The 50,258-nt window shown below is 69.4% G+C and carries 40 protein-coding genes and 1 pseudogene; 23 read left to right on the top strand and 18 right to left on the bottom strand.

The features are described from left to right. Window positions 1-1,296: 1,296 nt before the first annotated feature. The 5 genes from rpsT to BLR49_RS11475 form a co-directional block, all read right to left on the bottom strand. The gene (gene rpsT / locus BLR49_RS11495; RefSeq protein WP_086614450.1) at window positions 1,297-1,557 is read right to left on the bottom strand and encodes a 30S ribosomal protein S20; all 261 of its coding nucleotides are present in this window, start codon (window positions 1,555-1,557) and stop codon (window positions 1,297-1,299) included. A gap of 227 nt (window positions 1,558-1,784) precedes the next feature. Then, window positions 1,785-2,414: a type II toxin-antitoxin system PemK/MazF family toxin gene (locus tag BLR49_RS11490; protein ID WP_092537744.1), complete on the bottom strand. Its 630-nt coding sequence runs from the start codon at window positions 2,412-2,414 to the stop codon at window positions 1,785-1,787. Between the two features lie 31 nt (window positions 2,415-2,445). After that, the gene (locus BLR49_RS11485) at window positions 2,446-3,300 is read right to left on the bottom strand and encodes an ABC transporter permease (protein ID WP_245690660.1); all 855 of its coding nucleotides are present in this window, start codon (window positions 3,298-3,300) and stop codon (window positions 2,446-2,448) included. A 5-nt stretch (window positions 3,301-3,305) separates the two neighbouring features. Next, window positions 3,306-4,151: an ABC transporter permease gene (locus BLR49_RS11480; protein ID WP_086614448.1), complete on the bottom strand. Its 846-nt coding sequence runs from the start codon at window positions 4,149-4,151 to the stop codon at window positions 3,306-3,308. Continuing rightward, a complete protein-coding gene (locus tag BLR49_RS11475) occupies window positions 4,151-5,173 on the bottom strand; it encodes an ABC transporter ATP-binding protein (RefSeq protein ID WP_092537742.1) in 1,023 nt (340 codons plus the stop codon). Before BLR49_RS11475 ends, BLR49_RS11480 begins: the two co-directional genes overlap by 1 nt. Before the next feature lie 188 nt (window positions 5,174-5,361). Here BLR49_RS11475 and BLR49_RS11470 point away from each other — a divergent pair, with 188 nt between their 5' ends. Both BLR49_RS11470 and BLR49_RS11465 read left to right on the top strand, forming a co-directional pair. Further along, window positions 5,362-6,729, top strand: a complete 1,368-nt coding sequence (locus tag BLR49_RS11470) for a sensor histidine kinase (protein WP_245690658.1) — start codon at window positions 5,362-5,364, stop codon at window positions 6,727-6,729. A 74-nt stretch (window positions 6,730-6,803) separates the two neighbouring features. Continuing rightward, a complete protein-coding gene (locus BLR49_RS11465) occupies window positions 6,804-7,448 on the top strand; it encodes a response regulator (protein WP_092537754.1) in 645 nt (214 codons plus the stop codon). On the opposite strand, the gene trpA is transcribed toward BLR49_RS11465, so the two are convergent. The 6 genes from trpA to trpB (BLR49_RS11435) form a co-directional block, all read right to left on the bottom strand. Continuing rightward, on the bottom strand, window positions 7,445-8,314 hold the full coding sequence (trpA, locus tag BLR49_RS11460) for a tryptophan synthase subunit alpha (RefSeq protein WP_092537738.1): 870 nt from the start codon (window positions 8,312-8,314) through the stop codon (window positions 7,445-7,447). The genes BLR49_RS11465 and trpA overlap by 4 nt on opposite strands. Window position 8,315: 1 nt before the next feature. Then, window positions 8,316-10,616: a tryptophan synthase subunit beta gene (gene trpB, locus BLR49_RS11455; protein WP_092537736.1), complete on the bottom strand. Its 2,301-nt coding sequence runs from the start codon at window positions 10,614-10,616 to the stop codon at window positions 8,316-8,318. Then, window positions 10,613-11,728: an anthranilate phosphoribosyltransferase gene (gene trpD, locus BLR49_RS11450; protein WP_092537733.1), complete on the bottom strand. Its 1,116-nt coding sequence runs from the start codon at window positions 11,726-11,728 to the stop codon at window positions 10,613-10,615. The genes trpB (BLR49_RS11455) and trpD overlap by 4 nt, the downstream gene beginning before the upstream one ends. A gap of 48 nt (window positions 11,729-11,776) precedes the next feature. Then, the gene (locus BLR49_RS11445; RefSeq protein ID WP_092537731.1) at window positions 11,777-12,427 is read right to left on the bottom strand and encodes an anthranilate synthase component II; all 651 of its coding nucleotides are present in this window, start codon (window positions 12,425-12,427) and stop codon (window positions 11,777-11,779) included. Window position 12,428: 1 nt separating this feature from the next. Then, entirely contained in the window at window positions 12,429-14,126 is a 1,698-nt protein-coding gene (locus BLR49_RS11440; protein WP_092537729.1) for an anthranilate synthase component 1, read from the bottom strand. A 219-nt stretch (window positions 14,127-14,345) separates the two neighbouring features. Beyond that, the gene (gene trpB / locus BLR49_RS11435; RefSeq protein ID WP_092537727.1) at window positions 14,346-15,671 is read right to left on the bottom strand and encodes a tryptophan synthase subunit beta; all 1,326 of its coding nucleotides are present in this window, start codon (window positions 15,669-15,671) and stop codon (window positions 14,346-14,348) included. 248 nt (window positions 15,672-15,919) lie between these two features. On the opposite strand from trpB (BLR49_RS11435), the gene BLR49_RS11430 reads away from it, so the two are divergent. Beyond that, entirely contained in the window at window positions 15,920-18,325 is a 2,406-nt protein-coding gene (locus BLR49_RS11430) for a glycoside hydrolase family 3 N-terminal domain-containing protein (RefSeq protein ID WP_092537725.1), read from the top strand. A gap of 129 nt (window positions 18,326-18,454) precedes the next feature. Here the strand turns inward: BLR49_RS11430 and BLR49_RS11425 are convergent, their stop codons facing one another. Further along, window positions 18,455-19,240 (bottom strand): hypothetical protein, encoded by a 786-nt coding sequence (locus BLR49_RS11425; protein ID WP_092537723.1) that lies wholly within the window; start codon window positions 19,238-19,240, stop codon window positions 18,455-18,457. A gap of 245 nt (window positions 19,241-19,485) precedes the next feature. On the opposite strand from BLR49_RS11425, the gene BLR49_RS11420 reads away from it, so the two are divergent. The 4 genes from BLR49_RS11420 to BLR49_RS11405 all read left to right on the top strand — a co-directional run bounded on the left by BLR49_RS11420 (window position 19,486) and on the right by BLR49_RS11405 (window position 26,866). Beyond that, on the top strand, window positions 19,486-22,395 hold the full coding sequence (locus tag BLR49_RS11420; RefSeq protein ID WP_092537721.1) for a glycoside hydrolase family 3 protein: 2,910 nt from the start codon (window positions 19,486-19,488) through the stop codon (window positions 22,393-22,395). A gap of 122 nt (window positions 22,396-22,517) precedes the next feature. Next, window positions 22,518-24,935 carry a glycoside hydrolase family 3 C-terminal domain-containing protein gene (locus BLR49_RS11415; RefSeq protein ID WP_092537719.1) on the top strand — a complete coding sequence of 806 codons (2,418 nt, stop codon included), beginning with the start codon at window positions 22,518-22,520 and terminating at the stop codon, window positions 24,933-24,935. A gap of 77 nt (window positions 24,936-25,012) precedes the next feature. Beyond that, window positions 25,013-25,654 (top strand): hypothetical protein, encoded by a 642-nt coding sequence (locus BLR49_RS11410; protein WP_092537717.1) that lies wholly within the window; start codon window positions 25,013-25,015, stop codon window positions 25,652-25,654. Window positions 25,655-25,777: 123 nt separating this feature from the next. Next, entirely contained in the window at window positions 25,778-26,866 is a 1,089-nt protein-coding gene (locus tag BLR49_RS11405) for a glycosyltransferase family 2 protein (protein WP_092537715.1), read from the top strand. A 130-nt stretch (window positions 26,867-26,996) separates the two neighbouring features. Here the strand turns inward: BLR49_RS11405 and BLR49_RS11400 are convergent, their stop codons facing one another. Both BLR49_RS11400 and BLR49_RS11395 read right to left on the bottom strand, forming a co-directional pair. Next, window positions 26,997-28,334 carry a GHKL domain-containing protein gene (locus BLR49_RS11400; RefSeq protein ID WP_092537713.1) on the bottom strand — a complete coding sequence of 446 codons (1,338 nt, stop codon included), beginning with the start codon at window positions 28,332-28,334 and terminating at the stop codon, window positions 26,997-26,999. Next, window positions 28,331-29,065 carry a LytR/AlgR family response regulator transcription factor gene (locus BLR49_RS11395; RefSeq protein WP_245690656.1) on the bottom strand — a complete coding sequence of 245 codons (735 nt, stop codon included), beginning with the start codon at window positions 29,063-29,065 and terminating at the stop codon, window positions 28,331-28,333. The genes BLR49_RS11400 and BLR49_RS11395 overlap by 4 nt, the downstream gene beginning before the upstream one ends. Before the next feature lie 241 nt (window positions 29,066-29,306). Between BLR49_RS11395 and glf the strand changes: the two genes are divergently transcribed. The 13 genes from glf to BLR49_RS11335 all read left to right on the top strand — a co-directional run bounded on the left by glf (window position 29,307) and on the right by BLR49_RS11335 (window position 42,481). Beyond that, the gene (glf, locus tag BLR49_RS11390) at window positions 29,307-30,464 is read left to right on the top strand and encodes a UDP-galactopyranose mutase (protein WP_092537711.1); all 1,158 of its coding nucleotides are present in this window, start codon (window positions 29,307-29,309) and stop codon (window positions 30,462-30,464) included. Between the two features lie 147 nt (window positions 30,465-30,611). Next, window positions 30,612-30,965, top strand: a complete 354-nt coding sequence (locus tag BLR49_RS11385; protein WP_092537709.1) for a hypothetical protein — start codon at window positions 30,612-30,614, stop codon at window positions 30,963-30,965. 1 nt (window position 30,966) lies between these two features. Beyond that, entirely contained in the window at window positions 30,967-32,373 is a 1,407-nt protein-coding gene (locus tag BLR49_RS11380) for a hypothetical protein (protein WP_245690654.1), read from the top strand. Beyond that, window positions 32,370-32,948 (top strand): hypothetical protein, encoded by a 579-nt coding sequence (locus tag BLR49_RS13770; protein WP_245690652.1) that lies wholly within the window; start codon window positions 32,370-32,372, stop codon window positions 32,946-32,948. The genes BLR49_RS11380 and BLR49_RS13770 overlap by 4 nt, the downstream gene beginning before the upstream one ends. A 44-nt stretch (window positions 32,949-32,992) precedes the next feature. Beyond that, window positions 32,993-33,565 carry a hypothetical protein gene (locus tag BLR49_RS13765; RefSeq protein WP_245690650.1) on the top strand — a complete coding sequence of 191 codons (573 nt, stop codon included), beginning with the start codon at window positions 32,993-32,995 and terminating at the stop codon, window positions 33,563-33,565. Window positions 33,566-33,691: 126 nt separating this feature from the next. Beyond that, window positions 33,692-35,563 carry a translation elongation factor 4 gene (lepA, locus tag BLR49_RS11365; RefSeq protein WP_092537707.1) on the top strand — a complete coding sequence of 624 codons (1,872 nt, stop codon included), beginning with the start codon at window positions 33,692-33,694 and terminating at the stop codon, window positions 35,561-35,563. A gap of 82 nt (window positions 35,564-35,645) precedes the next feature. Then, complete coding sequence (locus tag BLR49_RS11360; protein ID WP_092537705.1) at window positions 35,646-36,515, top strand: MOSC domain-containing protein; 870 nt, start codon at window positions 35,646-35,648, stop codon at window positions 36,513-36,515. Between the two features lie 79 nt (window positions 36,516-36,594). After that, window positions 36,595-37,503, top strand: coding sequence for a tRNA (guanosine(46)-N7)-methyltransferase TrmB (trmB, locus tag BLR49_RS11355; protein ID WP_092537703.1), 909 nt, complete (start codon window positions 36,595-36,597; stop codon window positions 37,501-37,503). Beyond that, window positions 37,500-38,783, top strand: a complete 1,284-nt coding sequence (gene hemW, locus BLR49_RS11350; protein ID WP_092537701.1) for a radical SAM family heme chaperone HemW — start codon at window positions 37,500-37,502, stop codon at window positions 38,781-38,783. The genes trmB and hemW overlap by 4 nt, the downstream gene beginning before the upstream one ends. Window positions 38,784-38,924: 141 nt before the next feature. Beyond that, window positions 38,925-39,116 (top strand): hypothetical protein, encoded by a 192-nt coding sequence (locus tag BLR49_RS11345; RefSeq protein WP_092537700.1) that lies wholly within the window; start codon window positions 38,925-38,927, stop codon window positions 39,114-39,116. After that, window positions 39,064-39,783: a hypothetical protein gene (locus BLR49_RS13125; protein ID WP_176765860.1), complete on the top strand. Its 720-nt coding sequence runs from the start codon at window positions 39,064-39,066 to the stop codon at window positions 39,781-39,783. Before BLR49_RS11345 ends, BLR49_RS13125 begins: the two co-directional genes overlap by 53 nt. A gap of 329 nt (window positions 39,784-40,112) precedes the next feature. After that, window positions 40,113-40,880 (top strand): hypothetical protein, encoded by a 768-nt coding sequence (locus BLR49_RS11340; RefSeq protein WP_092537698.1) that lies wholly within the window; start codon window positions 40,113-40,115, stop codon window positions 40,878-40,880. A gap of 197 nt (window positions 40,881-41,077) precedes the next feature. Further along, entirely contained in the window at window positions 41,078-42,481 is a 1,404-nt protein-coding gene (locus BLR49_RS11335; protein WP_092537696.1) for a sodium:proton antiporter, read from the top strand. 67 nt (window positions 42,482-42,548) lie between these two features. Here BLR49_RS11335 and BLR49_RS11330 read toward each other — a convergent pair whose 3' ends face one another. Both BLR49_RS11330 and BLR49_RS11325 read right to left on the bottom strand, forming a co-directional pair. Then, window positions 42,549-44,480, bottom strand: coding sequence for a subtype A tannase (locus tag BLR49_RS11330; protein ID WP_092537694.1), 1,932 nt, complete (start codon window positions 44,478-44,480; stop codon window positions 42,549-42,551). Between the two features lie 113 nt (window positions 44,481-44,593). Then, window positions 44,594-45,670, bottom strand: a complete 1,077-nt coding sequence (locus BLR49_RS11325; RefSeq protein ID WP_218121354.1) for a DUF3097 domain-containing protein — start codon at window positions 45,668-45,670, stop codon at window positions 44,594-44,596. A 178-nt stretch (window positions 45,671-45,848) separates the two neighbouring features. On the opposite strand from BLR49_RS11325, the gene hrcA reads away from it, so the two are divergent. Further along, a complete protein-coding gene (hrcA, locus tag BLR49_RS11320) occupies window positions 45,849-46,910 on the top strand; it encodes a heat-inducible transcriptional repressor HrcA (protein ID WP_092537690.1) in 1,062 nt (353 codons plus the stop codon). A 46-nt stretch (window positions 46,911-46,956) separates the two neighbouring features. Then, a complete protein-coding gene (gene dnaJ / locus BLR49_RS11315) occupies window positions 46,957-48,078 on the top strand; it encodes a molecular chaperone DnaJ (RefSeq protein ID WP_092537688.1) in 1,122 nt (373 codons plus the stop codon). A 68-nt stretch (window positions 48,079-48,146) separates the two neighbouring features. On the opposite strand, the gene BLR49_RS11310 is transcribed toward dnaJ, so the two are convergent. After that, complete coding sequence (locus tag BLR49_RS11310) at window positions 48,147-49,007, bottom strand: YggS family pyridoxal phosphate-dependent enzyme (protein ID WP_092537685.1); 861 nt, start codon at window positions 49,005-49,007, stop codon at window positions 48,147-48,149. A 55-nt stretch (window positions 49,008-49,062) separates the two neighbouring features. On the opposite strand from BLR49_RS11310, the gene BLR49_RS11305 reads away from it, so the two are divergent. After that, a complete protein-coding gene (locus BLR49_RS11305) occupies window positions 49,063-49,923 on the top strand; it encodes a 16S rRNA (uracil(1498)-N(3))-methyltransferase (RefSeq protein WP_092537683.1) in 861 nt (286 codons plus the stop codon). Window positions 49,924-49,996: 73 nt separating this feature from the next. On the opposite strand, the pseudogene BLR49_RS11300 reads toward BLR49_RS11305, so the two are convergent. Further along, window positions 49,997-50,258, bottom strand: a pseudogene (locus BLR49_RS11300) (transposase); the annotation flags it as partial.

Below are 50,258 nucleotides of genomic sequence, written 5' to 3'. Positions count from 1 at the left end.
CACCCCGCCACAACGAAGCGTCAACACCAAGCACGAAGCAACGAAGCACGCGACGACGAAACCAACGAAGCACGAAGCCAACGACGCAACGAACAAACGCGAAGCGAAGCAACGAAGCAAGCAACAACGACAACGAAGCAACGACGCGACGACGCGCACGCCGCCCGCCCAACCCCGACGACGCGAGGCGACGACGCCAGCGCAAACACAACGAAGGGCGGGGGTAGTCAACCCCCCGCCCCCATCGCCCGGATCGCCACGCGTATAGGTCCTGACATCGCGCGCATGTTTCAAGGTCGGTCTACATCATCCCGCTACCGGAGTACCAACCCCGCAAGAACCTTCACCTCAGCCACGCTGCCAAGCCAACCGGGGCCGCCCCCTACCCCGTACCGGCTTGCACTATACGCCCGCCAGCGCGCCCTACGCGAGCGCCTCCGGCCCGCCCTGCCCAACCGCCACCCTCGACCTCGACGACACACGCGACGGCGGCCGCGCCCTCGACGCCCTTCGCCAGCCGGTGAGTCCCGCACCCGGCGCCACGCAACCACCAAGCGATGTTCCACGCCTGTTCCATGAGCACCGCTCAACCCCGACTATTCGTTGCAATCACGGGGTGTCCTGCATACGTGGAGGGTTCGGGGATGAAGAGGACGTTGTCGGCAACAGGGCGCCGCCCGACAACGACCTCCCGGGCCTGAACACGACCACTCCACCGCAACCGCAGCCAGAACCACCGCACCCCCAAACCTGAAGAGCCGCTAGTCCGGGCCGGTGCCTGGCATCCGCGGGCAGATGTGCGGGCCGTGGGAACACGGTCCCCGCGGGCAAGGGCTCTGCCCGATCTGCCAGGCCCCGATGAAGAAGTCCGGCCGCACCACCACATACCCAGCGGCGGATGCGCACCGCCTGCCGGGCCCCGGCCGCCGCGCCCCTGGTGCTGGTCCGCCTGCTCCCGCCCGCCCCGCCCGGCCAGGCGTGCTCCCAGGTGTACACCGACTGTGCATCGGCGCTGAACCGACACCAGTTCGGACCGCCTTGCGGCGGTTCGGACCCCCTTGCGCCGGTTTGGACCGCCGTTGTGTGCGGTGTGGGCGGTTTGATGTCTCAGGGCATCGGTGACAGTTGGTGTGTCGGGGCTTGACACACAGCGCGCCTCCCCCGACACGCCGCTCTAAAGTCCACATTCGCGCCGATAACCCCGGTGTGTCGCGCGGCAGAGAGCCGGGCAGACGCGAGGAGGGGCGTCTCTCCGGTGAGAGACGCCCCTCCTCGCGCAGCTAGATGCGCGACAGGTCACATGGCGTTGACGCGCTTGGCCAGCTTGGACTTGCGGTTGCGAGCCTGGTTGCGGTGAATGACGCCCTTGGAGACGGCCTTGTCCAGCTTGCGGCAGGCCTTGCGCAGGTGCTCCTCGGCGGCCTGCTTGTCGCCGGCCTCAACGGCCTCGCGCGTACGACGCACGTAGGTCTTGAGCTCGGACTTGACGGCCTTGTTGCGCAGACGGGCCTTCTCGTTGGTCTTGATGCGCTTGATCTGAGACTTGATGTTCGCCACTGTGAGTGAAGCTTTCTGGTGTCTGAATGGTCAATGGCCGGAGAGAGGGTTGGCGCCGCGGGCGGACTTGAGGTGGTGGAAGCACCCGGCAGGCCCGGTCGCCGGACCCCGAAGCCGGCCAGGCCAGAGGTCCGAGGGCACTCTAGCACCGGATGCGTTGGCGATTCTCGGTCGGAAACCGCCCGACGACGTGAGGTGCGTCGCGACGTGGCCGACTTTGGCGGGCGTCAGGCCCAGTGCGCGCGCAGGGCGACTACGACGCCGTCGAAGGTGGAGCGCTTCATGGTGGCGCCCTCGCGGCGCACCACCTCCGGTTCGACGAGCAGCAGACGGTCCAGACGTACCTCGCTGGGGCGGCCCTTGGGGTCCCAAGGTCCGGTGCCGACATCGTGCCAGTAGCGCCCCCAGCGGGCCTCCTGGGCGGCGTCGAGATCGTGGTCCTTGCTGGTCAGCTGGGAGACGACGAGCCGGTTGCCGTGCCGGGCCAGGACGAGCACGGGGCGGTCCTTGCCCTGGGTCGCGTCCTCCTCGAAGGGCACCCAGGTCCACACCACTTCGCCGGGGTCGGCGTCGCCGTCCGGGTCGGGGGAGTAGGCGAACTTCGGCAGTCCCAGAGAGGCGACGTCGTAGACGTCGACGCCGTCGTGCGCGCCGGCGCGGGGGCTGTGGGCGGAGGCCGGGGAGGCGGTACGCGCGGCACGCTTGGCCGTGCCGACCTGCTTCGCCGTGGGCCGGGAGACGCTCCGCTTGCGCGACTTCTCCTGGGTGGCCAGCTCCTCCTCGAGCACGTCGGTTATGGTCTCCTTGGCGGCGGAGGTGAAGATCCGGGCGATCCGCTTGAGCAGTGGGGAGGGCATGGGCAGACCCTACCGGAGAGCCGAGTAGGCTCTAGACCCGGGGCGTTGCCCGTCCGGCCATGTACACCAGCAGTGCCCAGAAGACCGCGCCGCCCACCGCGGACCAGGCCAGGAGGGGGCCGATGCCGGCCCAGTCCAGGCCGCCGGCGTCGGTCAGAGCGCTCGAGCCGAGCGTCAGCGCCCGCGTCACCAGCGAGTACGGCCACAGCCCCGCCAGCGTCCGTGACTGGTAGGCCACGGCGATGCCGATCACGGTTCCCACCAGCCCCAGGGCCACGGGCGTGGCGAAGGACCGCATGAGCATCGACAGGGTCGACTGCAAGCCCACCAGCGGCACCGCCGCTACCACCGCCAGCAGCGCCGAGACCGTGAAGCCGAGGGGTACGCCCCCGTCCAGGTGCAGGAACACCAGCCCGGACAGCCATGTGGCGATGACCAGGAGCATCTGCATGACCAGCACCGGGACCAGTACCACCGCAGTCTTTGCCAAGGCGACCGCTGCGGGTGAGTGCGGCATCGTGGCCATGCAGTTCCAGGATGAGCCCCGGTGCTCAGGGCGCCAGGCGGCTGCCAGGATCAGGGCGACGGCGACCGAGAAGAAGAACAGTCCGTAGAACAACGTGACCTGGCCGGTCAGCGACTCCCAGGTCGCCGCCAGGGCCCCCTGGTTCATGGCGAAGTTGACGGATCCGGAGACGACGGCGAGCACCGGCAGCGCCACCACGATCCACCACACCGGGGACCGGCGCAGTTTGAGCGCCTCCACCGCCAACAGCGCGGGCCACCAGGCTCGCCCCATGGGGCGGTCGCGGCAGGTACCGGGTACGCCGGAGCGGGTCGCAGGTGCGGCAGCGTCAGAGCCTTCGGAGAGGGAGGGCGCGGGCATGACGATCACCTTTCCATCCGGTCAAGTCGGGCGGTCATTACGTGGAAGCAGCCGGCGGCCAGGCACAGGAACCCCGAAATCCAACTCAGCGCCGGCATGACGATCGCCACCTCGCCCAGGTGAGTGCCGGTCTGGGTGACGGGGCAGATCAACGCCCAGTAGCCCCACGGCAGCAGGCGCGCCAACCACTGCGGCGCGAGAAACATGTACACGGCGATAAACGCCCCCAGCAGGCCGATCCCCACGCACAGGATCTGGTTGTCGACGACGGCGGCGAGCAGGATATGCAGCGCACACACGGCCAGGTCGACGGCGATCAGCCCGACGGTGTATCCGGCCCACACCCCGATTGGCAGCGGCACGGTGGCGCCGACGGCGCGGGCCACACCCACCAGCGCCACCGTCTGCAGCGCGAGCGTCGGCACGAGCACGATCGCCAACGCGGCGAGCTTGGCCCGACACAGCCGTCCCGGCGTCAGGCCCGCCGTCGCCGCCAGGTACCAGCCACCGTCGTGCTCAATGTCCGTCAGTCGGCTGGCTGTGACGGACACCAGGATCGGGGAGAACAGGGCGCTCACCAACGCGTACTGCAGCAGCAGCGCCTCCCAGGGACGCGCGGACGGATCATCCAGACCCGCCCGGGAGGACTCGGACAACGGCGCGGCGAACAGGACGGCGATCACCGCCAGTACGACGACGACCACCGCCAGGCGCAGACGCCGCATCTTGACCAGTTCCAGCCGGACGGAGGCGGCGAAGGAGAGGCGCTGCCCGGCAGTGGACGGAGACGTGGAGCCACCGCGTTCGCGCAGACCGACGGAGGGGGCGATGGCTCTGGGCGACCTGCTCATCACAGCACCCTCGCTCCGCCGGTCAGGTCCATGAAGACGTCCTCCAGGCTCTGCGGCTCGCGCCGCAGCTCGTGCACGGGCACGCCCTCCGCCACCAGGCGCCGCACCAGCTCGGCGACGGCGTCGGGCGCCAGCCCATGAATGCGCACGCCCGCCTGTGTGGGAGTCATGACGCTCCTGCCATCCGGCGCGGGCCCGGCCCCTTCGGTACCCCCGAGTCCGGCCAGCAGCCCCGGAGCAACCGCCTGCGGGCGGGGGGTGACCAGGAGCAGATCCGGCACCGAATGACGCATCAGCTCGGCGCGCGTGCCCTGAAAGACGAGCCTGCCGGCCGAGAGAATGCCGAGCACACCTGCCATGCGGTCGATCTCATCGAGCAGGTGACTGGAGACCAACACCGTCACCCCCTCGCCCGCCAAGGACATCAGCAGGTTGCGGATCTCCTCGATGCCGGCGGGGTCCAACCCGTTGGTCGGTTCATCCAGGATGAGCAGCTCGGGCTCGCGGGCCAGCGCCATGGCGATGCCCAGGCGCTGCTTCATACCCATCGAATAGGTCCTTACCAGCCGGTCCCGGTGCTCGGTCAGACGCACCAGCTCCAGCGCCCGCTCCACCTGCGCCTGCCGCAGTCCCAGCATGCGCTGTACCAGGCGCATGTTCTCGGCCCCGGTGAGGTGCCCGTAGCCGGGCGGCTGCTCGATCATGGAGCCGATGCGCGCCATGAGCGCTCCCCGGTGGCGTCGGTCGAGCGGGGATCCGAACAGGCGGACGCTCCCGGAGGTCGGCGTGAGCAGGCCGAGCAGCAGCTTCATGGTCGTGGACTTGCCCGAGCCGTTGGGACCCAGGAAGCCGTAGACGACGCCGCGGGGGATAACCAGGTCGAGGCGGTCTACGGCGGTGCGGGCGGCGGCGCCCCTGCCGAAGGTCTTGGTCAGGGCGTGGGTGGCGACGACGACGTCCGTTTGCCGCGCTACGACGTCTCCCGCGGCCGGCCCGGGGCGGGGGAAGGTGACTGTGTGCATACCTCGCAGCATTCCGCTGCGCGCCGCCCATGACATCGGGCCCGGGTCCGAAACTCGAGACCGAACCCACCACTGCACTCATACCCGGGTATGACGACCCGACTCCCGCCGTGCCGCTACCGTCGCATACCGGATGGCGGCCCGGCTGAGGGGCATTCCCGCATACGGGCGGAGAGGCGGGGACAGAGATGAACGACGACGAGGCGGCGGGCCCGTCGACACCGGGAGCGTTCAGCGGTATTCGGCGGCATCTCCCGCGGACCCGTCCGGGCGCGGCAGACACGCTGCTGGCCGCCGGCCTGGCCTATGTATGCGCATGGAATCCGCCCACGCTCCTGGAGTCACCGACCGGCGCAGGCCTGCGTGCGGCAATGTTCGACTCTGGCGCATACGTCATCATCCTCGCGGTGTGCTGCGTGGCCATCGCCTTGCGCCGCCTCGCTCCGACTGCGGCCGTCGCCGCGATCGGCGTGGCTCTCACCGCCCACGTGCTGATCTTCGACGGGCTCTCCATCCTCGCCGTGGTCGCCTGCCTGGTGGCGGCAGAGACCTGCACCAGCCGCGTGCCGCGTCCCCGCGCCTGGATCCTGCTCGTGGCGGGCTACGTTGGTGCCGCGACCGGCTCCCTGCGCGCCGGCCACCTGATCGAACCGCCCACGCCCGCATCCGGTCTGATCATCGTGGTGGTGGCGTGGGCCTTCGTCACCGTGGCCGCCCTGACGGGCCTGCTGCGCCGCCGCTCGCGCGAGCGGGTCGAACACGCCCTGGAACGCGCCGAGCTGCTGGTCGCCCACCAGGAGACCGAGTGGCGCCTGGCGGTGGTGGCCGAACGCCAGCGCATCGCCCGTGACGTGCACGACCTGCTGGGACACTCCCTGTCTGTCATCGGCATGCAGGCCGCGGGTGCCCGGGCCGTGCTGGAGGCCGATCCCGACGCCGCCGGGCGGGCGCTCGCGGTCATCGGGCAGACCTCCCGGGACGCCGTAGACGAGGTACGTGGCCTGGTCGACGTCCTGCGCGCCGATGGCGAGGCTCCCGATGCTGCGCAGTCCGCGGGCTGCCCGCCCACCTCTCCCGGGCCGTGGCCCGCTCCTGTCCCGGTGCCGGGACTCGACGATATGGCGCACCTGGTCGCCGGGGCGCGCCGGGCCGGCCTGCCGGTCACCCTGAAGCTGTACCTCGACGGCGATGTGCCGGAACCGGTCGATGAAGCCGTATACCGCTGCGTCCAGGAGGCGCTGACCAATGTGCTGCGGCACGCGGCCGGCGCCCCCACCGTGGTGAGACTGTGCGTGCAGGCAGAGTCGGTTGAGGTTGTCGTCGAGAACCTGGCACCCGCGTCGGCTGCTTCGGAGGAGGCAGAGTCGGCGGGCACAGACCGCGACGGGCCCGGCCCCAATCCCCGGCGGGGTGTGGGGCTGGCGGCTATGCGTGAGCGCCTCGCCGCCGTCGGCGGGTTCCTCCAGGCCGGGCCGCGTCTGGAGGGTGGTTGGCGGGTGCACGTAGTCGTGCCCGCAGCGGGGCGGGAGGCACAGGACTCGGAGGGCGCCGCGTGAGTTCGTCATACACAGCAAGCAGCATCAGGATCGCGCTCGTGGATGACGAGCCGCTGTTCACCGCAGGGCTGGCCATGTTGCTGGGGGCGCAGGCGGACATGGAGGTCGCCTGGCAGGCCACGGACGGTCATCAGGCGCTGTGGCACGCGCAGACCGATCCGGTGGATGTGATCTTGCTAGACGTGCAGATGCCGGGACTCGACGGCCTGGCCACCACCCACCGCCTGATCGAGGCGGGGATACAGGGCCGCATCGTCATCCTGACCACCTTTGATGTGGATGAGTACGTAATGGGTGCCATCGAGGCCGGCGCCGCCGGCTTCTTGTTGAAGAACACGCCGCCGGAGCGCCTGATCGAGGCAGTGCGCACCGTGCACGCCGGCGACTGCGTCATCTCGCCCGGGCCGACGCGACGCCTGCTCACCGCCGTACGCACCGGCTGGAAGGAGCGCGCAGAGGCCGCATCACCGCAGCGTTGGTCGCTGCCGCCCGGGCTGACCGAGCGGGAGACCGAAATACTCGCGCTGGTGGCGCGGGGGCTGACCAATCAGGAAATCTGCGATCGGCTGTGGCTGTCCATGGCGACCGTGAAGACGCACGTTTCCCACCTGCTGGCCAAGACCGGGGCGCGGGACCGGGTGCAGCTGGTACTGCTGGCACTGCGCACCGGCGTCGTCGATCTCGACGAGCTGCTCGCCGGCGCCGCTTCGCCGGGCTAGGGGGCGGGGCGGGTGGCGGCCTTCATGGCGGCGACGAAGTCGCGCAGCTCGGCCTGGAGGGCCTGCATGGCGGTGGTGTACTGCTGCGAGTCGGTGCCCGCCTCGGCGGCAGCCGCCGCCAGGGTCGGAGCGTGCGCCTCCACGATCTTGACCACGGCCGAGCCGGAGATCGCCCCGTCCGCTCCCGCCTCGATCGCCTCGGCCACCTGTGCCGGGGCGGAGATGCCGAAGCCCAGCATCACCGGCGCGGCGGCGTCCTGCCGCAGCCGCGCCACCGACTGCGCCAGCCCCACGGTGGAGGAGGCCCGTTCGGTGCCGGTCACTCCGGCTCGGGACACCGCGTACACGTAGCCGCGGGAGGCCGCAGCCACCGCATCCAGCGTCTGGGCGGACGCCGACGGCGGAGCGATGTAGACGGCATCAATCCCGGCGGCCGCCGCGGCCGCCGAGAACTCCGCGGACTCACGCACCGGCACATCCGGTAGTAGCACCGAGTCGATGCCGGCGGCGGCGCACCGGCGGTAGAACTCCTCCAGGCCGATCGCGAAGGGCACATTGCCGTAGATGAGCATGCCGATGGGCAGCTCCGGGTGGCGCCCGCGCACCCGCGCCACCACCTCCAGGCAGTCGGCGAGACTCGCCCCGGCGCCCAGCGCCCGCAGGTGGGCGCGCTGAATGGTCGGTCCGTCAGCCACCGGGTCGGAGAAGGGCACACCCAGCTCCAGGGCGTCCGCGCCGCCGTCGATGAGCGCCTCGATGATCGCCTCGGAGGCGGCGGGGGTCGGGTCGCCGACCATGACGAAGGGCACGAAGGCGCCCTCGTCGGCGTCGGCCAGGCGGGAGAACATGGCGGGATAACGGCTCATCTCAGGCCTCCTCTTGCGCGTGGCCCGGCGTGGACGGTGCGGATGACTCCGCGTTCGCCCCGGGGCGCGCCAGCGACAGATACTCGGTGCGCTTGCCCATCTGCTCAACCATGGTGGCCGCCCGGGCGACGGCGGAGTCGTCGGAGAAGCTGCCGCCCAGGCGCATGCGCACCTGCTCCAGGTCCTTGTCCCCGCGGCCCGACAGGCACACCAGCAGGTGCGGCGTGGGTGCATCCGCGGGCGTCTCGCGGGCGATCTTGAGGGCCTGGGCGAGCGCGTGCGCCGACTCCAGTGCCGGAATGATGCCCTCCCAGCGGCTCAGCAGCCGGAAGGCCTCCACCGCCTCGTCGTCGGTGATGGCCACGTACCGGGCGCGCCCGGAGTCGGCCAGCCAGGCATGCTCGGGCCCGACCCCGGGATAGTCCAGTCCCGCCGACACGGAGAAGGACTCCTCCACCTGCCCCTCCGAGGTGCGCATCAGGTAGCTGCGCGCCCCGTGCAGAATGCCGGTGGTGCCATTGTTGATGGGGGCGCCGTTGCGGGGCGTGTCCAGGCCCTCGCCGGCCGGCTCCACACCGATCAGGCCGACGCCGGCGTCGTCGATGAACTGGGAGAACATGCCGATCGCATTCGAGCCGCCGCCCACGCAGGCGATCACTTGGTCGGGTAGGCGCCCGGTCAGCGCCAGGATCTGGGCGCGCGCCTCAAGGGAGATGCAGCGGTGGTAGTCGTGCACGATCGTGGGGAAGGGGTGCGCCCCGGCGGCCGTGCCCAGCAGGTAGTGGGTGGTGGCGAAGGACGCGGTCCAGTCGCGCAGCGCCTCGTTGACGGCGTCCTTCAGGGTGCCGGCGCCGCTGGCCACGGGCACCACCCGCGCCCCCATCAACTCCATGCGCTCCACGTTGGCGGCCTGCCGCACCACGTCCGTGGCCCCCATGTAAATGGTGCAGTCCAGCCCCAGCAGCGCGCACACCATGGCGGTGGCGGTGCCGTGCTGGCCGGCGCCGGTCTCGGCGATGATGCGGGTCTTGCCCATGCGCTTGGCGAGCAGTGCCTGCCCCAGCACCTGGTTGCCCTTGTGGGCGCCGCCGTGCACCAGGTCCTCCCGCTTGAGGAAGATACGGGCGTTGCCCTGGCGGGGCAGGTTGCGCAGCTCGGTCACCGGCGTGGGGCGGCCCAGGTAGCGCCGCATGAGCTCGTCCAGCTCCGCGGCGAAGGACGGATCCGAGCGGGCCTCGATGAAGGCGTCCTCGAGCTGGTCCAGGGCCGGGATCAGCAGCTCGGGCACGTACTGGCCCCCGTAGGGGCCGAAGTAGGCGCTCAGCCGCGGGTGGGTGTGGCCGGCGTGCTCCCGCCGCGCCGGGGCCTCGGCCTCCACTCCTGCCTGCCCGCCCGCAGTGCCGTCGCCGGCGCCGCGGGCCCGGCCGCGTTCCGGCACCGGCACGGCGGTGGCCAGAACCTCGGCCACCACGCCCGGATCGGGGGCGGCGGACAGGGCCGAGCCGATCAGCAGGGCGTCCACCTGCCCGGCCAGGCGGCGCACGTCCGCGGCCGTCTCCACCCCGGACTCGCCCACCAGCACCACGCCCGACGGTGCCAGCGGCGCCAGCTGCTCGGTGCGGGAGACATCGGTGGCCAGCGTGCGCAGGTCCCGGTTGTTGATGCCGACGACCCGTGCCCCCAGGGCGGCCGCGCGGTGCATCTCCGCGGGCGTGGACACCTCGGTGAGCACCTCCATCCCCAACTCGTGCGCCAGCTGCGCCAGCTCGGCGTAGACGTCGTCGGGCACCACCGAGAGCATCAGCAGGATCGCGTCCGCACCCAGGCTGCGGGCGGCCAGCACCTGGACGGGGTCGACGATGAAGTCCTTGCACAGCACCGGCACCTCCACCGCTGCGCGCACGGCGGCCAGATCATCGAAGGAGCCGTTGAAGCGGTCCGGCTCGGTAAGCACCGACACGGCCGCCGCCCATGGAGCATAGGTGCGCGCCAGGGCGGCCGGGTCGTAGCTGGAGCGGATGGTGCCGCGTGAGGGGGAGGCGGACTTGCACTCCATGATCAAAGCGGGCCGCGGGCTCGCCTGCTCGCCGGAGCGGGTGCGCAGCGCATCCGCGAAGGAGCGCCGCGAGGGCTCCAGATCCGCGGCGCGCAAGTGCCCGAAGCGGGAGCGCAACTCGGGCAGGCGCCTGCGACGGGCGGCGACGATCGAGTCCAGGACTGTGCCGGTGGCGATCAGCCGCTCGTCCACCGGCCGCCGCTGCGGGCGCTCGGAGAGTCCGGCATCGGGGCGGTCGGCGGTCATCGGGCCTCACCGTCCGCGCCGTCGGCCTTGGTCATGGAGGCCAGGTGCTCGGCCACCCGGCCGCTGGCCAGCTGGTCCAGCGCCATGCGGGTGCCGTCGGCCAGGTTGTCGGCAGGACCCGCGAGGTACAGCAGCGCCCCGGCGTTGACGGCGATGGCGTCACGGTGTGCCGGCTCGCCCCGGCCGGAGAACACCTCCCGCAGCAGAGCGGCGTTCTCCTCCGGCTCACCGCCCAGGATGTCGTCGAGTGCGTAGGTGGATACCCCCAGCTCCTCGGGCGTGACCTCGTAGGCCTTGACCCCCCGCGGGGTGGCCTCGCGCACCTGGGTGGTGCCGTGGACGGCGATCTCATCGGTGCCCGCGCCGTGCACGATGAGGGCGCGCTTGCGGCCCAGCTTGACCATGGTCTCGGCGATCATGTCCAGGATGTCCGGGTCGGCCACGCCCATGAGCTGGTAGGTCAGGTGGGCGGGGTTGAGCAGGGGGCCCAGGACGTTGAAGATCGTCGGCGTGGCCAGGGCCTTGCGGATCGGGGCGACGTGCCGCATGGCCGGGTGGTACGCCTGGGCGAACAGGAAGGTGAAGTGGTCCCGGGCCAGGATCTCCACCGCCTGCTCGGGGGACACGTCCAGGGGCAGGCCCAGGGCGGCGACGACGTCTGCGGCCCCGGTCTTGGAGGAGACGGCCCGGTTGCCGTGCTTGGCCACCGACACGCCCATGGAGGCGGCCACGATGCCGGCGCCGGTGGAGATGTTGATGGTGCCCACCCCGTCGCCGCCGGTGCCGACGACGTCCACCAGTGGGAAGGTGACCTCGGGGAAGGGGCGAGCCGCCTCACGGAAGGCGCTCGCGGCGCCGGCCACCTCGTCGGCGGTCTCGCCGCGGGCGTGCAGGGCTGCCAGCAGGGCGGCGGTCTCGGCCGCGGACAGGTCGCCGGCGCCGAGCGCGGCGAAGACGATGCCGGTCTCGTCCTGGCTCAGGCGCTTGCCCTGGATGACGCCGCGCAGCAGGCGGTGGGCGTCCTCGGCGTCGGCGATTGCGGCGGCCGAGGAATTTGCGGGGGCATTCGCCGGGGTATGCATGGCGTTGTTCTCGGCGGGTGCGGGGGTCATGGTGTGCTCCTCAAAGATGAATCGTGTGGTTGTTCGATGGCTGTGGCTTCAAGCGGAGGCCGCGGCGGCCAGAACCGCGGTGAGTGCATGCAGGATGCCGGGGCCGTGCGGCGTCAGCACCGACTCGGGGTGGAATTGGAGACCGACGACGGGACGGGTGCGGTGGCGGGCCGCCATGACCACGCCGGGCCCGGCGGGATCGTCGGCTCCGGTCACCGCCAGCGGGGCGAGTGCCCCGGGCAGCTCGCGGGTGCCCAGGGAGTGGTAGCGGGCCACATCCAGACGGCCGTCGGGCAGGTCCTGGAAGGCCGGGTCGGTGCGGCCGGCGTCGGTCAGTTCCACGCGCACGCTGCGGCCGTGTACGGGGCCGACCCGCCCGATGCTTCCGCCGCAGGCCTCGACGATCGCCTGGAAGCCCAGGCAGATGCCGAGCGTGGGGATGCCGCGCTCCAGGGCGGCCTCGATCAGCTCCATCAGGCTGCCGGAGGCGCGTGGGTGGCCGGGACCGGGGGATAGGCACAGCACCGGACGCTCGCCCCCGGCGTGGGCGGTGCCGCCGTCATCGGGGGCGAGCGCGCGCAGCACCGTGGCGGCCGGGGCCGTGTTGCGGTAGACCTCGATGCCCGCCCCGAGGGAGGCGAACTGGTCCACCAGGTTGTAGACGAAGGAGTCGCGGTTGTCGAGCAGGACCACGTGCATCTCAGCGCCCCCCTTTCCCCATCTCAGGTGCCGTGGCCGCGGGGACGGGGGCGTCGCCCGCGCCGGAGTCGATGACTAGCTGTGCCCCCTGGGCGGCGGCCACAGCGGCCAGCACCGCACTGGCCTTGTGCACGGTCTCGGCGGCCTCCGCGGCGGGCACCGAGTCGGCGACCACCCCCGCCCCGGCCTGCACCAGCGCCGTGCCCTCGCGCACGAAGGCGGAGCGGATCACGATGCAGGTGTCCAGCTCGCCGTCGCCCCGGAAGTAGCCGACCGAGCCGCCGTAGCTGCCGCGGCGCACCCCCTCGGCGCCGCGAATGAGTTCGGCGGCGCGCAGCTTGGGGGCCCCGGTGAGCGTGCCCATGGTCATGGAGGCGCGGAAGGCGTCCAGGGCGTCCAGGTCCGGGGCCAGCTTCCCGGACACCTCCGAGACCAGGTGCATGACTCGGCTGTAGCGGTCCACGCGCAGCAGGTCCTCGACCCTGCGGGTGCCGGGGACCGACACGCGGGCGACGTCGTTGCGGGCCAGGTCCACCAGCATGACGTGCTCGGCGACCTCCTTGGCATCGGTGCGCAGCTCCAGCTCCAGGCGGGTGTCCCGCTCGTGGTCCACGGCGCCGTCGGGGGCAAGACCGCGGGGGCGAGTGCCGGCGATGGGGCGGATGGCGACCTGCCCGGTCTTGGCCGAGTGCAGCAGGGCGGACTCCGGGGAGGCGCCCAGGAGCTCGAAGTCCGGGGCGCCCACGTAGAACATGTACGGGCTCGGGTTGGACTCGCGCAGTGCGTGGTAGGCGGCCAGCGCATCCGGGCACGGCAGGGCGAAGCCGCGCGCAGGCACCACCTGGTAGACGTCGCCGGCGGCGATCGACTCCTTCATGGTCTCCACCACGGCGGCGTACTCGGCGTCGGACTGGGTGGGTACGGCGTGCAGCGCCGGGCGGCCGACGCCATCGGGGCCGGTGCGCGCGGGGGCCGGCACAGGTTCCTGCCCGACGGCCGCGGCCTGATCGGCGAGCGCGTCCGCGGCGGCGCCCAGTGCTTCCAGCCGAGCGGCCAGGCCCGCGGTGTCCACCGAGGCGCCCACCAGCGTGGCGGTGCGGGTGGGATGGTCGATCACCAGGATGATGCGGGCGTCGTAGAAGAGGTAGTCGGGGCAGGTATTCGCGCCCATCGCCACTTCGGGCAGGGCCTCGAAGGTGGCCAGGTAGTCGAAGGCGAACACGCCCGCCTCCAGTGGCAGGTGCGGGTGGTCGACCTCGGCCGCCGCGAGTGCGCGCAGCGGCTCAATGGTGGAGATGGCCTTGAGCCGGTCGCGCTCCTCCACGTCGCCCGGGGCGGCCGGGAAGGCGAGGGTGAGCGTCTGGTCGGCGTCGGCGGTGACATATTCGGCCAGGGCGGTGCGCAAGCGGTCCAGGGCGGCGGCGCCGTCGGCGGGCGCCTGGGGGAGCGCCTCGGCGACGACGCTCCGTCCCTGGCAGGTCAGGCGGGCCGAGGCCTCCAGGACGGCGATGGTGGTGCGCGAGACCTTGGTGGCGATGTCGACGGACTCCAGCAGCACGGCGTCGAGGGGACGCGGGTTCCCGGCGGTGTCCGGCGCGGTGGCGATCAGACCGCGGCGCGCCAAATGATCCAGCAGGGCGCCGCCGTCGTGTTGGTAGCGCACCGACCGCGTCAGCACGGCGGGTGGGGGAAGCGTCATGGGGTGCCTTCCTGTTCGTGCCACCGGCAGAACCCGCCCCGAATGCGAAGAGCCCGCCTGGTGGCGAGCTCTTATGATCCGGCGCCGGCTATGCGGCGTGAGTGGCTCGCCCATTGGGGAGCCACCACCACTGGCGGGTACGGAACGCGGTCATGGGGGAACAGTAGAACGGGAGCCCGGCAGTGCCAAATCGGTGACGAGAATTTGAGACGGACGGCTCTAGAGCGTCAGGTGCTCACGCACCTCGTCCATGTCCTTGTCGCCCCGGCCGGACAGGTTCACCAGCAGCAGCGGTGCGGGCTCGCCGGGCGTCCGCTCGGCGTGCTCGCGGGCGAGCTTGAGCGCCTGGGCGACCGCGTGCGCCGACTCCATGGCCGGGATGATGCCCTCGTGCCGACTCAACAGGCGGAAGGCCTCCAGCGCCTCGGCGTCGGTGACGGCCACGTACTCGGCCCGCCCGGTGTCCGCCAGATAAGCGTGCTCGGGTCCCACCGACGGGTAGTCGAGCCCGGCGGAGACCGAGTGGGAGGGCAGGACGGTGCCGTCGTCGTCGAGCATGACGAAGGAGCGCATGCCGTGCAGCACTCCGGTGCGGCCGGCGTTGATGGGGGCGCCGTGCTCACCGGTGGCCAGGCCTCGTCCGGCAGGCTCCACGCCGATCAGTTGCACGGAGGGGTCATCCAGGTAGGCGGCGAAGGCGCCGATCGCATTGGACCCCCCGCCGACGGCGGCGATCACGGCGTCGGGCAGAGTGCCGTAGCGCGCGAGCACCTGGCGGCGGGACTCGGCGGAGATGACCTGCTGGAAGTGCCGCACGATCGTGGGGAAGGGGTGCGGTCCGGTGGCCGACCCCATCAGGTAGAAGGTGTCCTCCAGACGGGTGCACCACTCCGCCAGGGCGGCGTCGATCGCGTCCTTCAGGCCCGCCTGCCCGGCGGCTACCGGAACCACGGTGGCGCCCATCAGCTTCATGCGCTCCACGTTCGGGCGCTGGCGCTCGACGTCGTGCGCGCCCATGTAGATGGTGCACTCCATGCCCATCAGCGCGGCCACCATGGCGGTGGCGGTGCCGTGCTGGCCGGCGCCGGTCTCCGCGATCAGGCGCCGCTTGCCCATGCGCTTGGCCAGCAGTGCCTGGCCAAGGGCGTTGTTCCCCTTGTGCGCGCCGCCATGGGCCAGGTCCTCACGCTTGAGCAGGATGCGGGCGCCGCCGGTCAGCGGCAGGTGACGGCATTCGAAGATGGGGGTCTCCCGGCCCAGGTAGGTGGCGCGCAGATCCTCCAGCTCCGCCTCGAAGGCGGGGTCGGCTACGGCCTCGGCGTACGCGGCCTCGAGCTCGTCAAGGGCGGGCAGCAGCTCGGCGGGGACCTCCTGGCCGCCGAAGCGCCCGAAGTAGGCGGGCAGGAGCGTCTCGCGCGGCACGTCCGCACCGGGCGGGGGAGGCGTGTAGCCCGGGGCGTCGGGTCCGAGCGGCCCGGTGGGCACGCGGTTGGCGGTGGGGGCCGCCCCGGGCAGGACGGTGTCTGATTCGGCGGGGGTGCGCATGGGTGCCTCCTTGCTGTCTCCACCGCCCGACGGCGGTCGCGTGCGTGAGGGTAGGGGCGTTCCCGTCGGCGGGCAAAAGCAGGCCCGGGTGTCTCAAATCGCGGGACCGTGGCGGCGTGTTCGGGAGCGCCGCGGTCTCGGTGCAGGTTATGCGCCGCGGTTGACAGATCACGCCCGCGCCTCCGTCAGGGTGATCTGCATCTCATATGATGGTGGATGTCCCTGTGAAACCCTGCAAGGAGAGATCGATGAAGATCGCATACGGAAGGGGTCTGACCGTGGCAACCGTCGCGGCAGCCCTGGCCCTGACGGGATGCGCCTCCGGCGGATCCACCGCCGATGCGACCGCATCCCCCGGATTGGACAACAACGGCAACACCTACATCACGCAAGAGTTGGATGACGGGCAGACCTACTTCACCCGGGTCGTCAACCCGAACGGCGGCCAGGTGCTGAGCTTCTCGGCCGACGGCGGCATGAGCATCATTGAGCAGGTCGACGGCGACTACACCTACGCCTTCAAGGACCTAGACGGCGACGGCGAGCTCGACCCGGCCGAGGACTGGCGCCTGGAGGGCAGCAAGCGCGCCGCCGACTACGCCACCGGCCTGTCCAAGGAGCAGATGGCGGGGCTGATGCTCTTCTCCTCCCACGAGCGCGCCCCCGAGGAGGGGCTTACGGCCGAGCAGCAGGAGTACCTGTCCGAGTCCTACCTGCGGGCTGTGCTCAATGCGGGCAGCTCGGACGTGACCGCTAACGTGCAGTGGGTCAACCAGATGCAGGCCTACGTGGAGACCCTGGGCTCCGCGGACACCCCCTACATCCCCGTCAACTTCTCCTCCGACCCGCGCTCGGACGCCTCCGGAGACGGCTCCTTCACCGAGGTCGGCGAGATTTCCAGCTGGCCCAGCTCGCTGGGGCTGGCCGCCACCTTCGACCCCGACACGGTGCTCCAGTTCGGGCAGATGGCCTCACAGGAGTACAAGAGCCTCGGTATCGGCACCGCCCTGTCTCCACAGATCGACCTGGCCACCGAGCCCCGGTGGCTGCGCGTGTCCGGCACCTTTGGTGAGGACGCCGAAATGGCCGGGACCATGGCAGCCAACTACGTCGCCGGCTTCCAGGGCACCTACGCCGAGGACGGCGGCGACACGGGCTGGGGCACTGACTCCGTAGCCACCATGATCAAGCACTGGCCCGGGGACGGTGCCGGCGAGGGCGGGCGCGAATCCCACACCAACGCGGGAAAGTACGAGGTCATGGTGGGCGGCAACTCCGCCGAGCACTGGTCCGTGTTCCAGCAGGCGCTGGACTCCGCGGCCGTAATGACCTCCTACTCCATCACCCTGGGTCCCGACGGCGAACCCGAGTACACCCAGCGGATGGGCTCCTCCTACGACGACGGCAAGCTGACGGCGCTGCGCGAGGACAATTCCTACGAGGGCGTGGTGGTCACCGACTGGGGCGTCACCCGCGCCACCACTGACCCCGACGAACCGGTGATCGCCACCGGTTGGGGTGCGGAGGATCTGAGCGTCGAGGAGCGCCACTTCGAGATCATTAAGAACGGCACCGACATGTTCGGCGGCAACAACGATGCCGCTCCGGTGCTGGCCGCCTACGACATGTGGCAGTCCGCCTATGAGGCCGGGGAGCTGGACGTGGACGCCCGCACTCGCTGGCAGCAGTCCGCCTCCCGCATCCTGACCATGTCCTTCAACATCGGCGCCTTCGACAACCCCTTCCTGGACCTGGCCGCCTCCCAAGAGCAGGTGGGTTCGCAGGACAAGGTGACGGCCGGCCAGGAGGCGCAGCTGAACTCCATCGTCACTCTCAAGAATGACGGCGCCATCACCCTGGACCCGGAGGCGGACTGGTCGGACAAGACGGTTTACATCCCGCAGACCTACGACACCGGCTTCAACGGTGCCTTCAGCGAGGCCGAGTACACCGAGGGCCCGTCACTCGACGTGGAGACCGCCGAGCAGTACTTCGGGAAGGTCGTCACTGACGAGGTCGAGTACGACGCCGACGGTCGCGTCACCGGTTACACCGCCCCCGACCTGAGTGATGTGGACCTGGTGCTGGTGGGCATGCGCTCGCCGATCAACGGCACCAGCTTCTCCAAGGCGGGCTGGAACGAAGAAGAGGGCAGCTGGTATCCGCTGTCCCTCCAGTACGGCACCTACACCGCCGATGGCGACAATGTCCGGCGCACCTCGATCTCCGGGGACGTGCTAGCTGACGGCAGCCGGGAGAACCGCTCCTACTACGGCGCCAGCTCCGCGATCTCCAACGGCGCCGACCTGGACGCCTTCAACCGGGCCGCAGACGCGGTGACGGCCTCGGGCCGGGACATCCCCGTGGTCGTGGCGCTCAAGGCCACGAACCCGGTGATTCCCGCGGAGTTCGAGGCGCGTGCCGACGCCATCGTCGTCGGCTTCGGCGTCGCCGACGAGGCTCTCATCCGGGTTGCGCTCGGGCTGCACGAGTCCAACGGCCGCCTGCCCGTGCAGTTCCCCGCGGACATGGACACCGTGGAGGCCAACCAGGAGGACGTCCCGAAGGACCTGACTCCCTACACGGACTCCGTCGGCAACACCTACGACTACGGCTTCGGCCTGCACCTGGACGGCTCGGTGATCAAGGACTGACCAAGCGGTCCGACCGGACGGTGCGCGGGCGCGGACAGGGAGCTGTCCGCGCCCGCACCATGTATCCGAACCGACGCCCGAGCGATCATCACCATGGCGGGCACCACCGCCCGCTCTGGGGGCCGGGCCCTAGCTCCAGAAGACGGCGCTGACCGCGCCGACCCAGGCCTCATACTCCGGGCCGGTCCAGCCGGTGCCCGTCGGCGCGGAGGGATCGCGACGGAAGGCCGCCGGATTGGCGGCCGGCCCCTGGAGCAGGACCTCCCGTAGGGGCTTGGCGCACTGGAAGTTGAGCGCGGACTGCACCCGGTTCAGGCCCCGGTTGAGTTCCCGTGGGTCCCCCGGATGCTTGCCCGGGAAACGCCCCTCGGCGGTGGCCCGCAGCAGGTAGAGGGCCAGGTTCGGTGCGGAGAACCAGTTCATGTTGAGCCGCAGTTTCCGCCCGCGGCGATCTTGCACGACGGACGAGCGCTGGCCGGTGGCCGAGAACGAGGCGATCTCCTGGTGGGGGATCTGCAGGGCGCGCCCGCGCCAGTCGGTGCCGGCGATCAGCGTGGGAGCATCGATGAGGCTGCAGTTGCGAAAGGCAGCCAGGGAGTAGCAGCCGTAGCCGATAGAGAGGAGTGCCAAAGCGGCAATGACCCCGGCGGCCCGCAGATCATCGACGACTGGCAGACTGAGGAGAACGAGGAGGAGGATGCCACCGCCGAACAGGATGCCCAGCGCGATGTGGACCACTGCGCTTGGCCTCTGGACGGGGTACTCGTACGTGGCTGTTCCCGCCCCGGGAACGGGCTCGGTGATGCGTGCCCTGCCCGGGCGAGCCCCACCGCGCAGCAGCGGCAGCGTCAGCACCACCATGATGATGCCGAGCGCGTAGGTGGCGATCATGATGAGTATGTGTGTCGTGTCCATGGATTCTCCTGAACGGCTCCGTGATCTTGGACTGACAGTTGACAGGTTATGCGCTCGAACCGACAGATCGGGCCGAGTGGGGCGACGACGCCCGCGAACATCCGCTGGAATTAGATTGCATGCCAATCACCGGCAGGTCACGGTCCTGCCTCCCAGCACGTATGGGCGGCTAGGCGACCTGTCCGCCGGTGAGCATCCCCATCCCTTGCATACCCGTGCGAGGACCACAGAGAGGTGTCTCGACAGTGTTGTCAATCAACTGGAACGACGTCTGGAACGTGGTGATGAGCCTGCGGCCGCAACTCATCGCCATCGGCGTGGCGCTGCTGGCGGCGCTCATCATCACTATTGCCGTACGCAAGCTCAACAAGCCCACCCGCAAGCTCGTGCGCTCCACCACCTGGATCGCCGCGGTGGTCGTGGTGGCGGTGGCCGTCACCGGCATGATGTACGGCGGCCTGAAGACCATCCTGGACCTGTCCTCCGGCTCCGGTACCCTCACCGACGAGACCAAGGCCACCGTTGAGGAGCTCGGCAATACGATCTCCGACGAGGGCATGGTCCTACTCAAGAACGAGAACGCCACCCTGCCGCTCGAGGATGGCTCGGCGATCAACGTGCTCGGCTGGGCTTCCACCAACCCCGTCTACGGCGGCACCGGCTCGGGGTCCCTGTCGCCCGACAACCCCACCACCTCCCTGCTGGACGGCCTGCACAACGCCGGCTTCGAGACCAACACCGAGTTGACGGACTTCTACACCGACTATCGCTCCGAGCGGCCCGAGGTCGGCATGTTCGCCGCCGACTGGACCCTGCCCGAGCCCGCATCCGAGGCCTACACCGACGCCATCGTCTCCTCCATTCAGGACTTCTCCGACACCTCCGTGGTCACCATCGCCCGTTCCGGCGGCGAGGGCTTCGACCTGCCCCAGGACGTCAATGCGGAGGTGGCGGCCAACGGCGCCTTCTCCTACACGGACAACTCCACCTCCCAGACCGACTTCGCCGACGGGCAGGGCTACCTGGAGCTGACCGCGCCCGAGCGCGACCTCATCCAGCTGGCCAAGGACAACTCCGAGACCGTGGTGGTGATCTACAACGGCGCCAACGCCTTCGACCTGAGCGACCTTGCCAGCGACCCGGACATCGACGCCATCATCTGGGCGATCCCCGGCGGGCAGGTCGGCTTCAATGCCCTCGGCCGGATCCTGGACGGCGAGGTCAACCCCTCGGCCAAGACCCCGGACACCTTCGTCGCGGACCTGAAGGCCTCTCCGGCAGCCAACAACTTCGGCGACTTCACCTACACCAACATGGAGGAGTACGGCCAGTCCTCGCCCTTCACCGGCGGCACCACTTACCCGGCCTTCGTCAACTACGTCGAGGGCATCTACGTCGGCTACCGCTGGTACGAGACCGCCGCCGTCGAAGGCGTCATCGACTATGACGAGCAGGTGGTCTACCCCTTCGGCTACGGCCTGAGCTACACCGCCTTCACCCAGGAGATGGGCGAGGTCAGCCACGACGCCGACGGCACGATCTCCTTCGACGTCACCGTCACCAACACCGGTGACGTGGCAGGCAAGGACGTCGTCGAGGTCTACTACACCGCTCCCTACACCAACGGCGGCATTGAGAAGTCCGCGGTGAACCTGGTCGCCTATGGAAAGACCGAACTGCTGGAGCCCGGTGCCTCCGAGAACGTCACCATCACCTTCAACGAGGACGACATGGCCTCCTACGACTACCAGGGAGCCAAGGCCTACGTGTTGGAGAAGGGCGAATACACGATCTCCCTGCGCTCGGACTCCCACACGGTGATCGACGAGCAGACGGTGACGGTTGACGAGACCATCACCTACGACTCCGAGGACAACACTCACGCCGGTGACGTCGTAGCCGCCACCAACCAGTTCGACGCCGCTGCCGGAGACGTCACCTATCTCTCCCGCGCCGACGCCTTCGCCAACTACGAGGAGGCTACGGCCGCCCCGGCCAGCCTGGAGATGTCTGCGGAGTACCAGGCGGCCTTCGTAGCCAACTCCAACTACGACTCCACCGCCTTCGACGACGACGCCGACGAGATGCCCACCACCGGGGCTGACAATGGCCTGGTCCTGGGCGACATGTACGGCCTGGACTACGACGATGAGAAGTGGGACCAGCTGCTCGACCAGCTGTCGGTCGCGGACATGAACAGCCTCATCGCCAACGGCGGTTACGGCTCGGTGGCCGTCGACTCCGTCGGCAAGGTGCGCGTCTCGGACGTGGATGGGCCGGCTTCGCTGAACAACAACTTCACCGGCGTGGGCTCCATCGGCCTGCCCTCGGCCGTGTCCGTGGCCGCCACCTGGAACCAGGAGCTGGCCCACGAGTTCGGCACCGCCATCGGCACCATGGCCCACGACATGGACGTGGCCGGCTGGTACGCCCCGGCTACCAACACCCACCGCTACGCCTACGCCGGTCGCAACTTCGAGTACTTCTCAGAGGACCCGGTCCTGGCCGGTACCCAGGTGGCCCAGGAGATCCAGGGCGCCAAAGAGCTGGGCGTGTACGCCTTCATCAAGCACTTCGCGCTCAACGACCAGGAGACCAACCGCACCAACATGCTGGCCACCTGGTCGAACGAGCAGGCGATCCGTGAGATCTACCTCAAGTCCTTCGAGATCGGCATCAAGGACGGTGGCGCCGGCGCGGTGATGACGGCCTTCAACTACATCGGCACCACCTACGCCGGGGCACTGCCCGAGTTGCAGCAGACCGTGCTGCGCGATGAGTGGGGATTCCGCGGCATGACGCTGACGGACTACTTCGCCGGCTACGGCTACCAGAACGCCGACCAGCTTGTCCGCAACGGCGGCGACATGATGCTCGCCACCACCGACATCACCGTCAACTCCGTGCAGAACACCTCCGCCACTGGTGTGATCGCCATGCGGGAGTCCGCGCACAACATCCTGTACACGGTGGCCAACTCGTGGATCTACGAGGACGGCCAGCCCGCGGTGCAGCGTGCCTCCTGGGAGTACCTGACCTGGGCCGTGCTGGCGGCTCTGGGCGTCGGCCTGATCGCCCTTGAGGCACTGGCCATCCGCCGCTACCGCAAGCGCCGGGCCGAGGCCACAGTCGCCGTCGAGAGCTCCGAGAAGTAGCAATCGATAACCCGGTGGGCGGGACGAGGACAGCATCCCCGCCCCGCCCACCGGCGCCCTGCCCGGGCCCGCACCCACAACTCCCCGCCATCCCGAACGCCCACCAAGCTAAGGAATACGCCGTGACCACCACCGCCTCGAAGCTCACGCTCCTTCAGGCCGCCGCGCTGCTGTCAGGGTCCTCCGAATGGGACTCCCGCGCCCTGCCCGAGTGCGGCATCAATTCCTTCGTCCTGTCCGACGGGCCGCACGGGGTGCGGCGACAGCTCGGCAGCGGCGATCACCTCGGCATCGCCGCCTCCGAGCCCGCCACCTGCTTCCCGACGGCGGCCACGGTCGCCAACTCCTGGGACCCGGACCTGGCCGAGCAGATGGGCGCCGCCCTGGGCCAGGAGGCGCTGGCCCTCGGGGTCGATGTGCTGCTGGGGCCGGGGATGAACATCAAGCGCTCCCCGCTGTGCGGCCGCAACTTCGAGTACTACTCCGAGGACCCGCTCCTCGCCGGCCGTATGGCCGCCGGACTCGTCCGGGGCATCCAGTCCCAGGGGGTGGCGGCCACTCCCAAGCACTTCGCCGTCAACGGCCAGGAGCTGCGGCGCATGGCCTCCGACTCGGTGGTGGACGAGGCCACCATGCGGGAGATATACCTGACCGCCTTCGAGATCGTGGTGCGCGAGGCACACCCGCGCGCCCTGATGAGCTCCTACAACCGGGTCAACGGCACCTACGCCAACGAGCACCCCCACCTGCTCACCGAGATCCTGCGCCGGGAGTGGGGCTTCAACGGGATGGTCGTCTCCGACTGGGGCGGCTCCAACGACGCCGCCGCGGCCGCCGCGGCCGGGTCCTCCCTGGAGATGCCTGCACCGGGCCTGCACTCCGCGCGCGAGGTCGTCGCCGCCGTAGAAGCCGGCCGCATCAGTCGCGACGCCGTCTATGCCCGCGCCGCCGAGGTCATTGCCATGGCCTCAGCCGCACCCTCAACACGCACCGCCGCGGCCGACCGGCCCAGGATCGAGGTCGAGGCCCATCACGCCCTGGCCCGACGGGTAGCCGAGGAGTCCATGGTGCTGCTGCGCAACCAGGACGGCATCCTGCCGCTCGCACCCGGCACCCGCGTCGCCGTCGTCGGCGACATGGCCAAGACACCCCGCTACCAGGGCTCCGGCTCCTCCCAGATCAACCCGACCCGGCTGGAGAACCTCCTGGAGGAGCTCTCCAACACCGAACTGGAACTGGTCGGCTACGCACAGGGCTACGACCGGCAAGGCGCGCCCGACCAGGCCCTACTCGACGAGGCGGTAGCCCTGGCCGGTCGCGCCGACGTTGTCCTGGCCTGCATCGGACTGGACGAGCTGTCCGAGTCCGAGGGCCTGGACCGCTCCCACATGCGCCTGCCGCAGGTCCAGACGCGGCTGCTGGAGGCCCTGTACCGGACCAACCCGAATGTAGTCGCCGTCGTGTCGGCGGGATCCGCGGTGGAGACTGCCTGGGAGGAGCACACCCGGGCCGTGGTACACGCCAGCCTGTCCGGGCAGGCCGGTGCCGGCGCCGCACTGCGGGTGCTCACCGGAGCGGTCAACCCCTCTGGCCGGCTGGCCGAGACCTACCCGGTGCGCTACGAGGACAACCCCACCTCCGCCTGGTTCCCCGCCACGGGGGAGCTCGCCCTGTATCGGGACGGTCCCTACGTCGGCTACCGCTACTACAGCACCACCGGCACGCCCGTAGCCCACCCCTTCGGGTTTGGCCTGTCCTACTCCAGCTTCGAGTACTCCGGGCTGAGCGTGGACGAGGACGGCGCGCACCTGACGGTAACCAACACCTCCGCCGTCGACGGCACCGAGGTGGTGCAGCTGTACGTCACCGCCCCCGCAGGAGCGTGGGGTCCAGTCCGGGAGCTTAAGGGCTTCGCCAAGGTGCCCGTGGCGGCGGGGGAGGCGGTGGCGGTGACCATCCCCTTCGACGACTACACCTTCCGCCGCTACTCGGTGAATGAGGGACGCTGGGTGCGCCCGGCGGGCACCTGGACGGTGCGAGTGGGCCGGAACGTGGAGGACTTGCCGCTCGAGGCCTCCTTGGAGGTGGACGGCGACCCGCTCGCCCCCGCCGACCCGGCGCTGGGCCACTACCTGGACGGCACCGTCACCGAGGCGACCGAAGCCGAGTTCGCCGTCCTACTTGGACGGGAAGTGCCGCAGCCGGAGACATCCGGCCGCATCGGCCCCAACAGCCCGGTATCCGACCTCGCCCGCTCCCGCAGCCGCATCGGTCGGCTGGCCGTGAAGGTGCTGGAGCGCCAGAAGGCCAAGGCCGACGCCTCCGGTAAGCCCGATCTGAACATCCTGTTCATGCTCAACATGCCGCTGCGCGCCATGTGCAAGATGACCGGCGGCATGGTGTCGGCGGAGATGGTCGACGGCATCGTCGACTTCGTGGGCGGCCACGGCCTGCGCGGAGCACGCACCCTCGTCGGCGGCTTCTTCCGCAACCGCAGGCAGGACAAGGCCACCCAGCGGCAGCTCGATTCCCCTCGCTGAATCCGCCTTCGAGTCCGCGTACCAAGGCCTGTGGCCCATCCATCCAGTTCCCCCGATAAGAGAGACCGAGACCTCTAATGAAACCGATCACCGCCTGGTGGCACCGCTTCGAGGAGCGCCACGAGACCACCGCCCAGTTCATCGTCTTCTTCATCCTGTCCAATGGCGTCACCGTGCTGCAGCTCATCCTGATGCCGCTGTTCCGCTGGATCTTCGGGTTCACCTCGCTGCAGGGCACCACCTTCCAATTCCTGCCGGTCGGTTCCTCCGGCGGCAGCACGGTCTACCTGTTCGACTACGTGGCCGGCCCGATCCAGGCCGACGGCTCCGGCGGCGGTCTGGCCTACTTCCTGGCCGTGGAGATCACGCTGCTTATCGCCCAGGTCATCAACTTCTTCGCGCAGCGCTCCATAACCTTCAAGTCGAACTCCTCGATCTGGAAGGCGGCCTTCTGGTACACGGTCGCCTACGTGGTCATCACCATCGTCGCCGCCGCGCTGCAGGTGCTTTACAAGGAGCCCATCTACTCCTGGTGCAAGGGCACGCTCGGTGCCTCCACCGGCGAGACCGTGGCGGACGTGGTCACCATGATCATCAACGCGGCCATCTCCTTCTGGGTGTTCTTCCCCATCTTCAAGGTGATCTTCAAGCGCGTGCCCGAGGACGGCGACGTGCAGCGGCAGACCGCCGAGGAGGCCGAGGCGCTGTCGGCGCACTGAGCCGGGCACCGGTCCGGTAGTGTCATACCCGTCAATCATCAGGAGCGCCGCGGGCGCGGGCCGGGCGCCTGCCCGGCAACCGCGGTGCGCCGGCTGACTCCGTAGAGCAAGGAGACCCGCGCGGTGCCCGCCAGCCCCCTTATCACGGTCGTCGTCCCGGCCTACAACGCCGAGGACTGTCTGGGCCGTTGCCTGTCCAGTCTCGTGGCCGCTGACGACGGGGGCGGTGCCCTGGAGATCATCGTCGTCGACGACGGCGCCACGGACGGCACCGGCGCCCTCGCCGATGCCTACGCCCAGGCGCACACGGCCATCGAGGTCATCCACCAGGCCAACAAGGGCCACGGCGGCGCCATCAACGCCGGCGTCGCGGCGGCGCGGGGCACCTGGCTGAAGGTGTGCGACGCCGACGACGCCATCGACCCCGGTGCCTTGCGCGCCCTGCTCGCCTCCCTGCGCTCCTGGCGGCGGGAGGGCACCGAGCCGGACCTGGTCGTCACCAACTTCGTGTACGTCCGTGAGGGCACGCCGGCCTGGTACCGCCTGAGCCACGGTCCCGCCCGCCGCGGTCCCCGGGGCATCAGGCCCGGCCGCCACGCGGTGCGCTTCAGGGGGCTGCTCCCCAGCGGGCGCATTGGCGGTTGGGACGACGTCGGACGCTTCCGCCCCGACCAGTACCTCATGATGCACTCCCTCGCCTACCGGAGGGAGGTGCTGGAACGCTCCGGGCTGCGGCTGCCCGAGCACTGCTTCTACGTGGACAACCTGTTCGCCTTCGAGCCGCTGCGGCAGGTGAGGACGCTGACCTACCTGGACCTCGACCTGTACTACTACACAGTGGGACGGGCGGGGCAGTCCGTGGCCGACGACGTGATCGTGGCGCGCCTGGACCAGCATGACCGGGTCAACGCGCTCATGCTGGAGGCGATGCCCCACGAGGGCGAGGTGCCGGCGGCGCTGCTGCGCTACCTGGTGCACATCTACACCATGAGCGCGGTGGTTATCACCACCATGGCGCTGCGCTCTCGCACGCCCCGCAACCTCGCCATCAAACAGCAGTTGTGGGAGCGCCTGGACGCCGAGCGGCCGGACGTGGCTCGGCGCGTGCGCGCCTCCCTCATGGGGCGGCTGATGACGATTCCAGGACGCCCCGGCAAATGGGTGCCGGTGGCCGGCTATCGGGTGGCCCGCCGGGTACTCGCCCTGAACTGAGGTCGGCCCCGGCGCGGGGCCGACGAGGGGCTACTGCCATAGCGACCGATCTCGGCACGTAAGTTCTACCGATCTCGGCACGTGAGTTCTACCGATCTCGGCGGTGGCAGCGACCGGTCTCGGTGCGGCACTAGCGCCGGCTGCGGCGCGGGTGGGCGGCGGGCACCGGCAGCAGCACGCGCAGCACGAAGGTGCCCTGCGAGCCTTCCCCAGCGGTTACCTGGCCGCCGTACGCCTCGGCGGCGGACCGGATGGCGCGCATACCGAAGCCGTGAATGTCGCTGTCCGCCTCGGTGCTCATCAGGGGCTCACCTGCTGCTGCCACCACCGGTGCGGCGGCCACCGGATTCTCCACCTCCAGCAGGACGAAGCCGCGGCGGGTGCGCACGTCCAGACGAATCCACCGTTCACCGGCGTCGTCAATGCGCGAGACGGCCTCCAGGGCATTGTCCAGGGCGGTGCCGACCAGCGTGGCCAGATCCGCGGTGGCCATGAAGCCGAGCGCGGCGCCGTCGGCGATCGTGGTCATGGTGACGCCCGCATCCTGGCAGGCCTGCTCCCGGTCGGTGAGGATGACGTCGAGCACGGGGCTGCCGGTGCGCACGAAGACTTCGTACGGGCGCACGGACGCCTCCAGGTCGCCGAGTCGGTCCAGCCGGACCGCAGGATCGGGCTCGGCGCGCACGGACGCGATCATGTGGCGCAGGTCGTGGTACTTACGGTTGACGATGTCGATGGCCCGCTTGGATGTCAGGTACTGCTCGTACTGCGAATGCAGCAGCGCCTCGGAGGTGGCCAGCTCGAAGCTCGCGCGGTTCTGCAGGTCGACCTCCCGCTGGGCGTACAGAATGATGAACCCGCACAGATCCACCAGCGTGCGGATGTAGAAGACCTCCGCGCCCAGCCGCCCGGAGAAGGGCGTCGCCGTGCTCAGGAAGCTGAGATTCGACATGGCGAAGGTGATGGCGGCAATAGCCGCCGCCCCGGCCACGGTGGCGACGGTGGGCACTACCTCGGTGCGGAACCGGGGACGCTCGAGCAGGTAGACCACGCCCAGCGCGACGCCGTCGACGGCGATGGTCAATGGCGCGGCCCAGACCGTGCCGGCGCGGTCACGGAGGATGAACAGCTCCAACTGCCACTCCAGGGAGGCCACCAGCTCAGCGGCCACGAAGGCCCGTACCACCAGGTAGGTGGATCGTCGCAGCGAGCCGTTCAGCGCCAGGTGCAGCACGCCCCACATGGCGGCCACCGCACCCAGCATGCCTGCCAGCCACAATGAGATAGGCAGACGAGCGGCGAGCACCTGGTAGGCGCACAGGGCCGGCAGGGCCGCGGCCATCACCGTCACGCCCCGGCGTCGGGAGTCCTGCGGCCGCCAGGTGGCCAGCACGTACAGCAGGCACGCGCCCCACTCGGCCAGCGCGGTCCACAGCCGGGGGATGTCCGGCAGCGCCTCCTGGATCACGTGAGCGTTCCGGACACGTGCTCGGTCAGGGCCCGCATGAACTCCTTCTTGCGGGGGCGGGAGATGCGCAATACCTGTCCGGTACTCATCACGGAGTCCTGCTCCCGCACCGCCACCACGTGCCGCAGGTTGACGATGTAGCAGGAGTTGGAGCGGAAGAAGCCGTGCGGGGCCAGCTGCGGCTCCATCTGCTTGAGCGAGCCGGGCAGGGTGATGGCGCCGTCGGTCAGGTGCACCTGAAGGCGGTGACCGGAGGACTCCAGGTAGACGATGTCGCGTACGGGCACGCGCCGCAGTCCCTGCCCGTCCTTGAGCACGACGCCGGCGCTGTCCCGCCGTTCCAGCACCTCCAGGGCCCGGCCCAGCTCATGGCCCAGGGAGGCGTAGGGGAAGGGCTTGACCAGGTAGCCGAGGGCGGCGACCTCGTAGCCGTTGATCGCGTACTGCTGGGCAACGGTGATGAAGATGATGACGACATCCGGGTCGGTGCGACGTACCGCCCGGGCGAGGGCAAGACCGTCTGTGCTCTTCATGCGGATGTCCAGCAGGAGGATGTCGTAGACGGGGCGGAAGCCGTTCAGGAGGGCCTGGCCGTCCTCAAAAGTGGAGACCTGCAGCTCCAGGCCCCGCTCGTGGCCGAAGCGTGCGAGATAGTCGGAAAGGACGCGGCGGTGGTGGGCGTCGTCGTCAACGACGCCGACGCGGAGTATGGGGCGGGAGCTCGTATTCACATTCATCGGCGACTGCGGGTAGCACGGTGCATGGGAGCTGGTGGCGCGGGGACTGCGCCACGGCCAGGGAGACGCCGGAACCGAGCGTTCTCGTGAGCACCGAAAGTAACTGTTACAACCATGTTAGTGTACCGGCGCCGTGGTCCGGCTGCGGTCATGGATGCCGCCTCGAATGCGTCCACGATCAATGACAGACGATCGGTGAGTCGATCAGGCTGAACGAAGACGGAGGGCGTCAACGATGCGAGCGGACTTGGTGGTGGTCGGTTCGGGGCTCTTCGGTGCCACGATCGCTCAGCGCGCCGCCGAGGAGCTGGGCGTGCACGTGCTCGTGGTCGAGCGCCGCGACCATGTGGGCGGCAACGCCTACTCCTCCCCGGACCCCGACACCGGCATCGAGGTGCACCGCTACGGCTCCCACATCTTCCACACCTCCAACGAGCAGGTGTGGGCCTATGCGAACCGCTTCACCGCCTTCAACGACTACCGGCACCACGTCTACGCCAACCATGCCGGCGAGGTCTACCCGCTACCCATCAACCTGGGCACCATCAACCAGTTCTTCCGCGCCGCCCTCGGCCCGGAGGCGGCCCGGGGGCTGATCGCAGAGCATGCTGCCGAGATCACCGGAACGCCTGCGAACCTGGAGGAGAAGGCGATCAGCCTGATCGGGCGCCCTCTGTATGAGGCCTTCATCCGCGGTTACACCGCCAAGCAGTGGCAGACCGATCCCACCCAGCTCGACGCCTCCATCATCACCCGCCTGCCGGTGCGCCTGAACTACAACAACCGCTACTTCTCCGACCGCCACGAGGGCATTCCCACCGGCGGCTACGGCGCCTGGGTGGAGCGGATGCTGGACCACCCGCGCATCGAGCTGCGGCTGGGGGAGGACTTCCTGGAAGGAGACGGCCCAGTCAGCCGCGACGCCTGCGTGGGGCAGGCGCCGGTGGTCTACACCGGCGCCGTGGACCGGTTCTTCGACCACCGCTGCGGTGCGTTGACCTGGCGCACTCTCGACTTCGACACCCGCATACTGCCCACCGGTGACCACCAGGGCACCGCCGTCATCAACTACCCCGACGCCGATGTGCCCTACACGCGGGTACACGAGTTCCGCCACTACCACCCCGAGCGCACCTACCCCGACGACGCCACCGTGATCATGCGGGAGTACTCGCGCATGGCCACCGGCGACGACGAGCCCTACTACCCGGTGGGTACGCCGGCCGACCGCGAGCGGCTCGCCCGCTACCGGCAGTTGACGGCCGAGTCGGAAGCGCAGCGGGTCGCCTTCGGCGGGCGCCTGGGCTCCTACCGGTACCTGGACATGGACCGCACCATCGCCGCCGCCCTGGAGTGCTTCGAGCAGGTGGTGCGGCCGTGGTTCCGGCGGTGAGAGGTCGGGCGGAGAGTTACTCCGTCCAGGCGGCGCGCACTGTAGTTGCGCTCTTGACACGAACGGGTCACGGTGGTTGGCTTGCGCCCGGTTCACTCGCTGGGTTCGTTGCAGACGGGCTCATCCCTTGATGCTCTGGAGGTTTTCGTGGCGGATGCGGATATCCATATCGTCGGAGGCGACCTGGAGATGCTGGCCTTCTCCCTGGAGGAGCTTCGTAACGGGATCGAAGCCCTGGATGCCTCGGGCCCCTTGGAGAAGGTCGGCGCGGCCATGCCGGGCTCGCTGAGCTCGGGGAGTGCCGGAACCGCCGCGGCCAGGCTGGAGAGCCGCAGGACGTCCCTGGGAAGCCGCTACGGGAACGTGGGTGAGGGCGTGCGGGATCTTGCGACCGCCCACAGGCGCAATGACGAGTTCGTAGCCCAGGGGGCCGCAGCACTGGGGGCTGCTGTGCCATCGGCCTCAGTGGACCAGTGGGCGCGCGCCAGGGGGCTGATGTGAGATGACGACGTGGAGCGAGGTCCTGACCTGGGACCCTGAGCCGCTGGCCGACGCCTCGGACGGGCTGAGGAGACTGCACACCTCCATGGCGGAGATGGGGGATGACGCGCAAGCCGCGAGCTCGCGGGTGATCTCGCGGGCCCCCAGCGTGGAGGCCGCGCTTGGTGCGCTGCACCGGTGCACAGCCGCTCACTCCGAGATGACCGAGCGGATCGGAGTCCTCACACGTGCCACCGCCGACGCCTGCGAGGGCGTGACCCAGGTACGGCGCAGGGTACTGGCCTGCCAGGACTTCGCTGCTGAGCACCCCTACTTGACGCTGGGCGCTGACGGTTCGGTCTCGGTGTCCCTGGCCGAGGCGGCCGGCAGCGGTGCAGATAAGGCTACCGGCAGCGCCGTGGCAGCGGCGGTAGGCCCGGTGAGGATGGTCGCCGTGGGCCTGGGCGGGGCCATGGTGGAGGCCGTCCGGGCCCAGGCCCACGCAGCCGAGCTGGAGGAGATGGTCTCCTCTACTCTGACCTTGGCCACCCAGGTCGATGAGGACTATGCCACCGTCCTGGCTGGATCGAGCTATGACAGTCCGGACCAGGCCCGGTCGGGGCGGCAGGGGACTGATCCTCGGGATATAGAGGACAGCCGCAGGAAGACGGATGACAGCGATAGAAAGACGGAGAGCAACCGCAGGAGCGGGAACGATGATCCTGAGGCGCAGGGCAAGACAGAGCTCGGCGACCCGGTCCCCGGGGAGCATGCTGAGATGCCGGGGGTGACCCCCTGGGTCTATCCGGGGGATACCGCCAAGGAGGGGTCCGGGCAATACGGGGCTCGGCCAGCGGATCCGTTTGATCATCTTGTCCACGATGCGGCCATGATCGCCGCGGCCGCCAAGGCCTCGGACTGGCCGGACGCGTCAAAAAACCTGCTGCACTACCTGGGGAACAGCGGGGAACCGCAGGAACTGGACGCCGACCGCATGCTGGAAGATGTCGACGAACTGTCTGCGGAAACGCATGAACGTGTTGAGGAGATGACTAAAGAGGCACTCAAGGATGCCCAGGCCTCGGGTGTTACCGGGCCAGTGACCTACCCCTTCACCACCGAGTGGCGGGGATACTACATTGATGCGGAGGAGGATCAGAACTGGTTCTATGCCACGGGCGGCTGCAACTACGCGACGGAGGGGACTGTCACGGTCTACCCGCCCACGGCTGACAACCCGGAGTGGACCTATTCCTATGACTACCGGGTTCACGTGGCGGACCGGTACAACTGGGACGGGGACAAGTCGACGCAGATCGGTCCTTTCAATGTTAAAGATAGCCAGCTCCAGGAACTGCATCGCGCTGGTTTGGCTCAGGAGTATGACATGTCGGGTGAGTCTTCGGTGATGCATGGGAGCGGGTCGTGAGGGTTAAGCGGCCGGTTTTGGCCGGTGAGGAGGTGACTGGTCGGCAGGTGCTTGTTGTGGTTGCCGTGTTGGTGGGTATTGGGGTGTTTTGGGTGCTTTTTGCGGTGGGGTACTTGTTTCTTTCTAGTGTGCAGGTTGAGAGGTCGGAGGCTAGGGCGTCTGCGTCGGCGAGTGCTGCGGGGGTGCAGGTGGGGGCTCCGTGTCCGGCGGATGTGGAGTACCTGGATGAGATTCTGGCTATCGAGGGTGATAGTTTGCCGGAGGGTGCCGAGGTGGTGTCGGTGGAGCCCGCGGTGAACTTTGCCGAGGCCTACCCGGGCGGGTGGGGGTACGTTATTGAGTTCACCGCCAGCGACCAGGCCATCCGCGACTACACGGAGACTTATACTGCGGTCTCTGGTAGTAATATCGAAATGCACTCAGAGGCGACACCTGTATCGAAGGCTGATGGGCTGGAGGATATTGACCTGCAGAATGTGTCGAATCCGATGCGTACTAGACTCCATGAGACTGTTCTGGTTCTCGAGCGTCCTCTGGGTCGGGGGTGGCTGGTGATCCGTGGGGGCGGTAGGTGACATTGCGTGTTGGGTGAGTCTTCGGTGTTGCATGGGAGCGGGTCGTGAGGGTTAAGCGTCCGGTTGTGGGTGGTGAAGAGGTGACTGGTCGGCAGGTGCTTGTTGTGGTTGCCGTGTTGGTGGGTATTGGGGTGTTCTGGGTGCTTTTCGGTGTGGGCTATTTGTTCCTTTCGAGCGCTCAGGTTGAGCGGTCGGCTGCTAGGGCGTCTGCGTCGGCGAGTGCTGCTGGGGTACAGGTGGGGGCTCCGTGCCCGGCGGATGTGGAGCACCTGGATGAGATCCTGGCTATTGGGCAGGACAATAGTTTGCCGGAGGGTGCTGAGGTGGTGTCGGTGGAGCCGGCGGTTAACTTCGCGGAGGCCATCCCGGGCGGGTGGGGTTACGTTATTGAGTTCACCGCCAGTGACCAGGCCATCCGCGACTACGTTACGGACCGTGGATACTACGGCGAGTACCTTGATGCCTACCCGACAGCTGATCCGGATGCTGATGGCGCAGAGGACGTGGATCTTAGCGGGGTGACCGCTCCGTGGATGATTGGTTTTGGGAACGCGGATCTAATTCTTGAGCGTCCTCTGGGGCGGGGGTGGCTGGTGATCCGCGGGGGCGGCATGTGACAGGGCCGCCGTCGGGTCTCACACCCGCGCCGGTACGGCAGTCCGCCCGGCACGTGGGAGACTTGACGCAGGTTTCTGTCCTGCGCCCAGGCCTCAGGTCCGAGGGCGCCGTCCTGGAAGGCTTCTGTGTCACCGATTCCCACGCCCGAGCAGGCCACGAGCGTCGCGCCCGCCGCCACCGAGCAGGCCCAGATCCGCAACTTCTCGATCATCGCGCACATCGACCACGGCAAGTCCACCCTGGCGGACCGCATGCTCCAGGCCACCGGCGTCGTCGCCCCCCGCGACATGCGCGCCCAGTACCTGGACCGCATGGACATCGAGCGCGAGCGCGGCATCACCATCAAGTCACAGGCCGTGCGCATGCCCTGGGCGGCCGCGGGCGCCGACGGCGTCACGCGCGCCTACGCGCTGAACATGATCGACACCCCGGGGCACGTCGACTTCTCCTACGAGGTCAACCGGTCGCTGGCGGCCTGCGAGGGTGCCGTGCTGCTGGTCGACGCCGCCCAGGGCATCCAGGCGCAGACCCTCGCCAACCTGTACATGGCCATGGAGGGTGATCTGACCATCATCCCGGTGCTGAACAAGATCGACCTGCCCTCGGCCGAGCCGGACCGGCACGCGGCGGAGATCGCCTCCCTGATCGGATGCGAGCCCGAGGAGGTGCTGCGTGTGTCGGGCAAGACCGGGGTGGGCGTGCCCGAGCTGCTGGACCGGATCGTGGCGGCCGTGCCGCCGCCGTCCGGCGACCCCGAGGGCGCCGCCCGCGCCATGATCTTCGACTCCGTCTACGACGTCTACCGGGGTGTGGTCACCTATGTGCGCGTCGTCGACGGCGCCCTGAACCAGCGCGAGCGCATCAAGATGGTGTCCACCGGCGCCGTCCACGACCTGCTGGAGATCGGCGTCATCAGCCCCGAGCCGGTTCCGACCCGGGGGCTGCGGGCCGGCGAGGTCGGCTACCTGATCACCGGCGTGAAGGACGTGCGCCAGTCGAAGGTCGGCGACACCGTCACCTCCGCACTCGCCCCGGCCACCGAGCCACTGTCCGGCTACCAGGACCCCAAGCCCATGGTCTTCTCCGGTCTGTTCCCCGTGGACGGCTCCGACTTCCCGGCACTGCGCGACGCCCTGGACAAGCTCAAGCTCAACGACGCCGCCCTGACCTACGAACCGGAGACCTCGGTGGCACTGGGCTTCGGCTTCCGCTGCGGCTACCTGGGACTGCTGCACCTGGAGATCATCCGCGAGCGGCTGGAGCGCGAGTTCAACCTCGACATCATCTCCACCGCCCCCTCCGTGATCTACGAGGTAACCATGGAGGACCGCAGCGTGCACACGGTGACCAACCCCAGCGAGTTCCCTGAGGGCAAGGTCCGCGACGTCCAGGAGCCGGTGGTGCGGGCCACCATCCTGACTCCCAGCGAGTACATCGGCGCGATCATGGAGCTGTGCCAGTCCCGCCGCGGCAACATGCTGGGCATGGACTACCTGTCTGAGACCCGGGTGGAGATGCGCTACCAGCTGCCGCTGGCCGAGATCGTCTTCGACTTCTTCGACGCCCTGAAGTCGCGCACTCGGGGCTACGCCTCCCTGGACTACGAGCCCGACGGTACCCAGAGCGCCGACCTGACCAAGGTGGACATTCTGCTCAACGGCGAGAAGGTGGACGCCTTCAGCGCCATCGTCCACAAGGACTCGGCCCAGTCCTACGGGCAGAAGATGACCCGCAGGCTCAAGGAGCTGATCCCCCGCCAGCAGTTCGAGGTGCCCGTGCAGGCGGCCGTTGGCAGCCGCATCATCGCCCGCGAGACTATTCGCGCCCTGCGCAAGGACATGCTCGCCAAGTGCTACGGCGGCGACATCACCCGTAAGCGCAAGCTGCTGGAGAAGCAGAAGGAGGGCAAGAAGCGCATGAAGGCAGTCGGCCGCGTGGAGGTCCCCCAGGAGGCCTTCATCGCCGTGCTCGGTGCGGACCAGCCCACCGGCAAGTGACGCAAGCCGCAAACCCCTCGGTGGGCCGGATGGTTCGCAGTAGGGTGAGCGAGCGGCGGATACGGCGGTCAGGAGCGTACAGATGAGTGAGACAAGCGGTCACGAGCGGGCCCCGGAGCAGATCGACGGCGTGCCGGTCACCTCCGGCACGGTTCAGGGCGCGCTGGCCGACGACGGCTCTGGCCTGAAGCTGACCGCCCCACTCGCGCGGCGCCTGGGGCGGCTCCACGCTGGTGCCGACGGACGTCACCGTGACGAACCCTCTCCCTTCCACGAGGGTGATCTGGTGGGTTCGCTGACTGCCGTGTGCGCGGTGTCCCGGCTGCGCCCTGACGCCGGGGAGGCGGGCGTATCCGCCATCCACAAGGCGCCTCTGGACGGGCCGGCGGCTGTCAACCGGCTCGGGATCGTCCTCGATCAGCAGGCGGACCGCGCTCACCACGGCGGCCTCCATAAGGCCCTGTACGCCATGGATGGGGCAGAGGTGCGTTACTGGTCGAAGGTGCTGGGCGGTGTCCGACCCGGCGCGCTGGGGGAGAACCTGGTGATTGAACCGGGCCCGGCCGGGGGCATAGACGACGTCGAACTCGGCGCCGTCCTGTCCATCGGCGATCCCCGCGGTGACGGGCTGAGGGCGCGGGTCACCGGGGTGCGCAACCCCTGTCCCACTTTTGCGCGCGGGGTCGGCCGCGGTGACTGGGTGGAGGTCTTCTCCTCCCGCAACCGGGTGGGCGTCTACCTGGCCGTCCTGAAGGAGGGAACGGTGAGCATCGGCGACGAGGTGCGGGTGCTCAGCTCGCCGGGGCACCGAGTCACCTGTACCCGCTGGTTCGCCCACCACGACCCGCGCGATGCCCAGGCGCTGCTGAACTCCGAGGCCTTCGGCAACTGCGTGATCGCCCCCTTCACCAAGAAGTACGTGCAGGCCGCCGCCCATGAGCCGGTCGGCTGAGCCGGGTGCGCCCCGCTCGTCAACCGCCGTCGCAATCACCAGCAATGCAGTGAGCACATAAGCAGGAGGAAACAGTCCCGTGCCGCAGCAGCATCCTCCCCGGTCACACGCGATCCATGCCCGAGTGCGCTCCTACTCGCGTGCCGGCGGCCGTCTGACCGACTCACAGGTCCGTGCTCTGGAGCGCTACGGGGACCGGTACGTCATCGACGTGCCGCGCGCAGATGCGATCCGCACCGTCGATCCGGCCTTCCGCCTGGACCCGGCCGCCGTCTTCGGACACGTCGGGCAGCTGCGTCCGCTGATCGTGGAGGTCGGCTCCGGAGCGGGGGAGGCGATCCTCGCCCACGCCGCCGCCCACCCGGGGGTCGACCACTTGGCCGTGGAGGCCTGGGAGACCGCCATCGCCCGGATTGTTCAGGGCGCGGCGCGGGCGGGGCTGCGCAACCTGCGGGTGGTGCCTGCCGACGCCGCCCAGCTGCTGGCCACGGCCCTGCCGGTGGGCTGTGCCAGCGAGGTGTGGGTGTTCTTCCCCGACCCGTGGCGCAAGCCCCGGCACCGCAAGCGTCGCCTGGTCACGCCCGCCTTCGCCGACTCGGTGGCCCGCGTGCTGCGCCCGGGCGGAGTGTGGCGGCTGGCCACCGACTGGGCGGACTACGCCTGGCAGATGCGCGACGTGCTGGAGGAGGTCTCCGCCCTGCCCGAGGGCATTGAGGCCGACTCCACCGGCCCCTACTTCCGTTTCCCCGACGCCGGGGCGCGCCCCGACCTGGGAATGGACACTGCCGAGGAGGGCAGCCTCGGCAACGGCCCTGACCCCGGCTCTCCCGCAGGTGTGCGGGGCGGCTGGTCGCAACGCTATGCGGGGCGGGTGATGACCCGCTTCGAGGACAAGGGCATCCGGGCCGGGCGCACCATCCGTGACCTGACCGCGGTGCGCACCGGGGAGATCTGGGTGCCGCCCCGGCGCGAGGCACCCGCAGTATGAGCCCGCGGCAGCCGGAGGGGGAGCCACTGCCCGGAGCGGGCGAGTTGCCCGCACAGGTCCGGGCGACGTCGTCGGGCACCGAGGAGGAGACGCTGCGGGAGCGGCCGTTCTCGGTGTACCTGCACGTGCCCTACTGCCGGGTGCGCTGCGGCTACTGCGACTTCAACACCTACACGAACCTGGCCATGGGCGGCGGGGCGTCGGCGAGCGACTACGTGGACACGCTCGCCGTCGAACTGCGCCTGGCCCGGGCGGCCATGGACCGGACCGGCCTGCCCGGAAGGGCGGCCCGCACCGTGTTCGTCGGCGGTGGCACCCCCACCATGCTGCCCGCCGGGGACCTCGCCCGCATGCTGACCCTGGTCCGGGAGACCTGGGGGCTGGTCGCAGGGGCGGAGGTGACCACGGAGGCCAACCCGGAGACCGTCGACGAGCGCTACCTGGCCGCCTTGGCGCAGGCCGGCTTCACCCGAGTGTCCTTCGGCATGCAGTCGTCGGTGCCGCACGTGCTGCGCACCCTGGACCGCGCCCACACCCCCGAGCGGGTGCTGCAGGTGGTGGCATGGGCGCGGGGCGTCGGATTGGAGACCAGCCTGGACCTGATCTACGGGACCCCGGGGGAGTCCCTGGAGGACTGGCGCCGCTCCCTGGACGCGGCGGTGGAGATCGGCCCGGACCACCTGAGCGCCTACGCCCTGGTGATCGAGGAGGGCACCCGCATGTGGGCGCAGGTGAGCCGCGGCGAACTGCCCCTGCCCACCGACGACGACGAGGCCGCTAAGTACGAACTGGCAGATGCCGTGCTGGGGCGGGCCGGATACGAGTGGTACGAGATCTCCAACTGGGCGCGGCCCGGGCACGCGTGCCTGCACAACCAGGCCTACTGGCGCGACTGGGACTGGTGGGGTGCCGGCCCGGGGGCGCACAGCCACCTGGGGGACGTGCGCCTGTGGAACATCAAGCACCCGGTAGCCTGGGCCGGGCAGGTGGCGGCCGGGCGGCTGCCCGTGGCCGGACACGAGGCGGTGGATGCCCCAGCGCGCGAGCTGGAGCGGGTCATGCTGGGGATTCGGATGCGCGAAGGCCTGGAGCTGTCGAGCCTGGCACGGCCGGGGGAGGAGACGACGCCGTCGGGCACCCCGCGGCGACTCGTGCCCGTGGTGGGCCAGTTCGTGGCACAGGGCCTGCTCGATGGCGCTGCCGCCATGGCCGGCCGCGCCGTGCTGACCCTGCGCGGGCGGCTCATGGCCGACACGGTGACCCGGGCGCTGACGGACTGAACAGCATTCGATCGGGTGTCAGTGCTGCGGTGTATGGTCTTCGACTCGTGCATTTGGAACCGGGGAAGCCCTGGTGTTTGCCCGATGGATGTGAGACGCTGAAGTTTGGGAGCCGTCTGCGCGTGATAGGAGAGGGTGCGGATGGCCATTAGGTACGAGACCTTCACCGATGAGCAGCTGCAGGAACGACGGTCGGAGATCAGACAAATTGTCTCGACATCCGAGTTCCAGGAGCGGTGTGAGGCCGGGCTGCTGCTTCCACGCGAGCAGGCGCTGCTGGATGAGCTTGAAGACCTCGACTACCTCAGCCATGACACCCGACTCGCTTCGTAAGCAGGCGAATTCCTTCGCGCAGGAGGTACAAGATCTCTTGCGGCGGACTCTCGACGGTATTGGGCCTGACGATGTGCTTATTGTCCGCCAGCGTGAAGGAGGGCGCAGCGTCACACTTCGTACCGATGAGGAGGCCCCGGTTGTTGCTCGTGTTAGCGGGCGGCCGCTGCTGCTCGATCTGAAGTATCGGCTTCAGCTGTCGAGTGACGGAAGTTTTCTGCGTACCGAGCAGTCATCGGTGCAGGTTCGAGGGATGTCCAAGCGATCTGAACCCTTCTTCCGGTATGACTACATGGCGCATCCGGCCTCGGCCAATGTACCCACGTCGCACTTGCAGGTTTACGGCCACCGGGACGACCTCCTGCACGCCTTGTATGTCTCCGACAAAGCTCGCTCGCAGCCATCTAGGAAAAAGGACTTGGATCCGGCATCTCCCCGTGGACTGCACATGATTCACTTTCCCCTAGGCGGCATGAGGTTTCGCCCGTGTTTGGAGGATGTCCTTGAACTCATTGTCAAGGAGTTCGGCATAGACACGGTTGACGGCTGGTCGGATGCGCTCGTTGAAGGACGCATCGCCTGGCGACACATTCAGCTTGCCAGTGCCATTCGAGACGATCCTGACACTGCCCGCAATGCGCTCGACGCTCTTGGTGCGGATTCGTAGACCGATGAGCAACGGCTAGCCCGCTATTGATGCCCGGCCCCAAAACATGAGCCCCGACTGATCGGCTCGCCGGGGGCCAAGCCGCGATGGCTGGACGCTTACCGAGCAGATGCGAGCGGTCTCCCGTGAACGGGTGAATGCAGTCACGGGGGCCGTCGACGGCGAGGTACTCGCCAGTATCCGGGAGTGGATCGCAGTATTCCTGGGAATGACGCGAGATGAAGGGGCCCGCGCCGGCGTGCGGACATGAGCGTGTCGGGCTGACCGCGTGGCGGCCTCCACAGTGCTCTGGCGGGACATACAAGGTGTCGATTTGGCATCCTGGAGGCATGAGCACAGGCACGCCCGGTTACGGGCCACCCCAGAACAACGGCTACCCGGGCGCCGGACAGCCCTACGGCTACGGTGCGCCGCAGCCCAACGCCGCCCAGCCCTACGGCTACACACCTCCGGCTCAACCCGGCGTCTCCGTGGGCGACGGGATGTCGTGGGCGTGGTCGCGTATCGCCGACAACGCCGTCGTGCTGCTGGTCGGATTCGGCCTCTGGACGATCCTCGGCCGATTGGGTGCGGAGGCATCCTTCACGCTCAACGGCGTCGAGTACCACTACGGCTTGGGCATTCCGGGCGGCGGCATCATCTCCTTCATCGCCACGCTCATCAGCCCCGTCGTGCTGGCGCATGTCGCCTTGCTCACCTCCTCCGGCCGGAAGGCGGACTTCAAGGACTTCTTCACCTTCCCGAACTTCGGACAGACCCTCCTAGCCCTCATCCTGTCGAGTCTGGCCATCGGACTCGGCGCCATCTTCCTGATCATCCCCGGAATCATCCTGTACTACCTGTTCACCTTCGTCCAGTACGCCGCCGTCGAGCACAACCTGGAGGCGACCGCCGCCATGCGCTACTCGATGCGCCTGCTGTCGGATAACGTCGGTGTGCTGGTACCCTTCGCGCTGGTCGGCTTCCTGCTGCACCTCGCCGGAGCCGTCACCGTGATCGGCTGGATCGTTACCGGCCCGCTGGTCGCCCTGATGACCACCTACGCCTACGTGCGCGTCCAGGGCCGCGACGTGGCCCGTTACCCGAGCCAGGGCTGAGGCACCGTCACCAGCCGGGCGGCGCCGTCGTCGGGCCGCTGTCCCGCCCGAGACGACGGCGTGCTTCCGGTCACCTTGTGCCCATGACGCGCCAATGTCTCGCAATACGGGATGGACCTCGTCATAGGGTGGCGTTAGCGTCGTCCCATCTTTGATGGGGGCGGCCCGCATACCGGCCCCGAACTTAGGAGTCTCACGTGCAGTTGCAGTGGTGGTCCATACTGCCCTTCGTCGTCATGCTCGCATCGATCGCGGTTCTCCCGCTGGTCCCGGCGACCTCTCACTGGTGGGAGAAGAACTCCAGCCAGCTCACGGTCGCCCTGGTCCTGGGACTGCCCGTCGCGGTCTGGATGTGGTTCGCCCTGGGCTGGGAGCCGGTATTCGGCGCCGTGGTGGAGTACGTGCAGTTCATCTCACTGCTGCTGGCCCTGTTCGTCGTCTCCGGCGGCATCTTCCTGAAAGGTGACATTCAGGCCACTCCGCGCAACAACACCATCTTCCTGGCGATCGGTGCCCTGCTCGCGAGCTTCGTCGGCACCACCGGGGCCGCCATGCTGCTGATCCGCCCGCTGCTGAACACCAACCGCGAGCGTGAGTACCGCGTACACACCGTGCTGTTCACGATCTTCATGGTGGCCAACTGCGGTGGCCTGCTCACCCCGCTCGGCGACCCGCCGCTGTTCCTCGGCTTCCTGCGCGGCGTGCCCTTCACCTGGACCTTCAGCCTCGCCGTTGAATGGCTGTTCGTCAACGCCATGCTGCTGGCCAGCTACTTCGCACTGGACACCTGGTACTACTCGCAGGAGCCCGCGGCCGACATCCTCGCCGACAAGACCGAGATCGAGCCCCTGGGCCTGCGCGGCGCCAGCAACCTGATCTGGTTCGTGGTCATCATCGCCGCCGTCGCCTTCGCGCCCTCCATCGACGCCGAAGCCATCGAGGAGGGGCACGCCACGCTCATGAACTGGATCCCCGTGCGGGAGATAATCATGCTCGCAGCGGCCGGCGCCTCCTTCAAGCTCGGCGACAAGCGCGCCCGCTTCGAGGACAACCAGTTCGAGTGGGGACCGATCGCCGAGGTCGCCGCCCTGTTCATCGGCATCTTCCTCACCATGATTCCCGCGCTGCGCTACCTGGACGAGATCGCCGGCAGCCTGCCGCTGAACGAGATCACCTTCTTCGTATTCACCGGCGGACTGTCCTCCATGCTGGACAACGCCCCCACCTACGCCACCTTCTTCGAGATGGCGGGCCAGGTGGCTCACCCAGGCGGCGCCACCGTCGCGGGCGTGCCGGAGCTGTACCTGCGCTCCATCTCGCTCGGCGCCGTGCTGTGCGGCGCGCTGACCTACATCGGCAACGGCCCGAACTTCATGGTCAAGTCCGTCGCCGAGGCCCGCGACGTCGAGATGCCGTCCTTCGGCGGCTACATCGTCCGTGCCTACATGTACCTCGGGCCGATCCTGGTGGCCATGGTCCTGCTGTTCCTCGCCAACTCACTGTGGGCCAAGCTCATCGGCGTCGTGCTGGTGCTGCTACTGCTGGCCAACAACGTGCGCCTGCTGCGCTCCAGCCGCCGCCTGGCACTGGCCGACGCCTGACGATGCCGCCCTGCCCGACGCGCGGGTCCGGGCACCGGAGGGTGCCCGGACCCGCACGTCTGCTGCGTCAGGAGGCGGCCCGCTCGGCGACCCAGGAAATGAAGTTCTCCTCACCGGTGCCGGTCAGCTCGGCCATCGTGTGCCCCTGACCCCAGATGGTCGCGAAGTCCACCGACTGGCCGGCCGCCTGAAGCGCCAGCGCCAGGTTCACCTCCACCGTGCTCGCAGTGTCACCCTGGGTGATACCGGTGCGGATGCGCCAGTTCGGCGCGACCGTGGAGGTGCCGGCGCCCTCGTAGGCGCTGGACAGGAAGTACATCGGGTTGTACATGTGCTCGCGGGTGAGCACGTTCACGCCCTGTGCGTCGGTCTGCTTGAAGTCGGAGTCGTAACCCTCCGCGCCGTAGTCTTCGGACCAGTTCCTCAACGAGGCGTAGGCGTCCTGGTTGGCCGCGATCACGTCGCGGGAGAGCTCGGAGAAGTGCAGCGCCGTGTCTCCAACCCACAGCACCGTGTTCTCGGTCTGGCCGCGGTCGACGCCGTCGAGCGCGCCCACGTCCTTGCTCGCCGTCTTTTGACTGGTGACGAAGCCCTCCAGACCGGTGACCGTGGCCGTGTTGGTGGAGGAGTCGTAGGAGACCCAGGCAACGTCCTCGTTCAGGGCCGCGATGTAGTCCTCGACGGTCTCGTAGGTGACCGACTCTGAGGAATCCGCCGAGGAACCATCCCCCGGGCCTCCTGCACCCGCGGTCGCGCTGTCGCCGTCAGGGCCGCCGCTGGCGCCGTCCGTCGGCGCGCCGTCGGGGGCCTGGCCGTCTCCGGGGGATCCGGAGGGGACCGCAGAGGCGTCGCCGGTCGAGCCGCTCGGACCGCCCTCGGGCGCGCCGGAGCCGCCCTGGGACTCCATGCCAGCCATCTCGGTGCTGTTGGGCGTATAGGGGAACTCGGTGTTGGCCAGGAAGTCGTTCAGGGACTGCTCGACCACCGCGACCATGTGGTCGTAGTAGGAGCCGGCCAGGTACTGCCCGCCGTCGGACTCCTCCAGGGTCAGGGTGTTGCCATCGGCGTCTACCAGCCCCAGGCCGTTGAGGTAGCCGGCGTAGGCGGCGGCCAGATCCTGGGAGTAGGCCTGCGTCCAGGTGCCCTCCGCACGGGTGCCGGTGGTGGCGAACTGGCCCATGTTCCACTCGTAGGCGGCGTTGGCGGCGTCCAGGCTGGTGATCGGGCACCAGCACATGGCGCCGGCGATCGCATCGGACAGTGCGGCGCCGTCGGTGTCGGTGGTGGCCGCACCGAGCGCCTCCAGGTAGGGGGTGTACAGGGCGGAGTCGCCGGAGGCCCCCATCACGGCGGACTGGGCGCCGCCGCCGGAGTGCCCGAACACATACACCTGCTCGGGATTCCCGGGAAGAGAGGCGGAATTGTAGCGCAGGTAGCGCACCGCCGCCTTCAGGTCCGTCACGCCCCAGGGCGCGTTACCGGGGGCCGCGTCCGTGGTGGAGTCCTTGCCGCGCAGTCCCGCCTGCACGTAGATGAACCCGGCCTCCATGTAGGCCGAGATCGTGTCGTAGGAGTACTCGCTCGGCGGCTGCTGGGCGGCGTAGCCCGGGGTGTTGACCGGCAGCACGATCGGCGCCGTCGTGGCCGTCCAGTCGCCGACCGCGCCGTCGGAGGCGACCATGGCGGTGAAGGTGCCGTCCCCGTTGTCGACGGCGGACATATAGGCGCCGGGCACGAAGACGCCGAGGGTCTCGTAGCCGGTGTCCTGCGGGGAGGCCACGTAGGACAGGCCCAGCTGGTAGTACACATCGCCGTCGGCGTCATAGTTCCAGGCGGCGGAGTCAAGAGCGAGAGAGACGTCGGTGGTCGCCAACGGCGTGGCGGCAGCTGAGCTGCCGGTGGACTCTCCCGAGTCGTCGGAGCAGGCGGCCAGGCCCGCTACCCCGAGCAGTGTCGCCACCGGCACCACGCCCATGAGTGTGCGTCGCGAGAGCATCATCGTCGGATTCCTTCCAGTAGGCATCAGGGTGACGGATCAGGATGCAACCGTGCCCGCCTGTGCGACCACCGGGAACTTTGCTGTGTGTCACTTGTGAGTATGCGGCGCTGGGATCAGCGGGTGCCGGGGGCGGTGACGAAGTCGATCAGCTCCTCCATGCGCCCCAGCAGACTCGGCTCCAGATCCTTGTAAGAGCGCACCGTTGCCAGGATCCGCTGCCAGCCGCGGGCGATGTCCGCCTGGTCGGCGTGCGGCCAGCCCAGCGCCTCCAGAGTGCCGTGCTTGATATCCGTGCCGCGGGGAACCTCCGGCCAGGCCTCCAGGCCGAGCCGGGCAGGTCGCACCGCATGCCAGACGTCCACGTACGGGTGCCCCAGGATCAGCACGTTCTCACCACCAGGCATGGCCCGCACGTGCTCGGCGATGCGCGACTCCTTCGACCCGGGCACCAGGTGGTCCACGAGCACGCCCGCGCGCCGCTCGGGCGAGGGCCCGAACTCCGCCATGACCTCCTCAAGGTTGTCGACGCCGTCGAGCATGAGGACTACCACGCCCTCATGGCGCAGGTCGTCGCCCCACACCTTCTCCACCAGCTCGGCATCGTGCTTGCCCTCCACCCAGATGCGCGAGGCACGCGCCACCCGGGCACGTTCGCCCTCAACGGCGTAGGAGCCCGAGGCCGTGAGCCGGCGCCCGCCGGCACTGACCGGCCCGGCGGGGGGACGCTTGCGCGGGGCCGGCGGGTCCACGATCACCGGCCGACCCTCCAGCCAGAAGCCCGGCCCCAGCGGGAAGGCGCGGCGCACCCCGTGACGGTCCTCCAGCACCACCAGATGCTTGCCGCCCGACTTCTCCACGGCCACTGCGGCGCCTACGAACCCGGTCTGCCGGTCCTCCAGCACCATTCCCCGGGTCACCGCCACATGCACCGACTCCGGGCGCACCGCCGCCGGGCCCACGCGGTGGGGGTCCACCGCCAGCACATCCCCGCCGTAGCGGTTGCCCACCGAGGGCCTCGGGGGAGCGCTGCGATCCGGAGTCCGACCGCGGCCGGCGGCACGAGCCCCGGTCGGCATCGGCTGGGCGCCGGCCCGCGCCTGCTGCCGGGCCGCCTGCTCGCGCAGAGCTTGGCGGCGGGCTGCGGTGGCTCCGGGGACGGGGCCCGAACGGCGGGGTGGAGTCGTGTTCACTCAGGGCACGGTAGGGGAAGGTCACGCGCTGCGCCCTGCTGACTCGCCGCGCCACGGCGTAGGATGGCACTCGCACCCCGGGAGTGCTAACGGCATCGGCCGGGCGCCCCGGCAAGACCGCCCGGGCGGACTGGGCGTCCGCGCCCCGCGCGAGCAGCAGACGAGAAAGGAGAGCCCCATGTCGGACGACCGCCGACTGAAGGTGCTGTCCGCCATCGTCACTGACTATGTGCGCACCCGCGAGCCGGTCGGCTCCCGCGCCCTGGTGGAGCGCTACCGGCTGGGCGTCTCCCCGGCCACCATCCGCAACGACATGGCCACCCTGGAGGACGAGGGCTACATCCACCAGCCGCACACCAGTGCCGGCCGTGTCCCGACCGAGAAGGGCTACCGCCGCTTCGTAGACGAGGTCGCCCGCATCAAGCCGCTGTCGGCCCCCGAGCGGGCCGCCATCAACGCCCTGCTGTCCGGGGCCGTGGACCTGGAGCAGGTAGTCGCCCGCACCGTACGCGTGCTGGCGCAGCTCACCGGTCAGCTGGCCGTGGTCGAGTACCCCAGCCTGCGGCGCACCACGCTGCGGCACCTGGAACTGGTGGCGCTGGGCCCCACCCGTGTGCTGATGGTGATCATCACCGACACCGGCCGTGTCGAGCAGCGCACCGTCGGCCTGTCCGGCCGCGGCCCCGACGGGCTCGTGGACCCCGCCGTTCTGGAGCGGCTGCGGCTGCGGCTGAACGCGGCCCTGGTGGGTCGGCGTGCGGGCGACGTCGTCCCGGTGCTCGCCGCCCTGACCGAGCAGGCGCCGGACGACGAACGGGTCGTGCTGGCGGCCGTCGCCGACGAGCTGGTCGCCGCCCTGCGGCCCGACGCCGAGGAGCGCATCGTCGTCGCCGGCACCGCGAACCTGGCCCGCTCCCTGGACTTCTCCGCCATCGGCACACTCCTGGACGCCGTCGAGGAGCAGGTGGTGCTGCTGCGCCTATTCACCTCCGCCGACGCCGCCCGCATCGGCGCCGCCGACGACACCGGCACCACGGTGCGTATCGGCTCGGAGACCCACGAGGACGCCCTGGCCGAGGCCTCCGTAGTCTCGGCCGCCTACGGCCCCGGCGACACCGTCGCCCACCTGGGCGTCATCGGCCCCACCCGCATGGACTATCCGGCCACCATGGCGGCCGTACGCGCCGTCGCCCGCTACCTTTCCAGATTCCTAACGGAGTCCGACACCGCGGCGGGCTGAACCGGCCACCCGACACCAACCCCACCACGAAGGAACACCAGCAAGCGTGAGCGACTACTACGACGTCCTCGGCGTCACCCGCCAGGCCACCGCCGAGGAGATCAAGAAGGCCTACCGCAAGAAGGCCCGCCAGCTGCACCCCGATGTCGCCGGCCCGGGGCACGAGGACGAGTTCAAGAAGGTCTCCACCGCCTACGAGGTCCTCTCGGACTCCGAGAAGCGCAAGATGTACGACCTGGGCGGCGAGGACGCCCTGCACGGCAACAACGGCTTCGGCGGCGGCTTCACCGGAGACTTTGGCAGCTTCTCCGACCTGTTCCAGCAGGCATTCTTCGGCGGCGCCGCCACCCGCGGCCCGGCCTCACGCACCCGCCGCGGCCAGGACTCCCTGCTGGCCGTGGACGTGGACCTCGCCGATGTCGTCTTCGGCGCCACCAAGACCGTGACCATGGATACCTACGTCGTCTGCGAGACCTGCCACGGCTCCTGCTGCAGCCCCGGCACCTCCCCGGTCACCTGCGCGGAGTGCAACGGGCAGGGCTCCGTCCAGCGCATGCAGCGCTCCCTGCTGGGCAACGTGGTCACCTCCACCCCCTGCCCGCGCTGCCAGGGCTACGGCACCGTCATCGCCTCCCCCTGTAAGGACTGTGACGGCAAGGGGCGCAGGCACGTGCGCACCCAGATCGACGTGAACATTCCCGCGGGCGTGTCCACCGGCACCCGCATCCGCATGTCGGGCCGCGGCGAGGCCGGGCCCGCCGGCGGCCCCAACGGCGACCTGTACGTTGAGATCCACGAGAACGACCACCCGGCCTTCACCCGCGAGGGCGACGACCTGTACACCGAGCTGCGCGTGCCCATGACCGCCGCCGCCCTCGGCGCCACCTTCCCGCTGGAGACCTTCGACGGCGAGCGCAACGTATCCGTGCGCGCCGGCACCCAGGGCGGGGACGAGATCGTCCTCTCCGGTCTCGGTGTGGGGCGGCTGCGTCGCCCCGGCCGCGGCGACCTGCGCGTGCAGATCGTGGTGGAGACCCCCACCCGCCTGGACGAGCGGCAGCGCGGGCTGCTCGCCGAACTGGCGTCCCTGCGCGGGGAGGACGGCTATGCGCCGCCCAAGGACGAGTCCGTCATGGGCAAGCTCAAGGAGAAGTTCTCCGGCCGCTGAGCGGGGCGAATGCGCGGCACCGCAATGGGCGCCGGACGGGCAGGAGCGCCCGGGCGATACAGCGTTGGCTACTGTGCGCTGTTATCGGGCCAGTACCGCGGATCCGGGGCAGGGCGCGCCCCGAAGATCGCCTGCCCTACGCGCACGCAGGTGGAGCCGCCGGCGATCGCCAGCTCGAAGTCACCGCTCATGCCCATGGACAACTGTCCGTCGCCGACGGTTCCGGCCTGCAGGCCGGCGTCCCGCAGGGAGCGCATGAGGCGGAAGCACTCGCGAATGCGGGCGGCGTCGTCGGTGTGGGCCGCCAGCGTCATCAGACCGCGTACCCGCAAGGAGGAGTAGACCGGCAGGGCCGCTAGGAAACCGGCTACGGCGTCCGGCTCGAGGCCGAATTTGGAGGCCTCCCCGGAGGAGTTGACCTGCACGTACACGTCCAGGGAGCGACCCACCGCCTGCAGCCGCCGGTCCAGGGCCTCGGCGACGCGCAGGGAGTCCAGCGCCTGGAACTCGTCGGCGAAGGCAGCCACGTCCTTGGCCTTGTTGGTCTGCAGGTGGCCGATCAGCGCCCAGTGGATGCCCAGGTCTGCCAGGTTCGCGGCCTTCCGCTTCGCCTCCTGCACCTTGTTCTCCGCCATTTGAGTGATGCCTGCGGAATGGGCGGCCCGCAGCCGGTCCTCAGGCACCGTCTTGGACACCGGCAGCAGCCGAATCTCGGCGGGATCCCGGCCGGCGGCGTGGGCGGCGGCCGTGATACGGGCGCGCACGGAGGCTAGGTTGCGGCGGAAGTCGTCGACGGCGGTGGCGGTCTTCGCGGCCGATGCGGAGGCAGTCGGAGCGACAGTGGTGTTTGGCGGCTGCGTGGTGGTTGATTGCGCGGTGGCTGGCGGCGTGGCAGGCGGCCGGGTGGGTGATAGAGACTGATCGGTCATATTCCGTGACGCTAGCACTGCGGCGCGAATGTGCCGGGAACCGTACCCTGGGAGGGTGACTGCGCCCGTCTTCGTTCTGACTCCCGAAACGGTCGAGCCCGCCGGGGCGGCCGCCACCGCCGTGGCCGGTGATCGGCTCGTGCTCACCGGCCCGGAGGCGCATCATGCGGTGGCGGTGCGGCGTCTGCACCCGGGGGAGCGGGTGGATCTGGTGGACGGTGCCGGTCTGCGCCTGGTGTGCGAGGTGACCGAGACTGCCGCGGATGGTGGGCGTCGGGAGCGGCTGGCCGTGCGGGTTGTTGAACGCGTGGAGGAGCCGCAGGCGGGTTTGCAACTCGTGCTCGTGCAGGCCTTGGCGAAGGGCGGCCGCGACGAACAGGCGGTGGAGACCGCCACCGAGGTCGGCGCCGACCTGGTGGTGCCCTGGATGGCCGATAGATGCGTGTCGGTATGGCGGGGCGTGAAGGCCGCCCGCGGGCGCCAGCGCTGGGGGGCCGCCGCGCGCGAGGCCGCGAAACAGGCGCGTCGGGCCCGCATCCCCGAGGTGGCCGAGCTGCTCACCACCGCCGAGCTGGCGGGGTGGGTGCGCCGGGTGAACGACGCCGGCGGACTCGTTTTGGTCCTGCATGAGGAGGCGACCGTTCCCATCGGCGGTGTGGCGCTGCCGGATACCGCCTCTTCCGAGGCAATCGACCACCCGGCGGACGAGCCGCGCGGGGGCGGGAAGGGGCCACAGGATCCGGTGACGATCGCCGTCGTCGTCGGACCGGAGGGCGGGATCAGCGCCGCGGAGGTGGGGGCGCTGGAACAGGCCGGGGCGAGAACGGTGCGCCTGGGGCCGCACGTGCTGCGCACGGCATCGGCCGGGCCGGTGGCGCTAGCGGTGCTCGCCCAGCGCGTCGGCCTGTGGGGATGAGAGGGGTCGCTAGGGCGTGTTATGTAAGTCGTTTGAGCCAGTGGTCGATGCTGGCGATGTGGGTGGTGGCTTGGTAGCGGACGGCGAGTTTGTCGTATCTGGTGGCGAGACCGCGGTGCTGTTTGAGCTGGCCGAAGCATCGCTCCACCGCGTTGCGGTCCTTATAGGCGATCGGGTCGAAGGCGGGAGGGCGCCCGCCACGGGATCCCTTGGCGCGGCGGTGGGCGGCCTGGTCTGCCTTGATGGGGATGGTGGCCTTGATGTGGTGGTTGCGCAGCCAGGCCCGGTTAGCACGGGATGAGTAGGCCTTGTCGGCCAGCACCATCTGCGGCCTG

This window comes from Actinomyces ruminicola (assembly GCF_900103885.1).
Classification (GTDB): Bacteria; Actinomycetota; Actinomycetes; order Actinomycetales; family Actinomycetaceae; genus Actinomyces; species Actinomyces ruminicola.
The sequence above is the reverse complement of the archived record's forward strand: the minus strand, read 5'-3'. Positions and strand labels throughout refer to the sequence as shown.

Bases quoted from the DNA above. Each gene is read 5' to 3' on its own strand.
- BLR49_RS11490 (WP_092537744.1), bottom strand. From the start codon at position 2,414: ATGCCCTCCCCACTGCTCAAGCGGATCGCCCGGATCTTCACCTCCGCC.
- BLR49_RS11485 (WP_245690660.1), bottom strand. From the start codon at position 3,300: ATGCCCGCGCCCTCCCTCTCCGAAGGCTCTGACGCTGCCGCACCTGCG.
- BLR49_RS11480 (WP_086614448.1), bottom strand. From the start codon at position 4,151: ATGAGCAGGTCGCCCAGAGCCATCGCCCCCTCCGTCGGTCTGCGCGAA.
- BLR49_RS11475 (WP_092537742.1), bottom strand. From the start codon at position 5,173: ATGCACACAGTCACCTTCCCCCGCCCCGGGCCGGCCGCGGGAGACGTC.
- BLR49_RS11470 (WP_245690658.1), top strand. From the start codon at position 5,362: ATGAACGACGACGAGGCGGCGGGCCCGTCGACACCGGGAGCGTTCAGC.
- BLR49_RS11465 (WP_092537754.1), top strand. From the start codon at position 6,804: ATGTTGCTGGGGGCGCAGGCGGACATGGAGGTCGCCTGGCAGGCCACG.
- trpA (WP_092537738.1), bottom strand. From the start codon at position 8,314: ATGAGCCGTTATCCCGCCATGTTCTCCCGCCTGGCCGACGCCGACGAG.
- trpB (WP_092537736.1), bottom strand. From the start codon at position 10,616: ATGACCGCCGACCGCCCCGATGCCGGACTCTCCGAGCGCCCGCAGCGG.
- trpD (WP_092537733.1), bottom strand. From the start codon at position 11,728: ATGACCCCCGCACCCGCCGAGAACAACGCCATGCATACCCCGGCGAAT.
- BLR49_RS11445 (WP_092537731.1), bottom strand. From the start codon at position 12,427: ATGCACGTGGTCCTGCTCGACAACCGCGACTCCTTCGTCTACAACCTG.
- BLR49_RS11440 (WP_092537729.1), bottom strand. From the start codon at position 14,126: ATGACGCTTCCCCCACCCGCCGTGCTGACGCGGTCGGTGCGCTACCAA.
- trpB (WP_092537727.1), bottom strand. From the start codon at position 15,671: ATGCGCACCCCCGCCGAATCAGACACCGTCCTGCCCGGGGCGGCCCCC.
- BLR49_RS11430 (WP_092537725.1), top strand. From the start codon at position 15,920: ATGAAGATCGCATACGGAAGGGGTCTGACCGTGGCAACCGTCGCGGCA.
- BLR49_RS11425 (WP_092537723.1), bottom strand. From the start codon at position 19,240: ATGGACACGACACACATACTCATCATGATCGCCACCTACGCGCTCGGC.
- BLR49_RS11410 (WP_092537717.1), top strand. From the start codon at position 25,013: ATGAAACCGATCACCGCCTGGTGGCACCGCTTCGAGGAGCGCCACGAG.
- glf (WP_092537711.1), top strand. From the start codon at position 29,307: ATGCGAGCGGACTTGGTGGTGGTCGGTTCGGGGCTCTTCGGTGCCACG.
- BLR49_RS11380 (WP_245690654.1), top strand. From the start codon at position 30,967: ATGACGACGTGGAGCGAGGTCCTGACCTGGGACCCTGAGCCGCTGGCC.
- BLR49_RS11360 (WP_092537705.1), top strand. From the start codon at position 35,646: ATGAGTGAGACAAGCGGTCACGAGCGGGCCCCGGAGCAGATCGACGGC.
- hemW (WP_092537701.1), top strand. From the start codon at position 37,500: ATGAGCCCGCGGCAGCCGGAGGGGGAGCCACTGCCCGGAGCGGGCGAG.
- BLR49_RS11345 (WP_092537700.1), top strand. From the start codon at position 38,925: ATGGCCATTAGGTACGAGACCTTCACCGATGAGCAGCTGCAGGAACGA.
- BLR49_RS13125 (WP_176765860.1), top strand. From the start codon at position 39,064: ATGAGCTTGAAGACCTCGACTACCTCAGCCATGACACCCGACTCGCTT.
- BLR49_RS11340 (WP_092537698.1), top strand. From the start codon at position 40,113: ATGAGCACAGGCACGCCCGGTTACGGGCCACCCCAGAACAACGGCTAC.
- BLR49_RS11330 (WP_092537694.1), bottom strand. From the start codon at position 44,480: ATGATGCTCTCGCGACGCACACTCATGGGCGTGGTGCCGGTGGCGACA.
- hrcA (WP_092537690.1), top strand. From the start codon at position 45,849: ATGTCGGACGACCGCCGACTGAAGGTGCTGTCCGCCATCGTCACTGAC.
- BLR49_RS11310 (WP_092537685.1), bottom strand. From the start codon at position 49,007: ATGACCGATCAGTCTCTATCACCCACCCGGCCGCCTGCCACGCCGCCA.